Here is a 43,195-nt window from a genome sequence, read left to right on the forward strand (position 1 = left end):
TGGGCCAGTTCAATCGGTCGTTGCAACACCGGGCTGTTGGAGCGAGCTTAGCTGCTCGGCAAAGACTTCAGCCGGGGTTTTCCAGTCGAGGACTTTACGGGGCCGGTTGTTCAAGGTCAGAGCGATGGCTTCGAGGTCCTCGGCAGTCCACCTGGAGAGGTCAGTGCCTTTCGGGAAAAACTGGCGCAACAGCCCGTTGGTGTTCTCATTCGTGGGTCTCTGCCAGGGTGAGTGCGGATCGGCGAAGAACACCTTCGTTCCAGTGCTGAGAGTGAACTGGGCGTGTGCGGAGAGCTCTTTCCCTCGATCCCACGTGAGGGTCTTGCGGAGCTGTTCGGGCAGCTTGGTCATCGAGACCGTAAGCCCGGCGTTCATCGCCACGGCACCGTAGCCACCGAGCGAGGGCCCGTTCTTCACGGCCTGTCTATCAGCCCAGCCTTCCAGCCTGGGCAGATGTACCAGGATTGTGGAGCGGCTGCTGCGCTCGATGACCGTGCCGATCGCGGATCGTCCGGTTCCGATGATCAGATCACCCTCCCAGTGGCCCGGTACCGCACGGTCTTCGGCTTCGGCGGGGCGTTCGCTAATGAGGACCTCCGCGGTGACATGGCCTTGGGGTTTACTCTTCGATCGAGCTCGAGGTTCCCGCAGCGCACGGCCGGTGCGCAGGCAGGTGACCAGCTCGCGCTTGAGCGCGCCACGACCCTCGATGAACAGCGATTGGTAGATGGCCTCGTGACTAATGCGCATCGACTCATCATCCGGGAAATCGACGCGGAGCCGGTGGGAGATCTGTTCCGGACTCCAAGCTGTCGACCATCGCCTGTCCTGCCGGTGCGGTTTGTTCAGCCCCTTCCAGGCCGGTGTCGCAGGGCCAGCGACGACAGTGCCGTCGTGCCGGCGGATGACCCCAGCGAGCCGTTCCTGAACATACTCACGCAACCTCGCATTGTCCGCGAGTTTCGCGGTCTTCGGGCGCTTCGCAGCCTGTTGCGCCTTCCACTGCGCCACCAAGGCCCGATAGAGATGCTTCCCGCTCCTCGTAGCCGCGTTGCGACGCAACTCGCGCGAGATCGTTCCAGGGTCGCGGCCAAGCCGCCGCGCGATTTCACGCACGCCGACCTCCCGGGCTCGCAATAACGAGATCTCCTCACGCTCAGCGAAGGACAAGTAGCGGCCCGTAGGCTCGTCAAGACTGATCGGCGGCATGCCGCCAGCGTGACGGAACCACCGCGACGCGACCGGCCACGACACACCGAGCGCCTCCGCAGCTTTGACGGTTGTCACCCCAGTAGCGATCAAACGCCAAAACTCCCGCTGCACCGCACGAGAGGGCTCTGGCCTGCCCGGCGAACGCATCGGCGGACGTAACGCCCGATCCGCCGCCCACTGCCGCCGCGCGCCCTCCGGAGCCTTCCGCAACTGCTTTCCACCGCGTCCCATCGCGAACCTCCATAATCGAGGTGTTGCGACGACCAATTGAATTCACCTTGGCTTCCCGCGTCCGAATGATGAATCAGCCCCGCTGCGGCTGGCCGGCCGGTGTGTTGACGGCGCCACAACGCCATCCGCAGGCAATGTTCCACGAACGTAGTGTGCTTCACTGTGGAAGTTTCCCACCCGACGATCGCCCGGGAATACAGGTCAATGACCAAGGCCACGTAGACGAACCCGGTGTAGACCGGCACGTAGGTGAAATCAGTAACCCAGACCTGATTCGGTGTCAGCGCTATGAAGTCCCGATTCAACAGATCCCCGGCGCGGCGGCCGTCCTTACCAGGGACCGTGGTACGCATCTTGCGGCCCCTAATCAGACCGTTCATGCCCTCCTCGCGCATCAGCCGGTCCACAGTGTGTTTGGAGGCTTCCGGGAAACCGTTGCGGCGCAGCCACTGAGTCATCTTCCGCCGCCCGTAAAGGATCTCGGGGCGTCGACGGCCTTTCGCATCAGCGACGTTCAAAGCTCGTAGGGCATCGGTAACGCGGGCGTCTTCAAGGGTGCGCAACGCTGGCAGACGTGTCTTCCACGCCAGGTAGGTTCGTGCGGCAACCTGCACGCCCTGCTCTCGCAGGACGGCGCAGATCGACTCGACCGCGTAACCAAGAGCGCGCAATTCGTCGATAAATCGGCAGATCAGCGGCGGCGAGGGTCGAGTTCCCTCGCGAAGAAAATCGAGGCCCGTTTCAGGATCTCGTTGGACTCCTTCAGATCCCGCACCTCGGCCCGGAGCCGCTTGATTTCCTCCAACTCCTCGCTGCTTGGCCCGGTCTTTTCACCGGCATCGATCTGGGCCTGGACCACCCACCGACGCAGCGATTCAGCACCGACTCCCAGCTTCGGCGCCAAAGCCTTACAAGCCGTGTAAACAGAGGGATACTCGGACAACCGATCCACCGTCATGCGAACTGCACGATCACGGACCTCGGGAGGAAACTGCTTGGGCATAATCACTATCTTTCTCACAGAAGATAGCGGCATCAAACCCGGGACGGTTCAGTCCGAGAAATTCTGGGGTCATCAGTGGGTGCTGTGCTGCGGACATCCGGGCTGTAGGTTCCTGTTGGAAGAGGCCGCTCAAAAGCCAATCCGAACCAATACCGGGACCTCATTGACGGGGCCATCGGATGGTGGCTGAACTTCCCAACCAGGCAAGGAGCGCGAGGGTTGCTGCGCCGAGGAGGGTCCATTGCGGCAAGGTACGTTCACTGAGCGCGGCCACGATAAAGGGGAAAGCGAACCCTACGTAGGTTAGGCAAAAGAACACCGCCGTTACGGTAGCAAGATCCTTAGGTGCGGCGAGTTCTTCGCTTATTGCAAGTCCGCCGATGAGGAGCATCCCATAAGCACTGCCCAGCATAATGGCGCAGGGGATGAGTAGGAAAGGTTCTCTGGTAGCCGCCGTCACTGAGGCCAATAGCAATCCTGCGATCAAGCTCCCATATCCCACGTGGAGCGTGATCCCGGCCCGGCGCTGCTCGAGTCGTCGCGCGAGGGGCTGCACGAACGCTCCGGTTCCGAGAGTGAGTCCAGCTGAGGCTCCACTGACAGCGATATTGAACTGGCCAACATCGACTAAACCCGGTAAAACGGCGACAGTCGTCGTCGCGGCTCCGAACACCCATGGTGCACTCGGCAGGACTCTCCGTAGGAAAATTGGGGCCATGATCGCCGCCCGCAGTTCGGTTTGCACCCGCGCCGTCTGAGGTTGTGCTTTCACGGTTTCCGTCGCAAACCATACGAGCGGGGCGATGACGAACATAAGGAGGATGTGAACGATGTAGGGCAAGGTCTGCGGATATGGGAGCCACTGGGCGAGGATCCCGGCGATGAGTGGACCGACCGCGAATCCTGCAGAAAGCGAAACCGCCGCTCGTCGGGCACCGCTACCCGCAGCGGCATCAGCAGAGAGTTCCTTGATCCAAGCGGTGCCGGGCCCAAAAGCGGCACCGGAGGCGACCCCGGCGAGTATCCTACCGGCCAGGAGCAACCAAGTCTCATGGGCCCCGAGCAGCAACACGACAGAGGCAACGACAGAGAGAACCAGCACAGGACGCATCACGCGGCGACGGCCATACCTGTCCGAAAGCCTTGCGGCGATTAGAAGCGCAGGGATGAGCCCCAGAGCGTACGCGCCGAAGGATGCTGCCACTTCTGTCGCGGGAATGTATGCCTGGTAGACCAGAAGAAGGGGCGCAAATTGGTTCGCGCCCCACCCCACCGCAAACATCGCCAGAGCTACCCGCCACCATTGCCGCGATGCCATCGAACGCCCATCACTAGTACGAACATCATTGATGACTATCGAACCATAAGAGATCCACACGCCAGCACGAGCGCCAAGGCTCGGGATATGGGTTAGTACGGAAATCGACCCGATGACCCGACGGCAGCGTTTTCCGACATGACGGGCTCATACACCACTACCTGCCAGCCAACCGTGGATCCACCGTTATTCAGACACTCCCTCGCCCGGTTGCGAGGTCGCCATAACAATGCTTAGGGCCGCGCTAATGACATGTGCTTCAAACGGCCGTCGGCGCAGTACACGGCTATTCCTCAGACGAAACCGCGCTATTGGTGGTGCCTGAAGCGCATCGAAGGGTAAGTCCGCGGGCTAGCGGATGGTCAACGAGGATCAGTACTGCGTTGACATTTTCACCGAGGTCGCGGCGGTAAACAGTGCCTTGCATGCGGTGAGTCTGGGTCTGCTAGAAACCCATCTGTAATACTGCGTCGTCACTGCAGCCCAGCAGGCCGGGACAACGAGGGCCTTGGAAGCTATCGACGCGAAGTTTATGGAAGCGACGCAGGCAATCAGCAGATTTCACGGTGATCTCCGTTCCTTATGTCGCGTTCGCAGATCGCAAAGTTACGAAAAGGTGTGGTCTCGGACTGTTTCCTTTAGTGGCAGAGTTGTTATGACTGTGTTTAAGACAGACGACCGCCGCAGAGGCTGGGGGCTTCTGCGGCGGTCGTTTTGGTGGCCTAATCGGTTGAGGAGTTGGTCCGATTAGCTCAGGTACTCGTGTAGTTTGGGCTGTGCTTATGCGTTGGTGTTGCTGCGGCGGACCATAAAGGTTCCACCGGCTGCTGCGGCGAGGACAAGTCCGCCACCGATGGCGAGCATGGCGGTGTTGGACCCGGTTTCCTGTGCGACACCGGTGTCAGCGCCACCGGCGGGCATGTCGCCCATCTGTGAGGCTACGAGTGTTCCACACAGCGCTGGTGAGGTTGCGCCGAGAGGAAGTGAAGGATCCAGGTCACTTGGGGAGTTGAAGACTTCCTCAGAGACACCGGCAGTTGCTGGGTCCAGGCCGTGGACCACGACGACGGCGGTACCGGCTTCAAGGGATGCCTTGGTTTCGGCGTTAAGGTCGATTTCGCGCTGAATGGTGTAGCTTCCGCCCTGACCGCCGAGCTCAAGGTTCAGGCCCTCTTCAGCACCGGTGGCGCCGCTGGTAGTCAACGTGGTCAAGATTCCACCATAAGAAGGGGCGCCGTCGGTGGTGTTCAGGATGCCGTCACCGTTTTCGTCATCGGCTGGCGCGGGGCATTCACCGAGAGCCCCACCGTGGATGTGCTGGACGTGAGGGTAGGGTCCGTCCATGAAGGTCTCGGCGAGGCCGGAAACTTGCAAGTTGACCATTGCCTTGTCGCCAGTGACATCAACGGTGATGGTACCGGTGCCGGTGGTGCCGTTGAGCTGGCCCAGGGTCGAGGAGTAGGAGTGAGTTTCGCCGTCGTGCGCTATAGCTGGCGAAGCTGCCATGGCGAGGGCGCCGAGGGAGCCTGTCAAGTTGTTTGTGTAAGCGGGTGGCCGCTGGATGGTTTTCATAGGTAGGGGTTGATGCGGTCGGGGTAAGCGAGGGCGAGTTGGGCGAGGGCTTGTTTCCAGTTGGTGGTGACTTGGCCTTCGACGAGGCGTCCGTCGGCCTTGCGTTTGGATTCGCGGCCGAGACCGCGTTCTTTGGCTCGTTCTCGTGCGCGTTTGTCTTCGATGTTGCAGATTGCCAGCCAGAGCAGTTTCACGACAGCGTCGTCGGAGGGGAAATGGCCGCGGTTCTTGATGATTTTTCGGAGCTGGAAGTTCAAAGACTCGATCGCGTTGGTGGTGTAAATGACCCTGCGCAGCATCGGCGGGAAGGCTAGGAACGGGGTGAACCGGTCCCAGGCGTCCTCGAAGGCCCGGACGGTGTTCGGGTTTTTCTTGCCGAGCTCCGAGGCCGCGAATTCCTCCAACGCGGCCCGTGCCGCGGTCTCATTCGGGGCCTGGTAAACGGCTTTCAGAGCAGCCGCGACGGCTTTGCGCTGCCCGTAGGACACGAACCGCATCGAGGCCCGGATCAGGTGCACCACGCAGGTCTGCACGAGCGAATCGGGCCAGGTTGCTTCGATCGCTTCGGGGAACCCGGTGAGCCCATCGCAGCACACGATCAGCACGTCCTTCACACCCCGGTTGGCCAGCTCGGCGCAGACACCGGCCCAGAACTTCGCGCCCTCGGTGGCTTGGACCCAGATGCCCAGGACATGCTTGATTCCTTCCATGTCGACCCCGACCGCTATGTGGGCGGCTTTGTTGCGTACGTGCGCTCCGTCGCGGACCTGGGCATATGAATCCCTCACGATCAGTATTCGCAACGATCGTTAGACACTGCCAGGCCTCCAGCGGCCGTCGCTGCCAAGCGGTGACCTCCTCGAGGACTTCATCGGTGATCTTCGAGATCGTTTCGCGGCTGATCTCCGTGCCGATCGTGGACACGAGGTGATGCTCGATATCACGCACCGTCATCCCGCCGGCATAAAGGCTCACGATCATCTCATCGAGCCCGCCCAGGCGCCTGGAACCTTTCGGGACCAGGGCCGGGGTGAACGTGCCGTCCCGATCCCGCGGGATCGCCAATTCAACGTCCCCGACAGCGGTCCCGACGGTTTTGGGGAAGGCACCATTGCGTGAGTTCGGGAACAAAGCCGCGTCTGGGTCGCCCCTGTCATACCCGAGGTGGTCACCGAGCTCGGCCTGCAAGCCCCGTTCCAGACCCGCCTTGATCAGCCGTTGGATCAGGCCGTCCTTGCCTTCGAGCTCGACCTGGCCGGAATCGATCATGGAATACAACTCATTCAGGGCACCCGAGGCCTCCAACGCCTCCACACCCTCACGCTGAGAACGTCTGCGCTCCTCAGGAGCTTCCTTATCAATCATGGACATCAGTATCTCGGCTTCCTGCTAAGGGTCACCCTGCCCTTACACAAAATATTTGACACCCTCCGCCGAGGGCGAGAGTGGGGACTGCAAAAAATCGCATTGACTTGTTCATGGGAATACTTCCTTCATTGTGCGATGAGCGCGCATCCTGTGTAAGACACGGTCTGATAAGTGATTCGGAGCACATACCGGCGATCCGCAGGGGCGACATCGACTTCGACGACAAACTGGCAACACTGCTGGAACTGGCCCGGCAGGCCACAGCGAACAAGGGGTCCGTGAAGGACGCCGACTGGCAAACCGCCCTCGACGCAGGATGGTCAGACACTGAGCTCACGGAACTCTCCACCCACGTGGCCCTGAACCTGTTCACCAACTACTTCAACCACCTCGTCGACACCGACCTGGACATCCCAGCTGCACCAAGTCTCTAAACCACCACAAACCCATGTAGGCCCTGCCGTCCGTTCGCAGCAGGGCCTACATGTTCATCAACGGTATGATGATGTGGCAAATCTCCGTGTCGGAACAATCAGCAGGATCAAGAGCCCGACTCGAATCGATCAGCCCTTTAAGCTCCGCCGATAAGGCGTCAAGTTCGCGTTGGCGCACCTGGACATAGGAGAGCTTTCGTTCCAGGAGTGCCGATACATGGGCGCACGGGGCCTCACCCGCGTCGCGGAGACGTAGCGTGCTCGAAATTTCGGCCAACGTCAGACCGGCCGCCTGGGCCGACCGGATGAACCGCAACCGGCCCACTATCTCAGGGTCATAACTGCGGTAGCCATTCGACGTGCGCAGAGGATCCGGCAGCAGACCTTCACGCTCATAGAACCGGATGGTCTGACTATCAACGCCCGCAAGCGCCCCAAGTTCCCCAATACGCATCCCCCAGTCTAACACTTGACCTTGTAGTCGGCTATAAGGTTTACAGTCAGAAGATGAAGATCACCCTGCAGTACTTCGAGGGCTGCCCCAACTGGACCCTAGCCAATGAACGACTCATCGCTTTAGCCGAAGACCGCCCCGACATCGTCCTCACCCGACAAATAATCGACACCGCTGAGGAAGCCGAACGAACCGGATTTCACGGTTCCCCGAGCATCCTGATCGACGACATCGACCCTTTCGCGGGTCCTGGCGCACCAGTCGGTTTAGCATGCCGCCGATACCTCACCCCAGAGGGGCCAGCCGGGGCTCCGACCCTCGACCAGCTCAGGGCAGCACTACCACCCGCTACAACCACGACCACGACTACGACTCCGCTTTCAGACAAGAAAGCGGTATGAGATGACTACCGATGTCGACCTTCTGGTCATTGGTGCCGGGATGGCTGGAATCGCCGCCGCGACGAAATGCGCGTCGAAGGGGTGGAATGTTGCGATCGTGGACTCCCTACCCTACGGCGGAACCTGCGCCTTGCGCGGGTGCAATCCAAAGAAAATCCTCAGGCGTGGCGCCGAAGTGATCGAAGCCGCCCGGCTCATGAGCGGCAAAGGCGTAAACCCGGGCACCATGTCCATCAACTGGCAGGACCTGATGGAACACAAACACGGATTCACCGAACCAATCCCAACGACCGTGGAAGAAGACCTGCATTCACACGGGGTACAGACCCTCCACGGGACGGCGACCTTCACCAGTCCAACAACGGTCAACATCGCCGGAGCATCATACGAAGCTCCGAAAATCCTCGTCGCCACCGGAGCCACACCCCGGCCTCTGGGCTTCCCCAGAGCCGAGCATCTCATCGATAGCACCGACTTCCTCAACCTTCAGAAGCTGCCACCCCGAATCGTTTTCCTCGGCGAAAGTTTCATCTCTTTCTAATTCGCCCATATCGCCGCCCGAGCCGGAAGCTCCACCATCATCCTTGATCGCGGGACCCGACCACTGAAGAACTTTGACCCAGACCTCGTTGACCTCCTGATCGCGCGCGGCACAGAGTCAGGCATCATCGTCCAACGCGGCACAAGCATCACCCGTATCGACAAGTCAGGCAACGGATTCCGCCTCCACCTCACTCAAGCTGGCGAGACGTCGACAATTGAAGCGGACCTCGTTGTCCACGGCGCGGGCCGGATCCCGGACCTATCCCGACTGAACCTCGAAGCGGCCAACGTCGCATACGGGCCTAAAGGAATACAGATCGCCGACCATCTCCAAAGCACCACCAATCCCGCCGTCTACGCAGCAGGTGATGCCGCTGACACCCCGGGTATGCCGCTAACCCCGGTCGCAGTGTTCGAGGCCAAAGTGGCAGCATCAAACATACTCAAATCAGATACCACGGCCCCCGACTACACCGCCATACCAACGACAGTCTTCACAATTCCTGAACTAGTGCGCCTCGGCATGCTCGAACACGAAGCCGCTGACAGTGGCCTGGACGTCGACGTCCGCTATACCGATACCAGCGCCTGGTACACGAATTGCCGAACAGGGGAAACCAGCGGCGCATCGAAAATCCTGATCGACAAATCAACGGATCAGATCGTCGGCGCGCATCTCTTCGGCACAGACTACGCCGAACTAGCCAACACCATCAGCCTGGCCATGAAACACGGCCTCACCACCCGCCAACTGAAATCAACCACAGCCACCTACCCCTCAGTAGGATCAGATTTGGCCTCGCTCGTCTAGCCGCACAAGATTTGTTGCGCCGGTAGCGTTCAAAAACAATCGCTGACGCTACCTGTACTCCGGATTCGCTTCCAGACCGAACCTGTCGCCCTTTTTCCAAGCGTCAGGTAGGTTTCCCTGGGCAGGGATACCTCCGGCCAGTTTCAGGATTCGAGCCATATGAAGCAGGTTCCAGGTCATAAAGGTGGTGTTGCGGTTGGTGAAGTCATTCTCCGGGCCACCTGAACCTTCATCCAAATAGCTTGGGCCCGGTCCTGCCTCTCCAATCCAACCCGCATCCGCGGCCGGAGGAATGGTCACCCCAATGTGCTGAAGGCTGTAAAGAATATTCATCGCGCAGTGCTTGACGCCGTCCTCGTTCCCCGTCAGCAAAGCGCCACCTACCTTCCCGTAATAGACGTACTGCCCGCGGGTGTTCGTCATCCCTGACATCGCATAGAGACGTTCAATGATCTGTTTCATCACCGAACTGTTGTCTCCAAGCCAGATCGGTCCAGCCAGCACCAAAATGTCTGCCTGTTCAATTTTCTCGAAAATGGAGGGCCAGGCGTCCTCTTCCCAGCCGTGTTCCCTCATATCCGGGTAAACACCCGTCGCTACCGGAAGATCGATTGGTCGCACAATATCAACATGGACGCCCTTCGCCCGCATCAGATCAGCGCTCAGACGGACCAGCCCGGAGGTGTGGCTCAGTTCGGGGCTACGCTTCAAGGTGCAATTGAGGAACACTGCCCTCAGACCAGCGAACTCACCGTCACTACCCATGGCCTTCACGCTATCGGTCATCTAAGAGGTGCTCCTGACTAGATCACGGACAACTTCATATCCGTTCAACGATTCCGGGACTCGGTCCCGAAGATCACTAGACCGAATACACACCACACTAGACCCAACAAAAGATCTCACTATGTAACCTGGAACACAGGGAGGGAGTACCCCTCCATTCGATTTCGCGTACCTGGAGCCTCTCTTCGTCGGATGGGTATCGTAACTCTTCGATCGCAGTGCCCAATGGCGGGGCGGATTTGAAGGCAGAGACGACGTCATCTCGAAGGATCTGAAAATCGGCAAGCCCACGACCTTCATTGTGAAACTCGAAAATCTCCTCGATGACGTCGGGCGACCTAGTCGTGGCCGCGGCCAGGGTTGCTTTGTTTGACGTAAGGACTGGTCACGCCACGAGATCAAAATACGCCGTATCGGTATTCCAAGCTATTGGATGCCGCAACCTGCCCACCGTGGGATCTAGCGCGCTGTACATCATGCCGTCTCCCGCACAAATGCCATCGTGTCCCCAGTTGTTTGGCCCTTTTGGGTTCTAGACGACGAGGTCCCCTGGCTGGGGAGTCTCAGTCCGCGTCCCGACTCTCCATTGCTCAACTCGTAAAAGGTTGACTCCAGCCTGCCTGTAAATCCATTGCACGTAGCCAGAGCAGTCCCACGCTTTGAAGGCCGTCCCACCCCACACATACGTTCCGCCGACACCCTGTTGAGTGAAACGCAAAATTTCCTTGCGTACCTGACTCAGATTTTTGGCTCGCTTGTCGCTGCCGCCGCCTTAGACGGGCTGGTACACGCAGTGGGCGCGATTCCGCCCCCGAGCGCCTCAACGATTGCCGTTGCTTCAGCCTCCCACCGCGCGTACAACTCTGGAAACGCCGACACCCGGTAGGAAGTGCCGACTGTGAGCCCGAACCAGCGTCATGCAGTGCCGGCGAAACATACCCATGAATGACTAAAAGCATTTTCGCTGTTTGTCATTCTGATCCCCATCATCGCTGGGCGGGGCCTTCGCGCAACCAGGGCGCGATGCGCCGGGAGCGGACCAAATTTTCGTTCGGCGCTCATCCGTCGCTTACTTCCTCACAAAAGTCCGGCCATCTACCGGTTCCCCAAGTTGCACTCCGGCCCCTCGTACCCAGCGGTGATTCCACTATCAGACCGACGCCAAGGAGAAAACTGGATGAAAAACTTTCACCGAAGTCATGTACCTTGCTCACCACTCCCCCATGAACTGGTAGGAACGCCAACCAAGGGCTTCACGAGAGAAAGGAGGCAACCCACCACAGGAAGACTGCAACCCACCCACCGAAACAGGCACACCCTGTTCACCATCTGAGCCGGTTTGTGCACAGTCAGAGACCAAAACAGCCTCTGACTAGGGGAAACACTGTGCCCGAAGTGGGACTTGAACCGGCTTTCACCCCCTGCAAACACTGGCCTCCCCCGAAAACCTCCCCAAACCGCCCCAGACCGACACCGATACGACCCAGTCCGACACCCAAGGTGTGCACAATGTGCACACCCCCTTTTCTGCCCTGATCTTCAGCCACGTTTGACGGCCCCGGTGGCTCTGCGAAGCGAGGCACTTCATACCCCGTGAAGGTAGTAGCCGACTCGAGATTGCTTTCCTCGCAGACCACGGTGAACGCTTCGCATGGACATGGGCTAGGCCGTAAGCCCCGAGTCCTGAATAGCTAGAGATCATAAAAACCATCTCTCCTCTCCGAATATCTCATGGATAAGCGAGACGTTGACGACGTGACGGAGAACCCGCAGCGTCTTCAAATATTTCTTTGTCGACGGTGACAGTTCCGTCGATTCACTTTAGGTCTGGGTCTACGTGATTTGATATAAATCTATTTGATCGAGAGCCCAGAATGCTTAGCGATCTGTGCCACAGGCAATACACCATTCCGAGCCAAACCAATATCATCCTCAGGAATTCCCCGGCATCCTTGCCGCGGATCTCGGTCAGCGTGTTGAATGGAGCAGAATGGATCATCATTGGCTAGCGGAACCTTGGAACTGAAGCACCCCGCTTTTTGCCCAACGCGGATAAAATCCCATTACTGAACCCCCTTCTAGGGCTCATTTGGGTGCGGGCGGCCGCCCGCACCCCCGAGAATAACCTCACCAGGCTAGATCCGATATCTGGGTCCGGAGCGTCGATCCAACCCTTCAGCCGGACACCACTAGAGGCTGAAAGCGACCGTCCGCGCAGTCCCGTCATATCCGCCCGGGGGCGCTTTCACGCCAAACAGTGCGCCCATGGTAGGCGCTACGTCGACGGTTCGCGCCGGTTGCGATGACACCATACCCCGGACTACCCGTGGGCTTCCCCCACTAACGAAAAACGGGATTGGTTCCGTTGCTGGATGGCCGTGATTCCCGGGAATGGGATTGGACGCCACATAGGGGTCAGAGAAACGCCAGCCTGCACGGCAGGTTGCCACTAGGTCTCCCGCTTCTGGACCCAGACGAAGCTGGGAGGGAGTGTTCACCGCATGGACTCCTGGATGCGCCAGCACCAGCGTGCGTATCTCAGCCAGCGCCGCGTCCTTCGTTGCTGCGCCGCCGACCCAGTAGAGCAGGTCCGCTCCCCCGTTTTGGGCGATCTGGGTGTTCGAACGCAGGTCTGGACGGGTGCTGAGTATGCGGTCCACCGAGATGACATTGGTGGGAATGGACCAGTCCATCGAATGGTCCGCAAGGACCAAGACCACGCTGGACTCCCACTTTTCAGTTGCCTTCAGCCTGTCGACGAAACGGCCTACCTGCAGGTCCGCCGATGCCAAGGCGGCAGTGCGGGCTACTTCCAGGGTTGTGCCTGTCAGATCGCTGTGGCCCATACGGTCGACGTCGCCGAGGTTGGCGAACACGAAATCCGGGTCCGCTGAGTCAACCATCGCTATCAAAGCATCAATCGTGGCAGCGTCGGGGGCATGACCACTCACCGGAACGATGGGAGCAGGCTCCCAACGGTAGGTAGCACGCTCACCAAAAATGCCGTACAGGTATTCCTTGCTTAGCACGGTACCTGTCGTACGCCCGGTCCCGTTTAGTTGCTCAATCAGAGTGATGAACCGTAGATCCGAAGGCCGGTCGAGATCGCGCTGTACAGATTCGACGCGGTCGAAAATTCTATTGGCCGGCACGCCCGTGCGGTCAGGGCGGGCACCGGTCATCATCATCACATGATTCGGAATGGTCTCCATTACGGGCAGCGATCGGGCGGCCGGGAACGTGGTTCCTTCAGCGCGCAACTGCGCCAGACGTGGTGTCAGCCCCGCCGTGATCTCACCAGGCTTGCAGCCATCCACCACCAACACGTACGCCCTCGTCCGTCCGGTTGGCGCAAGAACTGGCCTGCGTGCCCAAGCCGCGCCGGGAACCCCCGAGAGCACAACGGCGGCGCCACCGGCGGCGGTAGCCCTAAAAAACTGCCTGCGCGTTGAGTCCATCACAGGACACCCCCGGTTGCCGGGGTGACCCGCTGTGTGCCGGCCATAACCTGCCACGAAGTGGAAATCCTGCTCGTCGCCGCCCGGTCCATCCGTTCCGAGAGTACGTACCAGTCCATTCGCACGCCCGACGGCGTAACCTCAAGAACCGAATACCCGTGGGAATCGAAGTCGAGGTACTTCACGTGCGGGTTGTTCGCCTTAAAAGCAGCCTCGACGGCGACCGATGCAGTGCGAGGCGGAACATTAAGGATGTCATCAAGGTTGTCGCTCGTCACCGAGGTGCAGACGAACTCGGTCGCCACCGAGTTGCCCGAGGCGGGATACGTCAGCGGGTCGGCTGGAAGATCGCAGGCCCACCCGGAATGGATGTCTCCGGTGAGGAAAACAGTGTCTGTCACACCGTTGTCCCGCAGGTGCTTCAGCACACGGGACCGGTCCGATGTGTACCCGTCCCATTGGTCAGTGTTGTACGGCACTCCGTCGATGGTGGAAGTGCCAAGCAGTTCCTCCATGGCACCTACCTCACTGGTACTGAGAGTAGACGGGAATCGGATCGGCGTGATCATCACCGGATTGCCAACCAGTTTCCACTGCGCATCCTCTGAAGTGAGACCGTCGAGCAGCCAGGTCATTTGGGCGTCACCGGTGATGGTGCGGTCGGGGCTGCCAATCTCCGGATCGACGACGCTCTCTGCCTGCTGGCTGCGGTACGTACGCAGGTCGAGCATGGAGATACTCGCGAGCGAACCGAAGGACAGACAACGGTACAGGTCGCCACCGTTTTCGTAACGCACCGGCATCCACTCGGCATAGGCCTGCTGAGAGGCTGTCCGTCGGTCGGACCAGGCGCCTTCGATGCCTTCAGTGTGGTTCTCCGCTCCGCCGGACCACGCATCGTTTGCGGACTCATGGTCGTCCCATGTCACGACGAACGGAGCTACTGCGTGAAGTGCTTGAAGGTCTGGATCTCTCTTGTACTGCGCATGGCGACGCCGGTAGTGCTCAAGGACGGTCATCTCCACGGCGGGGTCATGTGGGCGGACCACTATTGCGCGCGCCTGGTATTCACCCGGCGCGTACTCGTACAGGTAGTCCCCTAGGTGTATTACAAGATCCAGGTCCCCGCGTGCGGCAAGGTGGCGGTATGAGGAGAACCAGCCGGCCTGAAGGTTTGCGCAGGATACGACACCGATTCGCAGACGATCCACGGCCGCCCCTGCTCGCGGCGCTGTCCGCGTCCGGCCGACGGGCGAGACGCCCTTTCCCAGGCTGAACCGGTACCAATAGGTTGTGGCGGGCTGCAGTCCCCGTGGTTCCACTTTCACGGTGTGGTCACGGATCGCACCAGTAGTCGTCGCGCCACGCGCCACAATCCGACGGAATTCCGGGTCCAGTGAAACCTCCCACTTCACCGATGCATCCGGACCGATCCCCGAACCGGGAGTCGCTTCGGGCGTCGGCGTGACGCGGGTCCAGAGCAGGACACCGTCGGGAAGCGGGTCACCGGAGGCAACACCATGGGCAAATAAAGGGTTTGGCGTCGAAACAACCCGAAGGCGAGCAGCCTGTGAAGCGGGCGTCATGATCGTCCCGGCAGCGGCGCCGGTGACGGCGACTGCGCCTGCCGCGCGCAGAAGATTACGGCGAGTAATGGGGTCCATATCTCAATTAGATAACGCCGCACCGACCGAAAGCTCGGAAACCGCGCCCGTTGAGCGAGTGTTCATCCAATGTACAACTGAATAGATGCCTGAACCCAAAGACCTCCACCTGGCGTAGCGATCGTTCAAGTAGATTTGCCCTCAACCTTGCAATCATAGACATCCTGGTTGGGTCCCCGGGTAGGAGTCCAGCTGGCATGAGCCCTCGTCGGTAGTCCGATGGCACCTCTGGATGGCACCGAATCACCTACTGCTAGTTCTCGCCGGGAGTCTCGTATTCATCGTCGGACTTATCGGCCCCGAAACCGACAGGACGCGCCCTCTTCCCTAAGGCGTGCTGCTGTCCTGGTTGTGCTGCAGGCTATGGGCCGCGGCCGCGGCCCATAGCTGGTGGAAGTGGTTGATAGGCCCGTTGCCGTGTCCTACTTCTAATTCGTCGGCGTGGGTGAGTGCGTCCTGCAACCAGCTCTTCGCCTGGCGGACGGCACCGACCCAATCACCGGTGCGTGCCATGACGGTAGCGACGGCGGAGGACAGGGAACACCCGGTTCCATGAGTGTTTTTGGTCGCAACCCGAGGGTGGATGAATTCCACGACGCTTTCGCTGGCACGACCTATCCGGCCGGTGACATCGACGAGTGCGTCGGGACTGGATTCTGTTGACAGGTGACCGCCTTTGACGAGCACAATTGTTCCCGATGCCGTGGACAGCTTCTTGCCCTGTTCGATAGCTGCAGGCCAATCCTCGGCGACTGGTTCATCCACCAGGACCGCGAGTTCGGGAAGATTAGGGGTGACCAGATCCGCTTGGCTCACCAACTCCCGTAACGCGGTTTCGGCGTAGGCGGCCAGGAGCCTGTCCCCGCTGCTGGCTACCATGACGGGATCCAGCACTACCAGCGGCGGGTGGACTTGACGGAGCCAGTCCCGGACGACAGCGATGGTTCCAGCATCTGTCAGCATGCCGATTTTCACGGCGTCGATAGTGACGTCATCGCTGACCGCTTCGAGCTGTTCAATCAGGAAATGCGCCGGCGGCGTGTGAACGGAACGGACACCGAGGGTGTTCTGTGCCACGAGGGACGTGACGACCGCCATTCCGTACCCGCCCATGGCTGCAATACTTTTCAGGTCAGCCTGGATCCCGGCACCACCGGTCGGGTCTGTTCCGGCGATGCTGAGGACCCGCGGTATGCGGTGCAGCGTTGAAGCTTCTAGTAACACCATTCCTCCTTAAGCGATTCGGCTGCGGTCCGGGGATCGTCGGTTGCGCAGACGGCTGAGACAACGGCCGCCCCGGCGGCACCGGCATCACGCAATGAACGTACGTCAACGCGGCTGATACCCCCGATAGCGACGCAGTGCGATGTGCTTGACTGCCACCCTAGCCTTTCAGCATCACGTTCGTAGAACAGAGCCAGGGTCCCCAACGGATGCGGTTGGGAACAGCCCTTTTGCAGGGTGTCTGTCTCCGAAGGGTTAAGCCTAGGCAGCAGCGAGACTACGGTCATTTCCGGTAGAACGGGAGCCTGGGCGTCTACTAGGCAAACAGGGCGAATGAAAGCATTGTTGGCCGCAGGAACCTGTCCGGGTAATACCAGGAAAGGATGCGTTTGATGCTCGGATTATCTACGGCCATCGTTATCACTCACTGCTCCCACAAGTTGCCCGTTCGAATCGATTTATTCGAGTTTGTTCATTGTGTTGGGGACGGACCGCAGGTCCCACTTTTCTGGGTAGGGGTGTTAGGGTCGTTTTATCCACACGGGTGCCCTGTTGCAGGGGCTGAGATCGGGCTGAGGCAGTCCGCGACCGTTGAACCTGTCCGGGTAATGCCGGCGAAGGAAGTAGGAACCTTTGAGTGCTATGAATTCACAGTCCATTTCGTATGTTCACGATTCCGAGCATGGGCTGGCTGTACCGGTCACGGAAATCGCCCTCGAAAACTCACCGGGCAACCGTCCTAACGAACCACTTCGCGTCTACCGCACCGCCGGTCCGGGCAGTGATCCGGCGGTGGGCCTGCCGCCGCTGAGGCAGCCCTGGATTGACGGCCGGGACGACGTCGAGCAGTATCAGGGGCGCGAACGGAACCTGTTCGACGACGGCAAGTCGGCGGTCCGCCGCGGGCGTGCCAGCCAGGAATGGAAGGGTATGCAGCCCATCCCGCTGCGCTCCCGCGACAGGAAGATCGTTACGCAAATGCACTACGCGCGTCACGGGGTCATCACCGAGGAGATGCGGTTTGTCGCGTTACGCGAAAATTGCGACATCGAACTGGTCCGCTCCGAAGTCGCAGCCGGGCGCGCGATCATCCCCAACAACATCAATCACCCCGAATCGGAGCCGATGATTATCGGCAAGGCCTTCCTCGTGAAAATCAACGCCAATATCGGCAATTCGGCGGTCACCAGTTCCATCGCCGAAGAAGTCAGCAAAATGCAGTGGGCAACCCAGTGGGGCGCAGACACCGTCATGGACCTTTCAACAGGAGATGACATTCACACCACCCGTGAGTGGCTCATCCGCAACTCCCCGGTGCCCATTGGCACCGTACCCATCTACCAAGCACTGGAGAAAGTCAACGGCGAGGCCAACGACCTGACCTGGGAAATCTTCCGCGACACTGTTATTGAGCAGTGCGAGCAGGGCGTGGACTACATGACCATCCACGCCGGAGTGCTGCTGCGCTACGTTCCCCTCACCGCCGAGCGCGTCACGGGCATCGTCTCCCGGGGTGGATCGATCATGGCCGGGTGGTGCCTAGCTCACCATCAAGAAAACTTCCTGTACACGCACTTCGATGAACTGTGTGAGATTTTCGCCCGGTACGACGTCGCCTTCTCACTCGGTGATGGGCTGCGACCCGGGGCCATCGCGGACGCCAATGACGCCGCGCAGTTCGCCGAACTGGACACCCTTGCCGAGCTAACGAAACGGGCCTGGGCGTACGACGTCCAGGTCATGGTGGAGGGACCTGGCCACATCCCCTTCCACCTGGTCCGGGAGAACGTGGAAAGGCAGCAGGAATTGTGCAACGGGGCCCCCTTCTACACCCTCGGCCCGCTCGTCACCGACATCGCGCCAGGTTACGACCACATCACGTCAGCAATTGGGGCGACCGAAATCGCCCGGTACGGCACCGCCATGCTCTGTTACGTGACGCCGAAGGAACACCTCGGCCTGCCCAATCGGGACGACGTCAAGACCGGAGTGATCACCTATAAGATTGCCGCGCATGCCGCCGATCTAGCCAAAGGACACCCGGGCGCTGGGCAGCGGGACGACGCCCTCTCAAAGGCACGCTTCGAGTTCCGGTGGCGTGACCAGTTCGCGCTTTCGCTGGACCCCGAGACGGCTGAGCAGTTCCACGACGAAACACTTCCTGCCGAACCGGCGAAAACTGCACACTTCTGCTCGATGTGCGGACCGAAATTCTGTTCCATGCGGATCTCCCAGGACATCAGGGACCAATTCGGGGGCGCCGCCGCGCAGGAAGCTATCGCCGGGATGGCAGGAAAGTCCGCCGAATTCCGCGCCTCAGGCGGCAAGGTTTACCTTCCCGAACCCGCTCTACCCCAAACCTAAAAAGCACAAAGTAGCCATGGGATCAACCGTTGCCTGCGCAGGCGGGTCACGGAGATAGGACGTTTGCGGTACTTGTAGTAGCCGCCCGTGCCTCCGAATTTGTTGGTCCTTTGATCTAAGTTCCGTTTTGCATCCACGGGATGAACTACTCGGGTACCCGAAGCTCAACCTGAGCCACAGCTTGGGACTGTTTCATCAATGGTGTGTCACTTATGCAGCAAGGTAAAAGTTGATTGTCCCTGACACGTGGAAAGGTTAGGTGAGCGCCGGGAGGGCTGATTTGAGGGACCTGGCGGCGGAGGATGGGTCGTCGGCTTCTGTGATGGCTCGTACGACAACAACCCGGCGGGCCCCGGCTTCGACGACCTGGCCGATGGTGGTGCGATCGATTCCTCCAATGGCAAACCAAGCCCGTGGGGACGAGGTCTCGGCCGAACGTGCTGCTGCGTAACGCACCAATTCAAGCCCGGAGGGAGCACGGCCAGGTTTCGTGGGTGTAGCCCAGACAGGGCCGGTACAGAAGTAATCCAGCCCACTTGTGGTCATGGCAGCGGCGACTTGGGCCGGGGAATGGCAGGATAAACCGATGATCGGTTCGGGGCCCAATAGATGCCGGGCGTCAGGTACTGGCAGATCTTTTTGTCCTATGTGGAAGACCGGTGCGCCGCTGAGTCGGGCGATGTCTGCCCTGTCATTGGCGGAAAAGAGTTTGCCGTGTCGATCCGCTGCCGTACGCAGAGCCGCGAGACAGGCAAGTTCTTCGACTGCGTCGATCTTTTTGTCGCGAAGCTGGATGATATCCACACCACCGGCATAGGCGGCGTCGACGAACTCCGCGAAGTCGCCCCTTTCCTTTCGTGCATCCGTGCACAGGTACAACTGCGCTGATGCGAACTGTTGCCGGTACAGGGCTGCCGTACTGACCGTTGACGACGTGCCGCCGTCGTTCAGATCCGGCGGGACGGGGAAAACATCTGAAATAAAGGCCATACGCCTTAGACTAATAGCTCCACGGGAGCCCGATCTTCCGCCAGTGTTCCTACACTCGCGGTCGGTAGGGCTGAGAGGGCGTTCGACGCCGACCGTACGAACCTGAACCGGTTAAGCCCGGCGTAGGAAGGACTCTGATGACTATTCATAACCCGGACCGCCTCGCGCACACCGTCATTGTCGGTGGCGGGATCATCGGATTGGCCATCGGCTGGGAGGCCAGCCGTCGCGGCCACCAGGTCACGCTGATTGATCCCGCGCCCGCTTCCGGAGCTACCCATGCTGCGGCGGGGATGCTGGCCCCGGTCAGTGAGTTTCATTATCAGGAAGAGTATTTGCTGGACCTGACGCTGCCCTCGGCCCGGGCATACCGAGACTTCATCACGGAGCTGGAGGCCGCCTCCGGGATTGGAACCGGCTACCAGCGCAGGCAAACCCTGGTCGCCGGTATCGATGCGGCGGATCGGCAGGCCCTGACCGACCTGCGCTCTGTCCAGTCAAGTCTTGGACTTCAGGTGGAAGCACTCACCACTAGTCAGGCGCGGCGTCTGGAGCCGCTGCTCGGCCCGCAGCTTTCAGGAGCGTTCCTGGTTCCTGAGGATCATCAGGTTGATCCGCGGGCTATGGCCGTTGCCCTCCAAGCAGCACTAGCCAAACAGACGACCGCGCGCACGGTGCCCGTTTCGGTTTCCGCACTTATCCATGACGATGCTACTGACCGTGTTGCTGTGACCGGTGTGTTGCTGGAGAACGGAGAGCGGATTGATGCTGATGAGATCATCCTGGCTAACGGGCTCGGTGCGGTAAACATTGATCGCCTGCCGACAGGGCTGCGGCTACCGTTACGTCCGGTGTACGGGGACATTCTCCGCCTGCGCGTACCCGAACACCTCAGACCGCTCATAACCTCCACGGTCCGCGGGTTGGTCCGCGGGTCGTCCATATATGTGGTGCCCCGGCAGGATGGAACGGTGGTGATAGGTGCCACTCAACGGGAAAACGGGTCCGCGGGGCTTTCCGCGGGAGGTGTCTACGAACTACTCCGGGATGCTCAGACGCTGATCCCGGCAGTCGCGGAACTCGAACTGCTCGAAGCCCTCTGCCGCCCCCGACCGGGGACCCCGGACAACGCTCCCCTGCTTGGCCGGTGCAGGGACCCGGACGGCTCCGATGTGCGTGGACTTGTGGTCGCTACCGGTTTCTTCCGGCACGGGGTGCTGCTGGCACCGATCACCGCCCGCCTCTGCGCGGACCTGATCAGCCAAAACATACCGGAGATCGACATCGAGCGATTCCGACCCGAACGGTTCATTAACCTCGGGCACTTCGCCGAAGCGTCCCGTCCTGATGCTTCCCGTCATAACAGTTTTTCTGATGAAGTAAGGATTGCCCTATGAGCTTCACATTGAACGGACAACCCCGGAATACCGTTTCGGTTTCCACCCTCAAGCACTTAATTACCGAGTTGACCGGCCGTGAGTTGACCGATGCCGGGCAACCAGTCGATGAAAAACAGTTGGGTGTAGCCGTTGCAGTCAACGCCGAGCTCGTACCCCGCACCCGTTGGGTTGAGGTAACCATCCAGAACGGTGACGACATCGAAATTCTTACCGCCGTCCAGGGAGGATAAAACATTGACTGACAACGACGCGTTAACGATCGACGGGGTTGCGCTTAGCTCCCGGCTGATCATGGGAACCGGGGGAGCCCCAAGCCTGGAAGGTCTGGGAGCGGCCCTGGCAGCATCGGGAACGGAACTGACAACCGTGGCGCTGCGAAGGTACAACCCCGAGACGGGTGGGTCCTTGTTCGAATTACTCAACGAGCAAGGGATCCGGATATTACCGAACACGGCAGGATGTTTCACTGCCCGCGAAGCGGTCATGACCGCTGAACTGGCGCGGGAGGCACTGGCAACGGACTGGATAAAACTTGAGGTAATCGCCGATGAACAAACCCTGCTACCCGATGCGCTGGAACTCATCGAGGCCACCGAAACACTGGTTACGAAAGGCTTCAAGGTCTTCGCATACACTAACGACGATCCCATCCTGGCCCGACGACTAGAACAACTCGGAGCTACAGCCGTTATGCCCCTGGGGTCCCCCATTGGGACGGGGCTGGGTATCCTAAACCCCCACAACATCGAACTCATCGCCTCAAGAGCAACAGTTCCGATAGTTTTAGACGCCGGGATCGGCACAGCCTCCGACGCCGCACTGGCAATGGAACTGGGCTGCGACGCGGTCCTGCTCGCCACAGCAGTCACCAGAGCACAGAACCCGATAAAAATGGCGACAGCCTTCAAACACGCCGTCACCGCCGGCCNCTCGCCTCACAAGCCGGCCGGATACCCAAACGCACCCACGCCCAAGCCTCCTCCCCCACCCAAGGCCGCCCCCACCTCTAACAAATGTGCTGATATCCGAAATCCACGACAACGGGTACGAAAAACCCTATCTACGCTGAACATCGAGAGATCGGCGGCGTCCACCGGGATGAGATTTGTGGAGATCACTATTGTCGGCTCAGCTGCAGGCTGTGCTGCGTTATCGAGTGACAGTGTCCAGGATACGTAACACTCGCCTTCACCGATGCTGGCAAAATAAGTGACTAGACGTCCAGGAGTGCCGTCATCCAGAGGCCGGCCGAAGATCCATTCCGCGTTTGCACAAACGATGTAGCGCATGCCAGCCAGCATCGATCAGTCAATGTCCTTGATGGCACCCAACAGAAAAAACTGCAGCCTCAGCGCTTCCTCAATAGCGGTGACCATTCGGGCTCGTTATCGTCGACATACCACCAGCCGGAGACAGGGAGGGCGAGTGTAAGACGTAGTGCTAAAAGGTTTCCCTATGGGATATGGTCGGTGGAAGTGACACGGGGTGCCCGGCACGGCGAAAGTCGGCCAGGGGCTGAGATCAAACCCGGTGAACCTGCTCCAGTTAGTACTGGCGAAGGGATGTCAGCACCGGTGAACGGTTATCTACATCTACGCTCCGTGCCTTCGTCACCGGTCGAAAGGTGATCTTCTTGCTGCCCACAACATCCTCCCCCAACGTTCTTTCCATCCGTGATCAGGTAGTGCTGGTCACCGGAGGTGGCCGCGGGCTCGGCGCCCGCCTGGTGCAGTCTTTCCTGAATGAAGGCTCCCGCGTGGTGATCAATTATCTAGAAAGTGCGGACGCGGCCCGGAAAACGGCGGCAGCTTTCCCTCAACGGGCTGTGGCTATCCGGGCGGATGTGCGTGATGCGCAGCAGGTCTCTGCCATGGTCAAAGAAGCAGGAGCACATTTCGGTTCCCCTATTACCACGATCATTAACAATGCGTTGACTGACTTCTCCTTCAACGGCGACGCCCGACCGCACGCGGACACGTTGAGCTGGGAAGATCTGGATCAGCAGTTCGCCGGTACCGTACGGGGGGCCTTGAACACTGTGCAGGCGGTATTGCCTGGGATGCGGGCGGCCGACTTCGGGCGCGTCATCAATGTTGGCACCAATCTATTTCAGCACCCGGTCGTTCCGTACCATGACTACACCGCGGCAAAAGCTGCGCTGCTTTCGCTGACCCGCACACTCTCGCATGATCTAGGCCCAGAGGGGATAACTGTGAACATGATTTCGGGTGGTTTGCTACGCACCACGGATGCCAGTTCGGCAACACCCGAGGAAGTTTTCAATGTCATTGCCGCCGGGACCCCCCTGCGCCGGGTCACCACTCCGGAAGAGTTCGCGGATGCCGCATTGTTCTTCGCCTCCCCCTGGTCGCGGTCGGTAACCGGGCAGAATCTGATCGTGGACGGCGGGTTGGTGAAGGGGTGATATCCGCGGGCCGCCATCTGCACTCGAATCTGTTTATCTTCGGCTTTGGACACCATAAAGCAGCACGGCGCCATCACAATTATTAGCTGATCGGGCTGGGGACATCAATTACTTTGAGCAGCCGTCGTACTGTCGGGCGCAGTTGCTTGAATGCGGTGTTCTTTACTTATTCTCCCTGTTTCCAGGAGGTCGATCGGCCTCAGGCGTCCACACCGACTTGACGTTCTACCGGGTTCCGTCTTCTATGTTCAATGCGGGCGGTGCGGCGGCGGCCTTGCCTGCGTTGGATAAAGCGGGCTGCCAAACCGTATTTGGTGATGCCACGAGGGCCAGGGTGAAGCAGGCGGTAGCGATAACGCCCATGGCGCCGGCGATGGAGGCGTCCAGAGCGGCCGCACCCTGGTAGCCTGCGATGGCTGATGTCCACCCAATGGCGACAGTTACGGTGATCATGAGCCAGATCCGGTCGGTGAGCAGGTAGGCGGTCGCAGCCGGGACAATCAGTAAGGTGATAACAAGGATCGCCCCGACCGCTTCAAAGGCGGTCACGGCGGTGACGGCGACCGCGACGAGCAGCAGTTGTGAGACCAGCTGCGGTCGGATACCTATCGTCCGGGCGAAGCCTGGGTCGAAGGTGCTTACTTTGATTGGTTTCCAGAACACGGTGAACCGGACCGCGTTCAGCAGCGCCATGATGCCGATCACGAGCATCGCCTGCGGCAATTCGACGCCGAATACTTCAATGGTACGGAAGGGAACAAAAGCGACCTCCCCGTAGATCGTCGAGTCCAGGTCCAGGTGGATGTCCGACGCGTAATGATTGATGCCCAGCACACCGATTGAGAACAGGGCGGGGAAGATTAGCGCTATCGCGGCGTCGGCCTTTACCAGCCCACTGGAGCGCAGTGCCTCGACACCCAGGACGCAGAGAACAGCGAATACAGCGGCTCCGATGATGACCGGTAGCGGCGCCCGGGTATGGAAGAGTACATAGATCAGGACAATGCCTGGCATTACCGCGTGAGAGACGGCGTCGGCCATCAGGACGGTGCGCCGGAGCACCATGAACGGTCCCAGCAGGCCGCAGGCTGTGGCGGTCAGGCCCGCGGTGACCATGATGGCCAGGGCGGAACTCATGATGACCCTGCCCGGGTGAGGGCGAGCAGCTGGTCGGCGACATCATCTCCGAGGCTTCCGCGGATATCCACCGGATTCGGTTCCCGGACACCCGGGGAGTCGAGTTGATGTCCGTGTTTGAGCCATGCTGTCCATAGGTGCTCGCGCTCCAGGATCGGCTGTGCAGCGGCGTGACCAGCTTCGGTCAGGTGGAGCTGCCCGTCGCGCTGCAGGAGCAGAACGGGACGTAGGTGAAATCCGTGACCCAAACCTGGTTCGGTGTCAGGGCTATGAAGTCTCGGTTCAGCAGGTCTCCGGCGCGGAGGCCGTCCTTGCCGGGGACCGTGGTGCGGGTCTTGCGGCCTCTGGTCAGACCGTTCATGCTCTCATCGCGCATCAGCCGGTCCACAGTGTGTTTGGAGGCTTCCGGGAAACCGTTGCGGCGCAGCCACTGAGTCATCTTCCGCCGCCCCTAAAGGATCTCGGGGCGTCGACGGCCTTTCGCATCAGCGACGTTCAAAGCTCGTAGGGCATCGGTGAGGCGGGCGTCTTCAAGGGTGCGCAACGCTGGCAGACGTGTCTTCCACGCCCGGTAGGTTCGTGCGGCAACCTGCACGCCCTGCTCCCACAGGACAGCGCAGATCGACTCGACCGCGTAACCAAGAGCGCGCATGTCGTCGATAAATCGGCAGATCAACGGCGGCGAGGGTCGAGTTCCCTCGCGAAGAAAATCGAGGCCCGTTTCAGGATCTCGTTGGACTCCTTCAGATCCCGCACCTCGGCCCGGAGCCGCTTGATTTCCTCCACCTCCTCGCTGCTCGGGCCGGTCTTTTCACCGGCATCGATCTGAGCCTGGACCACCCAACGACGCAGCGATTCAGCACCGACTCCCAGCTTCGGTGCCAGCGCCTTACAAGCGGTGTAAACAGAGGGATACTCGGACAACCGATCCACCGTCATGCGAACTGCACGATCACGGACCTCGGGAGGAAACTGCTTGGGCATAATCACTATCTTTCTCACAGAAGATAGCGGCATCAAACCCGGGACGGTTCACTAGGGTTGTTGTCCCGAACGGTAGTGGAGTTCGTCGAAAAGTATTCCGTAGTCTTCGCGTGCACCGAAGCGGGGGAAATCTTGGTTCATCTCCTGGAACATCCGGTTACACAGGCGACGCAATTCTTCGATTGCCAGTTCGGACAGATCTGGTGGAAGCGTTGGCAGCTCGTCCTCGCCCAGATCGAGAAGGGCGTGGAGGTCGAAATCTGCTAGGACGGGAGCCTCTGAAGCGCTATCGGCGAGGCGGTGTTCTCGGAGGATTCGATCGGTGTCTGTGCCAATAATTTTTGGTGATTTGAGGTCCATGAGGTGCTCCACTAAGTAAGCGTTTCCTGCAGGCTCTTTACTAAACCGACATTCTTGAGCCTAGGGCACGACGCCCTTTTCGTAAACCATCAACAAGGTGCACCGCCCGCTAACAGCTGAAAAATGCCCGCCAGATCGGTACTGCTGAAGCGAACAAACTCACAGCGAGGGGTGGCCCGCAGAAACGATACAAACCACGGAGTTCACACCTCGGACGATCGATGAACCAGCAGGCGTGGGGTCCCACAAAACCGGAGCTCTTCCGGCGCTGCGGTGGAGTTGGAGGACCTTGGCAGATAGTTGGTGATCCTCGGAGCCTGTGCCGTGGGATCCTCGGTAGTCTTCAGCGGGCTACGACTACTTCGCGAGGGAAGTTAGGTGACCGATGATCGTCTGAAGGGAGCGGCGGAACTCATAGCCCTGCGTGTCTGTGACGTCGGCGAGATCCTTCTCGATGTGCTGGGCTTGCTTTAATGCCGTCCGGCCTTTGCTGCTGATGGCTACCAGCCGAACCCTCCTATCCGGGCCGCTGCGTGGTCTGGACAGATAATCTGAGGCTTCCAAACGCTCTATGGTTTTGCCGATTGTTTGGGGTTGGACGTGCATGAGTTCCGCGAGCTCGGTTTGGGCCATTGGCCCATGAGTGTTCAATGCCGTCAAAACGTTGACGCCGGCAGGCGTGACACCGATTTCCAGTAAGGCCGCATTCAGTGCGTGCTCGGATAACCGGGCGGCGGTGCTCAACAGGCGTCCGGTTGACCAACTCTCCAGATCCGGCATAGGGCCCCCTTTAGTGCTATGGGATCACCCGGGAAAGGCAGTGACCGGTGTTTTCTGCTTCTCAAGTAAGCACTTCAGGATCGGCAGATGCTGGTAGGCAAAGTTTCATCAGAGTGAGTTCTCTCAAAAACGGTTGCATCGTGCGGCTTAACGCCCGCTGCCGAGCTGCTTCACCAGCAGACGCCAAGCCTACTTACTATTTCACATCACATTAGTCCCGATGGAAAGAGGGGCTCCTCATATCCGGCTGTTCGTCGCACGAATGAATCTGTTCCCCGTCAGCAAGCAGACGCTGGAAACCTAGTGCAAAAACCGCGGTCCACCACGTCAGAGCGCTTTTGGTCAAACGCGGCCGAGACGGTCGCCACTTCCCCCAACTGATCATAGACCCACCCGAAATTGACGATTTTCCTAGACGACTCAAATCTGCTTCATCACCCTGGCCCTGGTGTCCCGGTTTCGTAGAGAAGAAGCAGTGCACCACTCGGTCTTCCCATCATTGAAAACTCAATACTGGTTATCACGGATCGCCCTTGTCAGGGCATAGAAGTTTTGGTCGCTGCTTCTGAACAGCTCGAACTCGACTGATGTCAACACACCAGTTGGCCAAGCCATGGTCAATGAAAGCGAGCACACGGCGCACATCACTGAATGGCGCCTGTACGTTAAACGACATGGCTGCTTGCCTCCCCCGCAGGAAAAGTTCCTAAGTGCTCACCCCTCGACTTGACCTAGGCATGCCGAGAAGCCTCAGATTCAATCGTGATGTCTCGAGTCCCTCCGGAACGAGCGCTTGGGCCTGAAGATCTCCAGCAATCAGTCGGGCAGCAAGCCATGCTGCGACCGTGTGCTGGAAGTCAAAACCTCTGCTGGCCCAGGCCCCGCTTCGCGAACTACTCCAGTCACCAATGAGGCGAGCCGTCGTCTCAGAATCGAGGGTCACAGCAAGCGATGCCGACGACGCAGCCGGAGATGGGCCCGACTTGTGCGGTCGTCGCTTCCCTCGTCTCAACTTCTTCCCTTTGACCACACAACGATTTTCTCAGATCGTGGGTGAAAAACTTTCACCAGAAGTCATGTACTTTCCCCACCACTCCCCCATGAAGTAGTAAGGAAGCTCAACCAGGGCTTCAGGAGAGAAAGGAGGTGACCCTGCACTGGAAACGGTAACCCACCCACCAAAAAGGCACACCCTGCGCACACATTGCACCGGTTTGTGCACAGTCAGAGAGCGAAACAGCCTCTGACAAGGGGAAACACTGTGCCCGAAGTGGGACTTGAACCGGCTTTACCCCCTTGCAAACACTGGCCTCTCCCGAAAACCTCCCCAAACCGGCCCCGTCCGGCACCGGTACGACCCAGTCCGACCACCAAGGTGTGCACATTGTGCACACCCCTTTTTTCTGCCCTAATCTTCGGCCACGTTTGACGGCTCCGGTGACCCTGTCGAGCGCTGAACTTCATACCCTGCGACGGTCCGACGAGACCCGAAATTGATCCTTTCGAAACCACTAGCGAATGTGCTGAATAGCCATCAACAAGGCCGTATTCGACGGGCGCTAAATAGAGCAACCTCATTGAAATCATCTCTCCTTTCCGAATATCTCATGGATATTCGAGAAGGAAACTACGTGACCAAGGACTTCCCTACTGGTGGTGGCTGTGTCTCTCAATTCTGGTGGGTATCGTCATGAACCATGTGACAGGGTGGAATCCGTCTATCCGACGGTAAGGCCGCCAGTCTCACTTTGTTCATTGCTTTGAAGGTCAACGGAAACGCCCGACGCGCAGAGCGCAGCGTTCCGTAGGACTAAACCGGGCGCCAAAATACGATTGCCCGCATCGGCCAACGTGCACGAGATCGTGGGCCAATGGTGCTCCGGCCAGGAACCGCTCGCCCCACCCGGGATCTCCGGCGGAAGTAGGGCAGAGCATATGCGAAGCCGCTCACCGCCTCCGGCTTCTTTACAGGGAATCTCGTCCATCACACCGGAAGTGCAGGGCCTGGTTTGCTCGTCGAGTTCAACTACGACATTCCGAACGCAAAGGTAGTCGGAACCGGCGTATTTATCATTATCAATCCCGCTGTCCCGCTCTACCTCGAGCTTGTTGAGCCCGACGCCGACTTCCCGGCTTTCAAGGCCTGCCCGAAGTTGACGGCCGGCTGACGGATCTGCGCCGCCCTCAAACACCCGACCAAGACCCCCGATGAAAAATCGAGGTTAGTCCACCACGGGAGGCTGCTACCGTTCCGCGGCGAGTCCTACCGAGTCAAGAATGCCCTCATGAATTAGACCCAATGCCAACACCGCAAGAAACCAAACCCGAGTGGCTTGATTTTGGAAGTGCGTCTATGACGGCCGCGCTGAGACACTAAATCTGAGCAGTCCAGTCTGCCGCGTATCGGGCTAGACGGAAGCACCTACGCGAACAGCTGATCGGGTGGGTGCTTGGGGGCCGCATCATCAGACCGGGGTGAGGTAGGTTCCGGCGAGGTTTTGGAGTTGGTAGATCCATAGGGTCCAGACTCCTGAGACCATGAGCAGTCCGACCAGGATGAGCAGGGAGCCGCCTGCGATGTTGAATATGCGGATATGCCGTCGGACAAACGACAGGGTCCGTGTCACCCAACCGACCCCGAGTGCAACGAGGACGAACGGGATGCCCAGTCCGAGGCAGTACATGAATCCCAGGAGCGCTCCGCGCCACGGGCTACCGGTGGTTGTGCTCAGGGCCAGGACCGCGCTCAGGGTCGGCCCCATGCAGGGGGTCCAGCCCAGGCCGAACACCACCCCGAGTAAAGGCGCACCGGCTACCCCGGTCTGCGGCTTCCAGCTAAGTTTCTTGTTCTGTTGAAAGAAGGAGAGCCGTCCTACCAGGACGAGTCCCATGAGGATGACGAAGAGGCCCAGGATGCGGATGAGTAGGTCTTGCCAACGCAGCATCCACCCTCCGATGAGCCCGAAAGCCGCCCCGTAAAAAGTGAAGACCAGGGCAAAGCCGAGGATGAATAACCCGACGCCGGTGAGGACTTTGCGGCGGTTCCCTGGGGAGTTCGGGTCGGTGAGTCCGGAAACATACCCCATGTAGCCTGGCACCAGTGGCAGGATGCACGGCGATATGAAAGACACGATTCCGGCAATCAGGGCCAGCGGAATGGCCAGCAGGAGCGCTCCGGATTGTACGGTTTGCGCGAAGAACTCTCCGATCGTCACGGGAAATCCCGACCGGACTCGGCTTGTTGCTGGTGTCTTTGAGGTACTGAAGTGGTGTGCACGGGAACGTTATTGTCCGGCCTGTACGGTCGTGGTGAAGGACGCTCCGTTGTCGTCGGAGAATTCGATGCCTTTCTCTGTTGACACCCAGATCCGCAGCTCGTCTTCTTCGATGGCCGCGGCGATGGCGGACGGTTGGGCTGTTGATCCGCCGGTTTCTACCCAGGTTTGTCCCGCGTCCTGGCTGATGTGGATAGCACCGTCGGGGGTGGCGCCTACAACGGTGTCCTTATCAGCGAAGGTTGTCTGCAGCAGTATTGGAGACTCAGGCGGCAGTGTCCACGTCATGCCACCATCCGTGGAGCGTTGGACGCCGTCCTCGGTGGTAGCCAAAACAATCGGGCCGTCGAGGGACGCCGAGAGATTCGCCGGTTGGATTTGCGTCTCAGTCTCGGACCATTCCTTCCCATCGGTGGTCAGCCGCAGGGTTCCGTCGAATCCGATGACGCCGGCCTCTGACACGGTCAGTGTGTGAAAGTCCGACTCGCCTTGACGGGAGAGCTCCTGCCAGGTTTCTCCGCCGTCGGTTGATTCGATCAGGCCCATGGGGTTGGGAAGATCGGATCCGGGCCCGGGGTGGCCTGACGCATAGTAGAGGTCCGGGCCCGCGCCGGCGAATCCCATCAAATCAAGGGTGGAACCGAGTTTTTCGATGGGGTCGGCGCCAACGTCGAACAACCCGTTGTGGGTGGCCAGCAGAAGCTGATCTCTGTCTTCGTTGAAAGTCAGCCCGTGCACGTGGCCGAACGGGTTTTCCGTAGCGTGCGGTGATTCATCAGTATGCGGTGTTTCGTCGTTGTGAGGTGTTTCTTCTGCCTGGCTGGATGCCTGTTGCCCACAGGCTGCTAGGAAAAACACGGTTGTGAGTCCAAGGGCTGCGGTGCGCACTTTTTTGTTGTTACCGGGAAGGGTTTTCGGGAGCATCGGGATTACTTTCTGTCGAACCGTGGCGGAATCAGAAGTTCCGCCGCTGTGAACTAGCCGGGGCCGGCTGTTGTTGGGCCGTCTGCTGTTTCAGGAGGCGCATCGGCCGGAAGTTACTATCAAGGATAGTAGTCAATGATCTGGGAGGCCAAATTCATTGTTCCGGTAGGGTGCGGGCCTGCCCCCGGAGCTCCTGCCCCGCAGGGCTGAGTCCTGCAGAGTCATGTCCTGCCAAGTGATGTTCTGCAGGGGTTGGGCGTCCGATGGCGAGGGCCAGCAGGGGTGGCAGTGCCGCACCCCAGAGAATCAGGCCAGCGGTGGGCTGGTCGGTGGTGACTGGAATATTCCATAGCTCACCCACGAGGAGGTACCAGTCCCCGCCAATGAGGTGATCCCGTGTTGCGAGCGAGACCCCGGCTGCTAGATGAAAAATCAACACGGTCAAGAGCGCCGCTGCCTTGACCTTTATTGCCTTGGGCGAGGGCGGATTGGACAGCACCGTGTGGCAGAACAGATAGCCGATTGCCAGTGCTGCGCCGGTGGAGATCAGCCGTCCGGCGTTGCTGCTGACCAGCGGGCCGAGCAGTGGGGTGAAGTACAGCGTCCCGTGGAAGCCCAGATAGAGGAAGGTTGCGGTCACCGGGTGCACCAGTTTGCGTGTAATGCTCAGTTCCGCGGTGCAGGTAAGCCACTCTCTGATTCCCCTGCTTCCATCAGTCCGCGAAGCCAGTGTCTGCCCGGCGAGCAGGAACGGTCGACTGAGGCTAAATAGGGCGGGCACTATCAGCCCAATAAGAAGCTGGCTGGTGACGAACATGCTGGGCAACAGCCGCGCGTAGACAGCTGGGGCGCCACTTGTTGCCCACAACAGCAGGGCGCACCCCAGGGCCCAGGTGACGGTTCTGAAGACAGGCCAGTGCTGCCCCTGTTTCACGGCCTTCCGTCTGGTGTTGACGTACCACCCTAGGAGCAGCACTGCGATGGGCGCCCAGACGACGTCAAATTGCCACTGCGTCAACCAATGCAGCGGGCCGGGCTCCGGTGGGAGTGCGGCACCGAGGAAGGATTCGGCGGCTGATTGGATGGCGGACTCGGCGAATGGAGATGTCCGGCCCAGGGCGACGGACAGCCCAAACGTGAACGCCATAATGAATACTTCGAAACCGGCGAATCGGGCGAAGGTTTTTCCTGCCATGGGCCGGGATGCGAGCACTGTGAGTATGCGCCGCCGTTGATACCACCCGGCCGCGCCGAGCAAGAGGACGGCCACCGTCTTGGTGATGAGCAGGATCCCGTAGGTTCCCTCCAGGCCCGCGGTGGAAGCCAGGCGCAGGACCGCCCCGGCGACGCCCGTCACCAGCACCAGCACATAGCTTGCTCCAGCAATTCTTGAATACCTTCGCGCCATCACAGGGAAATCGGCTCCTACTGTTCGCCGTAGGATCACAAGCGCGGCCAGCCCTCCCGTCCAGACCGTCACGCCGATCAGGTGAAGGCCGAGCAGGTTCACCGCTGCTTCGTGGTTCGACGCGCCGTGAGCGGTAACCGTCAGCGGTGTCAGGGCAACCAGGCTGAGCAACGTGAGGAGCCCAACAGTGAGAGTCCGTGTGGCCATCCAGCAACCGGTAGCAACAATCAGTGCCAGAAAGGCACTCAACCCGAGCGAACGCCCGAGATCGAAACCGGTCAAAAACTGGACCATGTCCGCACCGTTGACGTTCGAAGGGCTGGACCCTGCCACGTCGGAATAGGCGAAGGTCACTACGGCGGCACCGGCAACCGCCCAAACTGATGCCGCACCCGCCGCAAATAACACAGCCCTGGCTGCGGCTGAGCCGAGGACCGGCCGGCCCTGGTTTTGGTCTTGGGCTTGGGCTTGGTCTTGGGTTTGGTGGGGAAGTATGACCGACGCTGTTACGAGAAAACCTATAGTCAGGGCTGCTGCGGCGTCGTGCAGGGCGCGGGCTACCGGGGCGCCCCATCTGGTGATCGCACCGGGGTCTGGGAGCCCGGGACCGGGAGGGCCTGTAGTGCCTGAAACGGCAAGAACCGCGACGGCAGTAAAAGGCACCAAAAACACCAGGACCATCGCCCACAGGATCCGGCGTACCCGGCCGTCGGGGTTCACCCTTGTGCCCTACGGGACTGTCGGCGGACGGCCAGCAGTGATGTCAGAACGGCCGCAACGGTCACTGAGCCAAGGCCCAGCATCGCCCATCCGGGAACCTGCCGGGGACGGGTTTCGGAAGCCCACGCCCCGGAATCACCACCGTCTACCGGCCCGGTGACCGGTTCCGGGCCAGTCGAGGCGGAGGAACCTGGCGAGATGGTAAACGAGTAGGACTCGTTTACCGGATGCCCGTCGCCGGCGGTGACTCTATACGCGATCTCCCAGGTGGCAGGCCCGCTATCAGGCTGACTATCGGCTGCCCCTGGAGGTATCCGAGCTATCAGTGATTTTCCCGCGGTCTCGGTCAGCGCGCCGTATGCCGGACCGCCAGCTACCGAGACGGTGACATCGGCAAAATCCAGCTCGACCTGCTCCGTAAACTCAAGCGCCACCTGTTCCGGAACCACCCGCACCGTCCCACCGTCGGCTGGATCCGAGGACACGAGATAGGTATGAGCCACAGCCGGGCCGACCGGAATGGACATCACCAACAGCAGGCCCGCAACAAAGCCAGCCGGCACCCCGCGGAGCAACCGGCTCTCCCGATTGTGCCTTCTTGAGGCGCGCAGCAATCCCTTGTCCACCCGATGCCTTTCGTTTTTTCTTGCAGTGATATTTCCACCACCGGCCCTGCCATCTCTGCCGGTCAAACCCGATAATACTAACAGGCATAGTAGACGTGGATTTCAACGTCGCGCTCCAGGGTGCAGGAATGCGGCGAGAAACCCGGAGAGGCGGGTGTCATTGAATAGCCAGCACTTCGGATTTGATCCACGACTACTAATCTGCCTAGTGTAGAGCTACTATCTTGGTTAGTACCTGATAGTGACCAATCGAGGAAAGGACCAACAAAAATGGCCAAGAGCATCTGGATTCCCACAGTGACAGCTACGGGGCTTCTGGCCCTGGCGGTTGCGGCTCCGTCGGTGGCCGCCGGGCCCCCTTCCGGCCCGGACAGTGCGTCGAGTGAAGCCGCCACCGAGAATCATCACGGGATGGGGGATCAAGACTCGGTTCCCGGCATGGCGAAAATGCACGAATTAATGACCAAAGATAACCCCGGCATGGCGCGCATGCATGAGCTGATGATCGCTGACAATCCGGGCATGGAGCGCATGCACGAACAGATGATGGACGCGGATACCGAGATGGATCCGAACAAGATGATGTCCTCAGACTCCATCCCCGAAAGTGAAGGAAAACTCTAATGAGTGAAGCCCTGTACGCACTGGCCCTGCTCGCTTGCCCGGTGGGGATGGGGTTAATGATGTGGTTCATGATGCGCGGCAGTAAATCTTCCCCTGCGCAGGAGGCACCTTTGGATGAGGCGGAACTGGTCAAGTTGCGCGCCGAAATCGATCAACTGCGTGCCGGTCAAGGCGACGCAAGCGCTGAGACCTCCCGCCCCCAGGCAGCCAGAGCGACTCTGCGATGACTGAATGGGCATTGCCAGTGGCCGTTCTTCTGGCTTCGCTGACAGCAACCTATTTCTTTTGCCTCCGTCCGATGCGGCGGGGAAACTGCGCGATAAGTCCGCGGTCATCCACCGCGGGAGCTTCCGGCGTACCGTCGGCAGACGCAGCTGAGCTGGCACAACTGCGCCAGCAGGTCGCGGCCTTGAAGCAGCAGAAGCACAACACGCCCTCCCCACGCTGAGGCGAACATTTCAGTGACCCGGGACCGATACCCCCGGTTTCGGGCGATTGTCAGAGAATTGGCTTCGACGGTGGCTGCACAGACTTATCGGGCGGTGTGCAGGATCTACTATGCACGATAGGATTGAGTCTCAAAGGGTACGGTTTCGGGTTATCCGCATGAAGAAAGGGTCCGGGCATGCATCGTCTTGGCCAGCTTGAATCCACGATCATGGACCGGATGTGGTCCTATCATGGGGCTGCCGCGGTGCGCGACATCCTCGAAGGCATTCAGCGGGACCGCAAAATCGCGTACATGACCGTCAAAACCGTTATGGACACTTTGCAGCGCAAGGGATTGCTGGCGCGGGAGCCTGACGGGCGGGCGTTCCGCTACCGTCCCACGCAGACCCGCGAGCAGTATGCTGCGGCGCATATGGGCGAGGTGCTTGCCGGCGGCAGCGACCGCACGGCGACCCTGCTGCATTTCCTTGAGCAGATTCCCGCCGACGAAGTAGAACAACTGCGGGCCGTGCTGGACAAGGCCGCGCAGACGCGGGACCGGGCCCCGGTTAGCGAGTGAGCGTCCCGCTCCTTCTGATCGCTTACGCTGTGGCAGTTGCCGCGGTGGCGCCGCTGCTATCCAAGGGGACCTGGTCTGACCGGTCACCGAGGATAGGGATCCTGGTATGGCAAGCACTGTCGGTCACGATTATCGCCGGAATCGTCTTCGCCGGGGCGGCGTTGGCGGTGCCCGCGATGCCGTTCACTTCCAACTTGGCTGACTTCCTGCGGGCGTGTGTGATGACGCTGCAGGAGCAATACTCCACGCCGGGAGGGGCGATCGTCACAACAGTCGGCGCCTTCACCGCGGTTGCAGTGCTGATGCGAACGGGCTTTTGCATCATTGCCGAACTGTTCTCAGCACACAGAGCACGCAGGCAACAACTGCAATCATTGGCCCTTTTGGCCCGCTGGGACGCCAGCGGGCAGTTCCTCATCCTCGATCACGATGATGCGGCCGCCTACTGCCTGCCCGGGCGAAAAAATGAAATCGTGTTCACCTCCGCGGCACTGGGCGCACTCAATGCCGATCAGCGGGCCGCGGTGCTCGCCCACGAGATGGCCCATCTTCGCGGCCGTCACCACCTCATTCTCGCTACCGCGAACGCCATTCACCGCGCTTTCCCCCGTGTCCCAGCCTTTCGCATCGCACGCACCGAATTGCAGCGTCTGGTCGAAATGGACGCCGACGACCGCGCCGCACGCAGCAGCAGCCGTCTCACCGTCGCCACAGCCGTCGTCCGGCTCGCCGAAGCAGGCTCCACCCCTGCGGTGGCCCTGGGCGCGGGAGGTGCAAGCGCCCTGGCAAGAGTACGCCGGCTCGCCTCCCCAAATGTGCCCCTCGGAGCCCTACGCACCCTGTTCGCATTGACCGCCGCAGCCGCGATGTTCGTGCTGCCACTGTCCGTAGCGGCCGCTCCGGCCGTTTCAAGCGCCTACGCTCAAACCTGCCCCTCCGGCTTCCCAGCCTCCGCCTAGTCCGCCTTTCGCGTCCAGGACGCCGGCTAACGCCAGCCGGAATTCACCTAGCCTCCCCAGTCATGAAAACACACTCTACTAAGGTCTATAGTAGAGTGTGTTTTAGGCATAAAATCGATACGAAGGCGGCGTAGGGAATGGGCGGAATCATGAATGGCGGCATGATGGGCGCGGCATGATGGGCGCGGCGGTGGTCTGGTCGATTGTGGTGGTCTTGCTCTTGGCTGTGACGGCGACGGCGGTGGTCCTGATTGCCCGCGGGAGTAGCACCACGAACCGGGGCAATCGTGCCGCTACCGCACAGCAGACCGGCGAGATCCTGCGTAACCGCTACGCCAACGGTGATATAGACGCCGAGGAATACCGGCGCCGGCTCAACATTCCGGATAAGCCCACGTAGCCCGACGATCGGGCGTCCCCTTTTCCCCTATCTGCCAGACCGGAAAAAACCTGTCCCGCTCTCGCAACGGCTGCCATCTATGAATCAACGTGTTGTCAGCACCCCTGGGCTACCCGTGACTTCGCATCCGCACGGTGCGGTTCCCACAGCGAAAAACCACGAACCCACGCTCACAGGGCAAGCGCCCCGTGGCCCAAAAATTCTTGGAAGAAAGCACCCGATCATGAACGATGATGCAATGGATATGACAGCCATGGAAACAGTCCTTCCGGGCTGGTTAACGCCGGTGTCCTGGATCTTCGTCGCACTGGGAGTGATCAGCGCAGCGCTGGTGCTCTACGATATCTACGGGCGACGCCACCGCCAGCCCAACGCCGCCATGGGCCTAGTATGGCCGATCTCGGCCCTCTATCTAGGACCGTTCGGACTCTGGGCCTACAACCGGTGGGGCAAGAACCACAACAATACATCGGGCGACGGGACGGCACGGTCCGAAAAAGAACTTCACGGACGGGCGCTCACCGGCAGCACCCCGGGCGGAGCCGCCGCGACGGTGGGGCACTTCATCGGTGTTCCGCTCGTCGTCGCCAGCGGGCTGACCATCGCCGGAACGAACCTCTGGGTATTGATTATCGTCATCGCGTTACTGGCCATCGTGTTGCTGCGAAGTGGCCTCCGGGCAGCGTCGGGCGCTGCGAACCCTGCGACGAGCGGCAAGCTCGGTGGACTTGGGGCCTGGGAAGTCGGCGATGATCTTGCGCTTTTGCTCGAGCCGGAATTGCGGCTGGATCGCTTGGGTGGTCATAGTGAAACTGCCTTTCTAAACATCAAGCGCGCTCATGACGTGCTTGATCCGGGTGTAGTCCTCAACGCCATACATCGAGAGGTCCTTGCCGTAACCGGAGCTCTTGAAGCCTCCATGCGGCATCTCGGCGGTGAGAAGAATGTGGGTATTGATCCAGACTGCGCCGAAGTCGAGGTCCCGGGACACCCTCATGGCGGTGCCATGATCGGTGGTCCAGATGCTCGACGCCAGCGCGTACTCGACGTCGTTGGCCAGCTCGACCGCCTCGTCCTCGGTGGTGAACTTCTGCACGGTGATGACCGGGCCGAAGGTTTCCTGCTGGACAATGTCGTCGGTCTGCCCACCGGTCCGCGCTTGATCCAGCCAGTGGCGTAGATGCCGTTATGGGGGCCGCTGAACTCGCAGCGAACGCTGTGAGTGGACTAACCTACGTAGCCCATCGAGGCGGATAGGGACCCCAGGAACCGGACATCAGGATGAACCGTCCCGAGAATCATGCCGCCTGTTCGTTGGCTTCCGCATCGGATGACGGTCCGGTTCACCTACCAGCCCCGATGCCAACACCCCTCCCAAAGCGTGCGATGTCATTTGCTCGAATTAACTAGTAATTCGAGAGATGTCTGGCGGGAGGAATAACTGGGGCCCTCCCCGCGCGGGTTTAAACCGAAGGATTGAACATTCGAGGATGCTTTGCGCCCGGGCAGCCAATTCTTTGACATCTTGCACGAGCTTTTCCCGCCAAAATTCTCTACTTTTCCCTCCAGATATCCGTCGTGCCGCTCTCGTCGACTACGGAGCATTTGCCACCTCGGGAACAACCTGCGCTCAGGGTCGGTTTTTTTCACGCGGGGTCAGAACCTAGTTGACGGTTCGCTCACCCGCAGTGGGCTGACGCCGGTATCCCAACATCGTGCGTCTAGGTAATCAGTGTCCGGTCATGATGCTCGTCCGTCTGGTCTTCAGTTTTGTCGTGTGATTTTTCTTCTTCGGTGAGGAGGAAGGTCGCAGCGGCCGCAACTGCAGTTGCTGTGAAGAACATCATTCCCGACAAGCCCAACGGATGCAGCGATCCCCAGAAGATTGCTGTGATGAGATATAGAACGGATGCTGAGACCCCGGCAACTACGCCCCACTGCCTTTTTCCTGGATGTGAGGTAACCTGCCACCGGGTCGAGACTAGCGAAACACTGATCATGACTAGGACATTAGCTGTCATCCCGATCCATACGGGGTGGATTCCGAAAAGGAACTGTGACGGCGACCAGCCTCCGAAGTGGTACCACCCTAATCCTGTACCGAATCCGGCAATCATTGCCGCGTAGCTGGATCGACGGGTGGCCAGTGGCCAGAACAACACTGCAAGCACTGGTGCGAGAGTGGCGCCATTGCGCAAGGTCCAGGCGAGGACATTCCACCAAGCAGCTTGTTCGGTGCGGAGGAAGGCGAACAGGATCATCAGCACGGTCAGTAGTACAAGGGACCAACGGGTGTAACGAACAAGATCGTCCTCGCTGGCGTTCGGGCGCAGCGCCCGGCCGACGTCACGCCCGAGACTGGTTGCACCCGAGAATTGGCAAGGGCCGGCCCAGCTCAAAGCGCAGGCCCACACTCCGAGGAAAAATACCCCTGCTAGGGGCGCGGGCAGCACTTCGGCTATGTAGACCGAAACCGCGACCAGTCCCAGGTCTTGTGATGGGACGACGATTGCTGCGGCGGTGCCCAACAGGGCACCGACAATAATGAACGGGACTCCGAGGCCTGCAGCGTAAAGCATGCCCTTGCGTCCGTCCTCCGGTGTGCGGCAGGACATAGTCATCTGGAAGGCCGCCTGCGCTAGAAGTACGTTCACTATGAAGGTTCCGAACCATGCGGCGATCAAGGTCACTCCCGCTGAGGACATGTCCAGCATTTCCGGGCGATCCACGGCAAGTTGGCGAATGCCGTCGATGCCAGGGTTGATGAAGAATGCCAGGGTGCCAACGGCGAGCATGCCGATGAAGACCACGCAGTTGGCTGTCTGGGTGAAGGCGACAGCGCGCATCCCGCCTGCGGAAAGGAAGGCAAGAAGCAGCAGTGCCGTGACGATGATGGCGGCGTGAATGGAAAGTCCGGTGAGTGCGTGCAGTGCGGAAGCGAACGCTATCGCCGTTGCCACCGACCACATAGGGAAGGTGAATGCCGTGATGGACCCGGCAATTGCCTGTGCTTTCCGACCAAAACGTTCTCCGATCATTCCGGTGACTGTGACCACTAGGCGTTTGCGCAACGGTTTGACGAGAATCAGGGCGATAAGAAGCACCTGTACCGTTTCGGCCACCCCGTACCAGATGGCTGAGATTCCTGTTCGGTAACTCAACTCCATGATGGCGATATAGGAGGACCCCGAAAAAAGACCAGTGATACAAAACGCCACGGTCCAGGGACTGAAGGTTCGGCTGCCGACAAAGAAGCCTTCGCCGCGGTCTGCCCTGGCGTGGGCGGCACGACTGGTCAATGCCAGCAGAAGCGTATAACCGACCGCGAGTCCCAGCGTCCACAGTCCGGCGCTAGTCATGCCTTCACCCCGGAGACCTGCCATACGAGATCAAAGTCGACACCTGCGTCTCTTACCAAGTTGATGGCTGGACAACGTTTCTCCACTTGGGCTTTGAATACATCCAATTCTGATTCGGGAACCGGAGTACGTAAATGCACTTCAAGCGTAAAGGTTTTGAAATGTGGGGAGACATCCGCAGTTCCCCGGAATCCACGGACATCTTGTCGAGCATGGGAAATAGTGTCGATCTTCTCGACGGCTATACCCAATTCCCCAGCTACAGCTTCGATGACTACAGTCACGCATCCGTTGACGGCTCCGACCACATACTGCATAGGGGTCGGCGATTGGTTGTTTCCTCCTACAGCAACCGGCTCATCCGTTCGGAAGGTGAATCCGCGGGTTTCAACAAGCGTGGTCATCGATCCCTCCCAGGTACCGGTAGCCCGCACGCTCTTAAGCCATTGGCTGGCGTCCGCTTCCTCAATATTGGCGACATCATTGGACACGGTAGGTACAGTCATATTCACTCTCCATCGGTCTGGCGGTAGCACCATGTTGAAGCCTGAGACTCCAAGGGGTTGCTGCGGCGTCATCGATCCAGATCTCTCGGCCGCTCGGGATGGTCGTACACCACTAAAGCTTGTGCACTTCGACGAACGCAACTCTCACCCCCGGCGTTACACCATGTGACAAGGTAAAGGTACGGCTCAGGACCAGATTTGGTGGCCCAGGGGCGGGAATTGGCCTCACAGCTCACCGGAAATCGTCCCGGAGATTAAAACAACCCGGACATTTGACGGATGGCAGATATGGCCCGGTTGCGCTATCCGTTGCCTGACCGATACGCGAATCGAACTTGGCTGGGTGTATCGTTACCTTTTTCGTAGCCCGTGCCTGTTGCCGGATATGGGTGTGCTGTTCTGCGCCCTGACAGGATTGCCGCCCCTAGTCACTCATGATCTGGGTAGTGTCACCGGGATTGTGAGGTGTCGGAGAGACTGTTGACAGAAGCAGGCCAATGGAACCGAACTAGGAACCCAATCCATCGAAGACCTGACCTGAGTTTCCAATGGGCTCAACCGCGACCGCGCTAAATTAGCGGTTGGCAAAGCCCGTCAGAGCTGCTCGCCAGGCTCATTAACTGTTACACCGCCGGGTTGAAAGCTGGGTCGATTCCTATCCCGAAAAGAGACGCCGTCGCCGCTCTCAAGATGTTATTTGGTCCCGCATATTCCCGGTTCTCGCGCTTGGGCTGCCTTATCTCCTTCAGTTCATCAGTGTGACTGTTAACTAGGAATGGCGGTTATTGCGGCTCCGATTGGCGGTTCAGGTGATATCGATGACCAGGGGTGATCGGGCTGCTTCGACGACGTAGTCGGTGATGGTGTTCAATTGGTTGATATTCTTGACCCGTTCCATTTGGGTGAAGAGTCTGTCGACGAGGCGGAAGTTGACGCGAGTAACTCGGGTGATCGCGGCGATGGCTTGGGCGTCGGTGAAGTCTTCGGGGTCCAGGTCGTGACCGAGTTTGCGCCATCGGCGGTGGAGTACGAAACATAGTTCGTCATCGGCGAGGGGCCGGTATTCGTGGGCGAAGCCAACTCTGCTGTAGAGCTGGGCGTAGCGGCTGAATTGCTTTTCAATTCCGGGCATTCCGATGAGTATCAGGGCGATGTTGTCGCGGTCGTAGCGGTCACGCAACATTTCGAGGGTGGTTGGGCTCAGCCGTTCGGACTCGTCGACGATGATCAGTTCAACGTTCTTACTAGCGCCTATGTGTGACCCTTGTTTTTCTCCGTCTTGTAGAGATGTTCGTCGATGCAGAGGGAAACGCGGATGGGGCGTGTGGAACACGGTTCGCTTCTTGGCAAGGCTGGCGTAGATCTGGAAGTCCGAGTCGTCCCGTGGCCCCCATTCCTCGAGAAGCCCCTCGGCCTTGTGCTAGTTGGCGTAGCGCCTGACGGAGAGGGTTTCTTTGAGACTGACAGTTGCGGATTGGTGGTCGGGATCGACGGCTTTACAGATGTACTGGTCTTGATGGAAGACGCGGATCTCGCGGATCGTAGCGGACGATCACGGGTTCACCGACATAGGCCGCCAAAAGGGGTGAGATATATCGGAGTCCCTTGAAGTGGACGCCGTCGCGGTGAACGATCCGCGGTTTTGCCACGGTAAGCAGCAGCAAGTTCAGCTCATCGATCGTTGCCGGCAGCCGGGGAAGCCACCCATCGCCGACCCACGCCTGGTGTAGGGCCGCCTTCATCTCCGCGTGTTCACGTTAATGGTAGGTACCGGTGATAACTTTTCCGACTGCGGCATCCAACTCCGGCAGCGCCAACACCGGATCAGGATGGCGTTGCCCCTCCGTTAGATGGCCGGGCAACTCGGCCAGTAACTCAGAGGCGCTCGATTTTGCCGCGGCCCTGTGGCCTGGCGACGGCTGAGTAGATGATCTCAAAATGGAGGCCTCTGCCGGTCTGCGCCAGATGGTCCCTGGTGAAGTCCGTCCCGTGATCGACGTAGAGCACGTCGGGAATGCCGCACGTCGGCCAGCCGGCATCATTCTTGGGCCAGATGCCCTGTCTCAATGCCAGAGCGGTGTTGATCGTTGACGATGCACCGTGGAAGACCATTTAGCCGCAGACCGCGCGTGAGTGATCGTCGAGGATTACTGTGAGCCAAGGCCGTGCCGGTTTCCGGCCGGCTTCGAGCACCAGAATGTCCATCTCCGTATGATCGGCCTGCCAGATGGCGTTCGCCCGTTCGGCCCGGCGGCGCCAGACCATCTCATATTTGTCCCGGTACGCGATTGGTCCTTGGTGAGCGAGAGTGACCTTCAAACTTTTCGTAGTCTTATCGTCTCGCTTCCATAAGCGTGGTCGGATCAGTGCATCCGTGCGCCAACTCAGCCCCATCAACACCCTCTCCGGCGAGCGGGCGTGCATCAGCCGGCTACGCCACCCCTCATTTCCTAACCCGTGGCGTGG

General features: G+C 59.8%; 41 protein-coding genes, 5 pseudogenes and 3 riboswitches. Of the genes and pseudogenes, 16 read left to right on the forward strand and 30 right to left on the reverse strand.

Annotated elements, in window-relative coordinates; all coding sequences use genetic code 11:
• Nucleotides 1–9 precede the first annotated feature (9 nt).
• The 4 genes from B384_RS0116725 to B384_RS0116740 all read right to left on the reverse strand — a co-directional run bounded on the left by B384_RS0116725 (nt 10) and on the right by B384_RS0116740 (nt 3,764).
• Nucleotides 10–1,359: an IS30 family transposase gene (locus tag B384_RS0116725; RefSeq protein WP_443110774.1), complete on the reverse strand. Its 1,350-nt coding sequence runs from the start codon at nt 1,357–1,359 to the stop codon at nt 10–12.
• The gene (locus tag B384_RS0116730) at nt 1,299–2,114 is read right to left on the reverse strand and encodes a DDE-type integrase/transposase/recombinase (protein ID WP_019484247.1); all 816 of its coding nucleotides are present in this window, start codon (nt 2,112–2,114) and stop codon (nt 1,299–1,301) included. Before B384_RS0116730 ends, B384_RS0116725 begins: the two co-directional genes overlap by 61 nt.
• A gap of 20 nt (nt 2,115–2,134) precedes the next feature.
• Nucleotides 2,135–2,446 (reverse strand): IS3 family transposase, encoded by a 312-nt coding sequence (locus tag B384_RS0116735; RefSeq protein ID WP_019484248.1) that lies wholly within the window; start codon nt 2,444–2,446, stop codon nt 2,135–2,137.
• Nucleotides 2,447–2,606: 160 nt separating this feature from the next.
• Nucleotides 2,607–3,764: an MFS transporter gene (locus B384_RS0116740; protein ID WP_019484249.1), complete on the reverse strand. Its 1,158-nt coding sequence runs from the start codon at nt 3,762–3,764 to the stop codon at nt 2,607–2,609.
• Nucleotides 3,765–4,122: 358 nt separating this feature from the next.
• On the opposite strand from B384_RS0116740, the gene B384_RS21435 reads away from it, so the two are divergent.
• Nucleotides 4,123–4,227, forward strand: a complete 105-nt coding sequence (locus B384_RS21435; protein WP_019484250.1) for a metal-sensing transcriptional repressor — start codon at nt 4,123–4,125, stop codon at nt 4,225–4,227.
• A 317-nt stretch (nt 4,228–4,544) separates the two neighbouring features.
• On the opposite strand, the gene B384_RS0116750 is transcribed toward B384_RS21435, so the two are convergent.
• Together B384_RS0116750 and B384_RS19415 are read right to left on the reverse strand one after the other, a co-directional pair.
• Nucleotides 4,545–5,297, reverse strand: coding sequence for a CHRD domain-containing protein (locus B384_RS0116750; RefSeq protein ID WP_019484251.1), 753 nt, complete (start codon nt 5,295–5,297; stop codon nt 4,545–4,547).
• A 35-nt stretch (nt 5,298–5,332) separates the two neighbouring features.
• Nucleotides 5,333–6,707: pseudogene (locus B384_RS19415) on the reverse strand (IS256 family transposase).
• Between the two features lie 125 nt (nt 6,708–6,832).
• Between B384_RS19415 and B384_RS19420 the strand changes: the two are divergent.
• On the forward strand, nt 6,833–7,138 hold the full coding sequence (locus tag B384_RS19420; RefSeq protein WP_019484255.1) for a carboxymuconolactone decarboxylase family protein: 306 nt from the start codon (nt 6,833–6,835) through the stop codon (nt 7,136–7,138).
• Between the two features lie 46 nt (nt 7,139–7,184).
• Here B384_RS19420 and B384_RS0116765 read toward each other — a convergent pair whose 3' ends face one another.
• Complete coding sequence (locus B384_RS0116765; protein ID WP_019484256.1) at nt 7,185–7,592, reverse strand: heavy metal-responsive transcriptional regulator; 408 nt, start codon at nt 7,590–7,592, stop codon at nt 7,185–7,187.
• Between the two features lie 53 nt (nt 7,593–7,645).
• On the opposite strand from B384_RS0116765, the gene B384_RS0116770 reads away from it, so the two are divergent.
• From B384_RS0116770 to B384_RS21235, 3 genes and pseudogenes are all read left to right on the forward strand, one after another.
• Nucleotides 7,646–7,993: a hypothetical protein gene (locus B384_RS0116770; RefSeq protein WP_019484257.1), complete on the forward strand. Its 348-nt coding sequence runs from the start codon at nt 7,646–7,648 to the stop codon at nt 7,991–7,993.
• A gap of 40 nt (nt 7,994–8,033) precedes the next feature.
• Nucleotides 8,034–8,897, forward strand: a pseudogene (locus tag B384_RS21230) (FAD-dependent oxidoreductase); the annotation flags it as partial.
• Between the two features lie 27 nt (nt 8,898–8,924).
• Nucleotides 8,925–9,347, forward strand: a complete 423-nt coding sequence (locus tag B384_RS21235) for a hypothetical protein (protein ID WP_019484259.1) — start codon at nt 8,925–8,927, stop codon at nt 9,345–9,347.
• A 48-nt stretch (nt 9,348–9,395) separates the two neighbouring features.
• On the opposite strand, the gene B384_RS0116780 is transcribed toward B384_RS21235, so the two are convergent.
• From B384_RS0116780 to thiD, 5 genes are all read right to left on the reverse strand, one after another.
• On the reverse strand, nt 9,396–10,133 hold the full coding sequence (locus tag B384_RS0116780) for a flavodoxin family protein (RefSeq protein WP_019484260.1): 738 nt from the start codon (nt 10,131–10,133) through the stop codon (nt 9,396–9,398).
• 532 nt (nt 10,134–10,665) lie between these two features.
• Nucleotides 10,666–10,815 (reverse strand): NlpC/P60 family protein, encoded by a 150-nt coding sequence (locus B384_RS21240; RefSeq protein ID WP_272942584.1) that lies wholly within the window; start codon nt 10,813–10,815, stop codon nt 10,666–10,668.
• Nucleotides 10,816–12,322: 1,507 nt separating this feature from the next.
• Nucleotides 12,323–13,591 carry an alkaline phosphatase family protein gene (locus B384_RS0116785; RefSeq protein WP_026041259.1) on the reverse strand — a complete coding sequence of 423 codons (1,269 nt, stop codon included), beginning with the start codon at nt 13,589–13,591 and terminating at the stop codon, nt 12,323–12,325.
• Nucleotides 13,591–15,255 carry an alkaline phosphatase D family protein gene (locus B384_RS0116790; protein WP_019484262.1) on the reverse strand — a complete coding sequence of 555 codons (1,665 nt, stop codon included), beginning with the start codon at nt 15,253–15,255 and terminating at the stop codon, nt 13,591–13,593. The genes B384_RS0116785 and B384_RS0116790 overlap by 1 nt, the downstream gene beginning before the upstream one ends.
• Before the next feature lie 327 nt (nt 15,256–15,582).
• The gene (gene thiD, locus B384_RS19430; RefSeq protein WP_019484263.1) at nt 15,583–16,482 is read right to left on the reverse strand and encodes a bifunctional hydroxymethylpyrimidine kinase/phosphomethylpyrimidine kinase; all 900 of its coding nucleotides are present in this window, start codon (nt 16,480–16,482) and stop codon (nt 15,583–15,585) included.
• A 527-nt stretch (nt 16,483–17,009) separates the two neighbouring features.
• Nucleotides 17,010–17,119, forward strand: a riboswitch (TPP riboswitch).
• A gap of 2 nt (nt 17,120–17,121) precedes the next feature.
• Here thiD and thiC point away from each other — a divergent pair.
• Nucleotides 17,122–18,843 carry a phosphomethylpyrimidine synthase ThiC gene (gene thiC, locus B384_RS0116800; protein ID WP_019484264.1) on the forward strand — a complete coding sequence of 574 codons (1,722 nt, stop codon included), beginning with the start codon at nt 17,122–17,124 and terminating at the stop codon, nt 18,841–18,843.
• Between the two features lie 255 nt (nt 18,844–19,098).
• Here thiC and thiE read toward each other — a convergent pair whose 3' ends face one another.
• On the reverse strand, nt 19,099–19,833 hold the full coding sequence (thiE, locus tag B384_RS0116805) for a thiamine phosphate synthase (RefSeq protein WP_019484265.1): 735 nt from the start codon (nt 19,831–19,833) through the stop codon (nt 19,099–19,101).
• A gap of 11 nt (nt 19,834–19,844) precedes the next feature.
• Nucleotides 19,845–19,979, forward strand: a riboswitch (TPP riboswitch).
• On the opposite strand from thiE, the gene thiO reads away from it, so the two are divergent.
• The 4 genes and pseudogenes from thiO (at nt 19,971) to B384_RS0116825 (ending at nt 23,658) form a co-directional block, all read left to right on the forward strand.
• A complete protein-coding gene (thiO, locus tag B384_RS0116810) occupies nt 19,971–21,230 on the forward strand; it encodes a glycine oxidase ThiO (protein ID WP_019484266.1) in 1,260 nt (419 codons plus the stop codon). It overlaps the preceding riboswitch by 9 nt.
• Nucleotides 21,227–21,463 carry a sulfur carrier protein ThiS gene (thiS, locus tag B384_RS0116815; protein WP_019484267.1) on the forward strand — a complete coding sequence of 79 codons (237 nt, stop codon included), beginning with the start codon at nt 21,227–21,229 and terminating at the stop codon, nt 21,461–21,463. The genes thiO and thiS overlap by 4 nt, the downstream gene beginning before the upstream one ends.
• Before the next feature lie 61 nt (nt 21,464–21,524).
• Nucleotides 21,525–22,243: pseudogene (locus B384_RS19435) on the forward strand (thiazole synthase).
• A 461-nt stretch (nt 22,244–22,704) separates the two neighbouring features.
• A riboswitch (TPP riboswitch) is annotated at nt 22,705–22,813 on the forward strand.
• A gap of 44 nt (nt 22,814–22,857) precedes the next feature.
• Nucleotides 22,858–23,658 (forward strand): 3-oxoacyl-ACP reductase, encoded by an 801-nt coding sequence (locus tag B384_RS0116825; RefSeq protein ID WP_019484268.1) that lies wholly within the window; start codon nt 22,858–22,860, stop codon nt 23,656–23,658.
• Between the two features lie 225 nt (nt 23,659–23,883).
• Here B384_RS0116825 and B384_RS0116830 read toward each other — a convergent pair whose 3' ends face one another.
• The 6 genes from B384_RS0116830 to B384_RS19445 all read right to left on the reverse strand — a co-directional run bounded on the left by B384_RS0116830 (nt 23,884) and on the right by B384_RS19445 (nt 26,919).
• Nucleotides 23,884–24,795, reverse strand: a complete 912-nt coding sequence (locus B384_RS0116830) for a metal ABC transporter permease (protein ID WP_019484269.1) — start codon at nt 24,793–24,795, stop codon at nt 23,884–23,886.
• A 184-nt stretch (nt 24,796–24,979) separates the two neighbouring features.
• Nucleotides 24,980–25,234: a hypothetical protein gene (locus B384_RS20350; RefSeq protein WP_019484270.1), complete on the reverse strand. Its 255-nt coding sequence runs from the start codon at nt 25,232–25,234 to the stop codon at nt 24,980–24,982.
• Between the two features lie 12 nt (nt 25,235–25,246).
• Nucleotides 25,247–25,447 carry a hypothetical protein gene (locus B384_RS20355; protein ID WP_156809141.1) on the reverse strand — a complete coding sequence of 67 codons (201 nt, stop codon included), beginning with the start codon at nt 25,445–25,447 and terminating at the stop codon, nt 25,247–25,249.
• 20 nt (nt 25,448–25,467) lie between these two features.
• Nucleotides 25,468–25,779 (reverse strand): IS3 family transposase, encoded by a 312-nt coding sequence (locus tag B384_RS0116845; protein WP_019484272.1) that lies wholly within the window; start codon nt 25,777–25,779, stop codon nt 25,468–25,470.
• 51 nt (nt 25,780–25,830) lie between these two features.
• On the reverse strand, nt 25,831–26,139 hold the full coding sequence (locus B384_RS0116850; protein WP_156809143.1) for a hypothetical protein: 309 nt from the start codon (nt 26,137–26,139) through the stop codon (nt 25,831–25,833).
• 357 nt (nt 26,140–26,496) lie between these two features.
• On the reverse strand, nt 26,497–26,919 hold the full coding sequence (locus B384_RS19445; protein ID WP_019484274.1) for a MarR family winged helix-turn-helix transcriptional regulator: 423 nt from the start codon (nt 26,917–26,919) through the stop codon (nt 26,497–26,499).
• A 2,009-nt stretch (nt 26,920–28,928) separates the two neighbouring features.
• Between B384_RS19445 and B384_RS20710 the strand changes: the two genes are divergently transcribed.
• Nucleotides 28,929–29,087, forward strand: coding sequence for a hypothetical protein (locus B384_RS20710; RefSeq protein ID WP_019484275.1), 159 nt, complete (start codon nt 28,929–28,931; stop codon nt 29,085–29,087).
• Between the two features lie 297 nt (nt 29,088–29,384).
• Here the strand turns inward: B384_RS20710 and B384_RS0116865 are convergent, their stop codons facing one another.
• The 4 genes from B384_RS0116865 to B384_RS0116880 form a co-directional block, all read right to left on the reverse strand.
• Entirely contained in the window at nt 29,385–30,134 is a 750-nt protein-coding gene (locus B384_RS0116865) for a cytochrome c biogenesis CcdA family protein (protein WP_019484276.1), read from the reverse strand.
• 69 nt (nt 30,135–30,203) lie between these two features.
• The gene (locus B384_RS19450; RefSeq protein ID WP_019484277.1) at nt 30,204–31,118 is read right to left on the reverse strand and encodes a F510_1955 family glycosylhydrolase; all 915 of its coding nucleotides are present in this window, start codon (nt 31,116–31,118) and stop codon (nt 30,204–30,206) included.
• Nucleotides 31,119–31,272: 154 nt separating this feature from the next.
• On the reverse strand, nt 31,273–33,246 hold the full coding sequence (locus tag B384_RS0116875) for a bifunctional copper resistance protein CopD/cytochrome c oxidase assembly protein (protein ID WP_019484278.1): 1,974 nt from the start codon (nt 33,244–33,246) through the stop codon (nt 31,273–31,275).
• Entirely contained in the window at nt 33,243–33,872 is a 630-nt protein-coding gene (locus B384_RS0116880; RefSeq protein ID WP_156809144.1) for a copper resistance CopC family protein, read from the reverse strand. Before B384_RS0116880 ends, B384_RS0116875 begins: the two co-directional genes overlap by 4 nt.
• A 270-nt stretch (nt 33,873–34,142) precedes the next feature.
• On the opposite strand from B384_RS0116880, the gene B384_RS0116885 reads away from it, so the two are divergent.
• The 5 genes from B384_RS0116885 (at nt 34,143) to B384_RS19455 (ending at nt 36,864) form a co-directional block, all read left to right on the forward strand.
• The gene (locus B384_RS0116885) at nt 34,143–34,496 is read left to right on the forward strand and encodes a hypothetical protein (protein WP_019484280.1); all 354 of its coding nucleotides are present in this window, start codon (nt 34,143–34,145) and stop codon (nt 34,494–34,496) included.
• Nucleotides 34,496–34,723, forward strand: coding sequence for a hypothetical protein (locus B384_RS0116890; RefSeq protein ID WP_019484281.1), 228 nt, complete (start codon nt 34,496–34,498; stop codon nt 34,721–34,723). Before B384_RS0116885 ends, B384_RS0116890 begins: the two co-directional genes overlap by 1 nt.
• 398 nt (nt 34,724–35,121) lie before the next feature.
• Nucleotides 35,122–35,505, forward strand: a complete 384-nt coding sequence (locus B384_RS0116895) for a BlaI/MecI/CopY family transcriptional regulator (protein ID WP_019484282.1) — start codon at nt 35,122–35,124, stop codon at nt 35,503–35,505.
• Nucleotides 35,502–36,464, forward strand: coding sequence for a M56 family metallopeptidase (locus B384_RS0116900; protein WP_019484283.1), 963 nt, complete (start codon nt 35,502–35,504; stop codon nt 36,462–36,464). Before B384_RS0116895 ends, B384_RS0116900 begins: the two co-directional genes overlap by 4 nt.
• A gap of 175 nt (nt 36,465–36,639) precedes the next feature.
• Nucleotides 36,640–36,864 (forward strand): SHOCT domain-containing protein, encoded by a 225-nt coding sequence (locus tag B384_RS19455; protein ID WP_019484284.1) that lies wholly within the window; start codon nt 36,640–36,642, stop codon nt 36,862–36,864.
• Between the two features lie 820 nt (nt 36,865–37,684).
• Here the strand turns inward: B384_RS19455 and B384_RS20360 are convergent.
• The 7 genes and pseudogenes from B384_RS20360 to B384_RS21245 all read right to left on the reverse strand — a co-directional run.
• Nucleotides 37,685–38,008, reverse strand: a pseudogene (locus B384_RS20360) (aldehyde dehydrogenase family protein); the annotation flags it as partial.
• Nucleotides 38,009–38,585: 577 nt separating this feature from the next.
• Entirely contained in the window at nt 38,586–40,223 is a 1,638-nt protein-coding gene (locus B384_RS0116915) for a sodium:solute symporter family protein (RefSeq protein ID WP_019484286.1), read from the reverse strand.
• Nucleotides 40,220–40,729 carry an OsmC family protein gene (locus tag B384_RS0116920; protein ID WP_019484287.1) on the reverse strand — a complete coding sequence of 170 codons (510 nt, stop codon included), beginning with the start codon at nt 40,727–40,729 and terminating at the stop codon, nt 40,220–40,222. Before B384_RS0116920 ends, B384_RS0116915 begins: the two co-directional genes overlap by 4 nt.
• Before the next feature lie 805 nt (nt 40,730–41,534).
• Complete coding sequence (locus B384_RS20865; protein WP_237715350.1) at nt 41,535–42,062, reverse strand: AAA family ATPase; 528 nt, start codon at nt 42,060–42,062, stop codon at nt 41,535–41,537.
• 163 nt (nt 42,063–42,225) lie between these two features.
• Nucleotides 42,226–42,471, reverse strand: coding sequence for a Mu transposase C-terminal domain-containing protein (locus tag B384_RS20870; RefSeq protein ID WP_026041263.1), 246 nt, complete (start codon nt 42,469–42,471; stop codon nt 42,226–42,228).
• Nucleotides 42,472–42,604: 133 nt separating this feature from the next.
• A complete protein-coding gene (locus B384_RS20875) occupies nt 42,605–42,796 on the reverse strand; it encodes a hypothetical protein (protein WP_192813107.1) in 192 nt (63 codons plus the stop codon).
• 45 nt (nt 42,797–42,841) lie between these two features.
• Nucleotides 42,842–43,195 (reverse strand): annotated as a pseudogene (locus tag B384_RS21245) (hypothetical protein); the annotation flags it as partial.

The organism is Arthrobacter sp. TB 23 (assembly GCF_000294595.1).
Classification (GTDB): domain Bacteria; phylum Actinomycetota; class Actinomycetes; order Actinomycetales; family Micrococcaceae; genus Arthrobacter_D.

What these genes read in the sequence shown, in the direction of transcription:
- B384_RS0116725 (WP_443110774.1), bottom strand. Translation starts at nt 1,359, where the DNA reads ATGCGTTCGCCGGGCAGGCCAGAGCCCTCTCGTGCGGTGCAGCGGGAG.
- B384_RS0116735 (WP_019484248.1), bottom strand. Translation starts at nt 2,446, where the DNA reads ATGCCCAAGCAGTTTCCTCCCGAGGTCCGTGATCGTGCAGTTCGCATG.
- B384_RS0116740 (WP_019484249.1), bottom strand. Translation starts at nt 3,764, where the DNA reads ATGGCATCGCGGCAATGGTGGCGGGTAGCTCTGGCGATGTTTGCGGTG.
- B384_RS21435 (WP_019484250.1), top strand. Translation starts at nt 4,123, where the DNA reads ATGGTCAACGAGGATCAGTACTGCGTTGACATTTTCACCGAGGTCGCG.
- B384_RS0116765 (WP_019484256.1), bottom strand. Translation starts at nt 7,592, where the DNA reads ATGCGTATTGGGGAACTTGGGGCGCTTGCGGGCGTTGATAGTCAGACC.
- B384_RS0116770 (WP_019484257.1), top strand. Translation starts at nt 7,646, where the DNA reads ATGAAGATCACCCTGCAGTACTTCGAGGGCTGCCCCAACTGGACCCTA.
- B384_RS21235 (WP_019484259.1), top strand. Translation starts at nt 8,925, where the DNA reads ATGCCGCTAACCCCGGTCGCAGTGTTCGAGGCCAAAGTGGCAGCATCA.
- B384_RS0116780 (WP_019484260.1), bottom strand. Translation starts at nt 10,133, where the DNA reads ATGACCGATAGCGTGAAGGCCATGGGTAGTGACGGTGAGTTCGCTGGT.
- B384_RS0116785 (WP_026041259.1), bottom strand. Translation starts at nt 13,591, where the DNA reads ATGGACTCAACGCGCAGGCAGTTTTTTAGGGCTACCGCCGCCGGTGGC.
- B384_RS0116790 (WP_019484262.1), bottom strand. Translation starts at nt 15,255, where the DNA reads ATGGACCCCATTACTCGCCGTAATCTTCTGCGCGCGGCAGGCGCAGTC.
- thiD (WP_019484263.1), bottom strand. Translation starts at nt 16,482, where the DNA reads ATGGTGTTACTAGAAGCTTCAACGCTGCACCGCATACCGCGGGTCCTC.
- thiC (WP_019484264.1), top strand. Translation starts at nt 17,122, where the DNA reads ATGAATTCACAGTCCATTTCGTATGTTCACGATTCCGAGCATGGGCTG.
- thiE (WP_019484265.1), bottom strand. Translation starts at nt 19,833, where the DNA reads ATGGCCTTTATTTCAGATGTTTTCCCCGTCCCGCCGGATCTGAACGAC.
- thiO (WP_019484266.1), top strand. Translation starts at nt 19,971, where the DNA reads ATGACTATTCATAACCCGGACCGCCTCGCGCACACCGTCATTGTCGGT.
- thiS (WP_019484267.1), top strand. Translation starts at nt 21,227, where the DNA reads ATGAGCTTCACATTGAACGGACAACCCCGGAATACCGTTTCGGTTTCC.
- B384_RS0116830 (WP_019484269.1), bottom strand. Translation starts at nt 24,795, where the DNA reads ATGAGTTCCGCCCTGGCCATCATGGTCACCGCGGGCCTGACCGCCACA.
- B384_RS20350 (WP_019484270.1), bottom strand. Translation starts at nt 25,234, where the DNA reads ATGACTCAGTGGCTGCGCCGCAACGGTTTCCCGGAAGCCTCCAAACAC.
- B384_RS20355 (WP_156809141.1), bottom strand. Translation starts at nt 25,447, where the DNA reads ATGCGCGCTCTTGGTTACGCGGTCGAGTCGATCTGCGCTGTCCTGTGG.
- B384_RS0116845 (WP_019484272.1), bottom strand. Translation starts at nt 25,779, where the DNA reads ATGCCCAAGCAGTTTCCTCCCGAGGTCCGTGATCGTGCAGTTCGCATG.
- B384_RS0116850 (WP_156809143.1), bottom strand. Translation starts at nt 26,139, where the DNA reads ATGGACCTCAAATCACCAAAAATTATTGGCACAGACACCGATCGAATC.
- B384_RS19445 (WP_019484274.1), bottom strand. Translation starts at nt 26,919, where the DNA reads ATGCCGGATCTGGAGAGTTGGTCAACCGGACGCCTGTTGAGCACCGCC.
- B384_RS19450 (WP_019484277.1), bottom strand. Translation starts at nt 31,118, where the DNA reads ATGCTCCCGAAAACCCTTCCCGGTAACAACAAAAAAGTGCGCACCGCA.
- B384_RS0116885 (WP_019484280.1), top strand. Translation starts at nt 34,143, where the DNA reads ATGGCCAAGAGCATCTGGATTCCCACAGTGACAGCTACGGGGCTTCTG.
- B384_RS0116890 (WP_019484281.1), top strand. Translation starts at nt 34,496, where the DNA reads ATGAGTGAAGCCCTGTACGCACTGGCCCTGCTCGCTTGCCCGGTGGGG.
- B384_RS0116895 (WP_019484282.1), top strand. Translation starts at nt 35,122, where the DNA reads ATGCATCGTCTTGGCCAGCTTGAATCCACGATCATGGACCGGATGTGG.
- B384_RS19455 (WP_019484284.1), top strand. Translation starts at nt 36,640, where the DNA reads ATGATGGGCGCGGCGGTGGTCTGGTCGATTGTGGTGGTCTTGCTCTTG.
- B384_RS0116915 (WP_019484286.1), bottom strand. Translation starts at nt 40,223, where the DNA reads ATGACTAGCGCCGGACTGTGGACGCTGGGACTCGCGGTCGGTTATACG.
- B384_RS0116920 (WP_019484287.1), bottom strand. Translation starts at nt 40,729, where the DNA reads ATGACTGTACCTACCGTGTCCAATGATGTCGCCAATATTGAGGAAGCG.
- B384_RS20870 (WP_026041263.1), bottom strand. Translation starts at nt 42,471, where the DNA reads ATGAAGGCGGCCCTACACCAGGCGTGGGTCGGCGATGGGTGGCTTCCC.